General features: G+C 61.2%; 45 protein-coding genes and 1 pseudogene (1 of these 46 cut by a window edge). 24 read left to right on the top strand and 22 right to left on the bottom strand.

The genetic code is table 11. The features are described 5' to 3' along the window. Positions 1-13 precede the first annotated feature (13 nt). Positions 14-406 (bottom strand): AraC family transcriptional regulator, encoded by a 393-nt coding sequence (locus BLU71_RS10205; RefSeq protein WP_083352988.1) that lies wholly within the window; start codon positions 404-406, stop codon positions 14-16. Between the two features lie 215 nt (positions 407-621). On the opposite strand from BLU71_RS10205, the gene BLU71_RS10200 reads away from it, so the two are divergent. After that, a complete protein-coding gene (locus BLU71_RS10200) occupies positions 622-1,083 on the top strand; it encodes a RidA family protein (RefSeq protein ID WP_083352987.1) in 462 nt (153 codons plus the stop codon). Here the strand turns inward: BLU71_RS10200 and BLU71_RS10195 are convergent. Together BLU71_RS10195 and BLU71_RS10185 are read right to left on the bottom strand one after the other, a co-directional pair. Continuing rightward, complete coding sequence (locus BLU71_RS10195) at positions 1,080-2,087, bottom strand: LysR family transcriptional regulator (RefSeq protein ID WP_083352986.1); 1,008 nt, start codon at positions 2,085-2,087, stop codon at positions 1,080-1,082. The genes BLU71_RS10200 and BLU71_RS10195 overlap by 4 nt on opposite strands. 400 nt (positions 2,088-2,487) lie before the next feature. After that, entirely contained in the window at positions 2,488-2,847 is a 360-nt protein-coding gene (locus BLU71_RS10185) for a hypothetical protein (RefSeq protein WP_083352985.1), read from the bottom strand. Positions 2,848-2,953: 106 nt separating this feature from the next. On the opposite strand from BLU71_RS10185, the gene BLU71_RS10180 reads away from it, so the two are divergent. After that, positions 2,954-3,253, top strand: a complete 300-nt coding sequence (locus BLU71_RS10180) for a metal-sensing transcriptional repressor (protein WP_083352984.1) — start codon at positions 2,954-2,956, stop codon at positions 3,251-3,253. A gap of 127 nt (positions 3,254-3,380) precedes the next feature. Here BLU71_RS10180 and BLU71_RS10175 read toward each other — a convergent pair whose 3' ends face one another. Continuing rightward, a complete protein-coding gene (locus BLU71_RS10175; protein ID WP_083352983.1) occupies positions 3,381-4,691 on the bottom strand; it encodes an MFS transporter in 1,311 nt (436 codons plus the stop codon). Between the two features lie 275 nt (positions 4,692-4,966). Here BLU71_RS10175 and BLU71_RS28140 point away from each other — a divergent pair, with 275 nt between their 5' ends. After that, complete coding sequence (locus BLU71_RS28140) at positions 4,967-5,098, top strand: YHYH domain-containing protein (protein WP_116657708.1); 132 nt, start codon at positions 4,967-4,969, stop codon at positions 5,096-5,098. Between the two features lie 128 nt (positions 5,099-5,226). Here the strand turns inward: BLU71_RS28140 and BLU71_RS10165 are convergent, their stop codons facing one another. Next, positions 5,227-5,589 carry a DUF6124 family protein gene (locus BLU71_RS10165; protein ID WP_083352981.1) on the bottom strand — a complete coding sequence of 121 codons (363 nt, stop codon included), beginning with the start codon at positions 5,587-5,589 and terminating at the stop codon, positions 5,227-5,229. Positions 5,590-6,122: 533 nt separating this feature from the next. Between BLU71_RS10165 and BLU71_RS10160 the strand changes: the two genes are divergently transcribed. The 7 genes and pseudogenes from BLU71_RS10160 to BLU71_RS10135 all read left to right on the top strand — a co-directional run bounded on the left by BLU71_RS10160 (position 6,123) and on the right by BLU71_RS10135 (position 14,078). After that, positions 6,123-7,445 (top strand): APC family permease, encoded by a 1,323-nt coding sequence (locus BLU71_RS10160; protein WP_083352980.1) that lies wholly within the window; start codon positions 6,123-6,125, stop codon positions 7,443-7,445. A 138-nt stretch (positions 7,446-7,583) separates the two neighbouring features. Next, complete coding sequence (locus BLU71_RS10155) at positions 7,584-8,210, top strand: TetR/AcrR family transcriptional regulator (RefSeq protein WP_083352979.1); 627 nt, start codon at positions 7,584-7,586, stop codon at positions 8,208-8,210. Between the two features lie 141 nt (positions 8,211-8,351). Further along, positions 8,352-8,508, top strand: a pseudogene (locus tag BLU71_RS27480) (transporter); the annotation flags it as partial. A gap of 99 nt (positions 8,509-8,607) precedes the next feature. Continuing rightward, positions 8,608-9,717 (top strand): efflux RND transporter periplasmic adaptor subunit, encoded by a 1,110-nt coding sequence (locus BLU71_RS10150; protein WP_083352978.1) that lies wholly within the window; start codon positions 8,608-8,610, stop codon positions 9,715-9,717. Further along, positions 9,714-12,803 carry an efflux RND transporter permease subunit gene (locus BLU71_RS10145; RefSeq protein WP_083352977.1) on the top strand — a complete coding sequence of 1,030 codons (3,090 nt, stop codon included), beginning with the start codon at positions 9,714-9,716 and terminating at the stop codon, positions 12,801-12,803. Before BLU71_RS10150 ends, BLU71_RS10145 begins: the two co-directional genes overlap by 4 nt. Positions 12,804-12,974: 171 nt before the next feature. Continuing rightward, positions 12,975-13,547, top strand: a complete 573-nt coding sequence (locus tag BLU71_RS10140; protein ID WP_042610257.1) for a hypothetical protein — start codon at positions 12,975-12,977, stop codon at positions 13,545-13,547. A 261-nt stretch (positions 13,548-13,808) separates the two neighbouring features. Beyond that, complete coding sequence (locus tag BLU71_RS10135; protein WP_042610406.1) at positions 13,809-14,078, top strand: hypothetical protein; 270 nt, start codon at positions 13,809-13,811, stop codon at positions 14,076-14,078. Between the two features lie 173 nt (positions 14,079-14,251). Here the strand turns inward: BLU71_RS10135 and BLU71_RS10130 are convergent, their stop codons facing one another. Together BLU71_RS10130 and BLU71_RS10125 are read right to left on the bottom strand one after the other, a co-directional pair. Beyond that, entirely contained in the window at positions 14,252-15,268 is a 1,017-nt protein-coding gene (locus BLU71_RS10130) for a saccharopine dehydrogenase (protein WP_083352976.1), read from the bottom strand. A gap of 103 nt (positions 15,269-15,371) precedes the next feature. Further along, positions 15,372-16,313 carry a LysR family transcriptional regulator gene (locus BLU71_RS10125; protein ID WP_083352975.1) on the bottom strand — a complete coding sequence of 314 codons (942 nt, stop codon included), beginning with the start codon at positions 16,311-16,313 and terminating at the stop codon, positions 15,372-15,374. Positions 16,314-16,433: 120 nt separating this feature from the next. On the opposite strand from BLU71_RS10125, the gene BLU71_RS10120 reads away from it, so the two are divergent. Then, a complete protein-coding gene (locus BLU71_RS10120; protein ID WP_083352974.1) occupies positions 16,434-17,186 on the top strand; it encodes an SDR family NAD(P)-dependent oxidoreductase in 753 nt (250 codons plus the stop codon). A gap of 219 nt (positions 17,187-17,405) precedes the next feature. Next, positions 17,406-18,002 (top strand): trypsin-like peptidase domain-containing protein, encoded by a 597-nt coding sequence (locus BLU71_RS10115; RefSeq protein ID WP_141681074.1) that lies wholly within the window; start codon positions 17,406-17,408, stop codon positions 18,000-18,002. On the opposite strand, the gene BLU71_RS10110 is transcribed toward BLU71_RS10115, so the two are convergent. From BLU71_RS10110 to BLU71_RS10070, 9 genes are all read right to left on the bottom strand, one after another. Next, positions 18,003-19,190 (bottom strand): HlyD family type I secretion periplasmic adaptor subunit, encoded by a 1,188-nt coding sequence (locus BLU71_RS10110; RefSeq protein WP_376779059.1) that lies wholly within the window; start codon positions 19,188-19,190, stop codon positions 18,003-18,005. It lies immediately after the preceding gene. A gap of 5 nt (positions 19,191-19,195) precedes the next feature. Continuing rightward, the gene (locus tag BLU71_RS10105) at positions 19,196-21,358 is read right to left on the bottom strand and encodes a type I secretion system permease/ATPase (protein ID WP_042610262.1); all 2,163 of its coding nucleotides are present in this window, start codon (positions 21,356-21,358) and stop codon (positions 19,196-19,198) included. Beyond that, on the bottom strand, positions 21,355-22,791 hold the full coding sequence (locus tag BLU71_RS10100) for a TolC family outer membrane protein (protein ID WP_156889228.1): 1,437 nt from the start codon (positions 22,789-22,791) through the stop codon (positions 21,355-21,357). The genes BLU71_RS10105 and BLU71_RS10100 overlap by 4 nt, the downstream gene beginning before the upstream one ends. A gap of 46 nt (positions 22,792-22,837) precedes the next feature. Next, the gene (locus BLU71_RS10095) at positions 22,838-34,561 is read right to left on the bottom strand and encodes a BapA/Bap/LapF family large adhesin (RefSeq protein ID WP_083352973.1); all 11,724 of its coding nucleotides are present in this window, start codon (positions 34,559-34,561) and stop codon (positions 22,838-22,840) included. A gap of 420 nt (positions 34,562-34,981) precedes the next feature. Next, positions 34,982-35,926: an alpha/beta hydrolase gene (locus tag BLU71_RS10090; protein WP_083352972.1), complete on the bottom strand. Its 945-nt coding sequence runs from the start codon at positions 35,924-35,926 to the stop codon at positions 34,982-34,984. Positions 35,927-35,988: 62 nt separating this feature from the next. Then, the gene (locus tag BLU71_RS10085; RefSeq protein ID WP_083352971.1) at positions 35,989-37,017 is read right to left on the bottom strand and encodes a transketolase family protein; all 1,029 of its coding nucleotides are present in this window, start codon (positions 37,015-37,017) and stop codon (positions 35,989-35,991) included. Continuing rightward, entirely contained in the window at positions 37,014-37,862 is an 849-nt protein-coding gene (locus BLU71_RS10080; protein WP_083352970.1) for a transketolase, read from the bottom strand. Before BLU71_RS10080 ends, BLU71_RS10085 begins: the two co-directional genes overlap by 4 nt. 17 nt (positions 37,863-37,879) lie before the next feature. Then, positions 37,880-39,178 carry an MFS transporter gene (locus BLU71_RS10075; RefSeq protein WP_042610267.1) on the bottom strand — a complete coding sequence of 433 codons (1,299 nt, stop codon included), beginning with the start codon at positions 39,176-39,178 and terminating at the stop codon, positions 37,880-37,882. Positions 39,179-39,278: 100 nt separating this feature from the next. Further along, positions 39,279-40,028 carry an SDR family NAD(P)-dependent oxidoreductase gene (locus BLU71_RS10070; RefSeq protein WP_083352969.1) on the bottom strand — a complete coding sequence of 250 codons (750 nt, stop codon included), beginning with the start codon at positions 40,026-40,028 and terminating at the stop codon, positions 39,279-39,281. Positions 40,029-40,222: 194 nt separating this feature from the next. Between BLU71_RS10070 and BLU71_RS10065 the strand changes: the two genes are divergently transcribed. From BLU71_RS10065 to BLU71_RS10055, 3 genes are all read left to right on the top strand, one after another. Beyond that, positions 40,223-41,140 carry a LysR substrate-binding domain-containing protein gene (locus BLU71_RS10065; protein ID WP_042610269.1) on the top strand — a complete coding sequence of 306 codons (918 nt, stop codon included), beginning with the start codon at positions 40,223-40,225 and terminating at the stop codon, positions 41,138-41,140. Positions 41,141-41,224: 84 nt separating this feature from the next. Then, a complete protein-coding gene (locus tag BLU71_RS10060) occupies positions 41,225-41,449 on the top strand; it encodes a DUF2188 domain-containing protein (RefSeq protein WP_042610270.1) in 225 nt (74 codons plus the stop codon). 115 nt (positions 41,450-41,564) lie between these two features. Continuing rightward, the gene (locus tag BLU71_RS10055; protein ID WP_042610409.1) at positions 41,565-41,807 is read left to right on the top strand and encodes a hypothetical protein; all 243 of its coding nucleotides are present in this window, start codon (positions 41,565-41,567) and stop codon (positions 41,805-41,807) included. A 1,140-nt stretch (positions 41,808-42,947) separates the two neighbouring features. Here the strand turns inward: BLU71_RS10055 and BLU71_RS10050 are convergent. Continuing rightward, the gene (locus BLU71_RS10050; RefSeq protein WP_042610271.1) at positions 42,948-43,856 is read right to left on the bottom strand and encodes a LysR family transcriptional regulator; all 909 of its coding nucleotides are present in this window, start codon (positions 43,854-43,856) and stop codon (positions 42,948-42,950) included. A 133-nt stretch (positions 43,857-43,989) separates the two neighbouring features. On the opposite strand from BLU71_RS10050, the gene BLU71_RS10045 reads away from it, so the two are divergent. From BLU71_RS10045 to BLU71_RS10035, 3 genes are all read left to right on the top strand, one after another. Then, positions 43,990-45,018 carry an alpha/beta hydrolase gene (locus tag BLU71_RS10045; RefSeq protein WP_083352968.1) on the top strand — a complete coding sequence of 343 codons (1,029 nt, stop codon included), beginning with the start codon at positions 43,990-43,992 and terminating at the stop codon, positions 45,016-45,018. A 122-nt stretch (positions 45,019-45,140) separates the two neighbouring features. After that, positions 45,141-45,479, top strand: a complete 339-nt coding sequence (locus BLU71_RS10040; RefSeq protein ID WP_223259146.1) for a cyclophilin-like fold protein — start codon at positions 45,141-45,143, stop codon at positions 45,477-45,479. A gap of 12 nt (positions 45,480-45,491) precedes the next feature. After that, on the top strand, positions 45,492-46,253 hold the full coding sequence (locus BLU71_RS10035) for a carboxymuconolactone decarboxylase family protein (RefSeq protein WP_083352967.1): 762 nt from the start codon (positions 45,492-45,494) through the stop codon (positions 46,251-46,253). 27 nt (positions 46,254-46,280) lie between these two features. Here the strand turns inward: BLU71_RS10035 and BLU71_RS10030 are convergent, their stop codons facing one another. After that, on the bottom strand, positions 46,281-47,291 hold the full coding sequence (locus BLU71_RS10030; RefSeq protein WP_083354322.1) for an AraC family transcriptional regulator: 1,011 nt from the start codon (positions 47,289-47,291) through the stop codon (positions 46,281-46,283). 62 nt (positions 47,292-47,353) lie between these two features. On the opposite strand from BLU71_RS10030, the gene BLU71_RS10025 reads away from it, so the two are divergent. After that, entirely contained in the window at positions 47,354-48,595 is a 1,242-nt protein-coding gene (locus BLU71_RS10025; protein ID WP_083352966.1) for an MFS transporter, read from the top strand. Positions 48,596-48,600: 5 nt separating this feature from the next. Here the strand turns inward: BLU71_RS10025 and BLU71_RS10020 are convergent, their stop codons facing one another. Continuing rightward, entirely contained in the window at positions 48,601-49,224 is a 624-nt protein-coding gene (locus BLU71_RS10020; RefSeq protein ID WP_083352965.1) for a TetR/AcrR family transcriptional regulator, read from the bottom strand. Positions 49,225-49,353: 129 nt separating this feature from the next. Here BLU71_RS10020 and BLU71_RS10015 point away from each other — a divergent pair, with 129 nt between their 5' ends. Further along, the gene (locus BLU71_RS10015; protein ID WP_083352964.1) at positions 49,354-50,571 is read left to right on the top strand and encodes an MFS transporter; all 1,218 of its coding nucleotides are present in this window, start codon (positions 49,354-49,356) and stop codon (positions 50,569-50,571) included. Between the two features lie 20 nt (positions 50,572-50,591). On the opposite strand, the gene msrA is transcribed toward BLU71_RS10015, so the two are convergent. From msrA to BLU71_RS10000, 3 genes are all read right to left on the bottom strand, one after another. Beyond that, positions 50,592-51,098: a peptide-methionine (S)-S-oxide reductase MsrA gene (gene msrA, locus BLU71_RS10010; protein WP_042610277.1), complete on the bottom strand. Its 507-nt coding sequence runs from the start codon at positions 51,096-51,098 to the stop codon at positions 50,592-50,594. 144 nt (positions 51,099-51,242) lie between these two features. After that, positions 51,243-52,028 (bottom strand): enhanced serine sensitivity protein SseB, encoded by a 786-nt coding sequence (gene sseB / locus BLU71_RS10005; protein WP_083352963.1) that lies wholly within the window; start codon positions 52,026-52,028, stop codon positions 51,243-51,245. A gap of 271 nt (positions 52,029-52,299) precedes the next feature. Next, entirely contained in the window at positions 52,300-54,426 is a 2,127-nt protein-coding gene (locus tag BLU71_RS10000; protein ID WP_083352962.1) for a TonB-dependent receptor family protein, read from the bottom strand. A gap of 189 nt (positions 54,427-54,615) precedes the next feature. Here BLU71_RS10000 and ppk2 point away from each other — a divergent pair, with 189 nt between their 5' ends. The 4 genes from ppk2 to BLU71_RS09980 all read left to right on the top strand — a co-directional run. Next, the gene (gene ppk2 / locus BLU71_RS09995) at positions 54,616-55,431 is read left to right on the top strand and encodes a polyphosphate kinase 2 (RefSeq protein ID WP_083352961.1); all 816 of its coding nucleotides are present in this window, start codon (positions 54,616-54,618) and stop codon (positions 55,429-55,431) included. 716 nt (positions 55,432-56,147) lie between these two features. Continuing rightward, positions 56,148-56,363 (top strand): hypothetical protein, encoded by a 216-nt coding sequence (locus tag BLU71_RS09990; RefSeq protein ID WP_042610282.1) that lies wholly within the window; start codon positions 56,148-56,150, stop codon positions 56,361-56,363. A 23-nt stretch (positions 56,364-56,386) separates the two neighbouring features. Next, complete coding sequence (locus BLU71_RS09985) at positions 56,387-56,776, top strand: VOC family protein (protein ID WP_083352960.1); 390 nt, start codon at positions 56,387-56,389, stop codon at positions 56,774-56,776. Positions 56,777-56,779: 3 nt separating this feature from the next. Next, positions 56,780-57,671, top strand: partial view of a cytochrome ubiquinol oxidase subunit I gene (locus tag BLU71_RS09980; protein WP_083352959.1) — the 5' portion only. 482 nt of this gene lie beyond the right edge of the window; only the first 892 of its 1,374 coding nucleotides appear in the window; it begins with the start codon at positions 56,780-56,782; its stop codon lies beyond the right edge, outside the window.

The raw sequence follows: 57,671 nt of genomic DNA, 5'->3' as shown, positions 1-57,671 counted from the left end.
GCGGCTCATCAAATCACCGCACAGGCGATTGATTGTTCTGTTTCCAAGCTCTGGGAGTCACACCTTCGGTTTGCACGAATATTCGACAGAAGTGAGATTGATCAAAGAAACCACACTCCAGTGCAATCTCCGCAAGCAACAATCTAGACGTCTGAAGCAACTGCTTGCCCCGCAAAATCCGCTGCGCTCGCATCCATTCTTTGGGTGAGACGAGAGTGCTCTTTTTGAACTGACGGGTGAAATGGCTGCGCGATAGCGCACAGGCCTGTGCGATAGCTGCCACTGAAATATCTGCGTCCAGGTTATCGAGCATCAGCTGCTCCGCGCGTTGAATCTGCCAAGGTTTCAATTGCCCGGTCTGTTTAGTCACATCCTTAAGTGAGGACGCGCATGTTTCCTTTTTCATCCTGATTCCTTTTTTCCCAGTAGCCGGTTGATAAGCTCAATCCTGCGGTCAGTCGATGGAAAAAATTTAACGGAATGCGTGTCGTTATGGGGGCGCAATTTTGCGCTGCTGGAGGCGCAAAATTGCGCATTTTCAATAGTGTTTCCGGTGCTAGCCTTTGCCTCCCGACAACTCGAATCGACATCATTCGATTCGTCATCTGCAAGGAGAAAGCAATGGCTGCTTCACAACCGCACGGCAAAAACACCGCTTACTGGGGAGTCTCATGGGAGGAGGGCTACGGCTATCCCCAGGCCAGAAAAGTTGGAAACGAGATCTATATCTCGGGTCAGTTCAACCACGATGAGGAGGGCAACCTGGTTGCTCCCGCGCCTTTGAATAGCGAGGGCAAGCCCAGCGATTTCTCGTCGATAGGAGAGCAGATGCGCGCCTCTTACGACAACATCGCCAAGTTGCTCGCGCTCTATGGAGCAACCCTTAATGATGTCGTCGAAGAAACGCTATACGTATTGGATATGGACGCGGCCTTCGCCGTGGTAGGTGATGTGCGCAAAGCCGCATATCGCACTGAGCGGCCCCAGTGCGCGAGCAATATCATCGGTGTATCCAGGTTGGCTCAACGTTCACAGCTGATTGAAATTGTCTGCAAGGCTGTCATCGGATCTAGCGCCCACTAAGAGACGCTCCCGGTTTCGCGCTGCGCAACCGGGAGATCCAGCTGCCCTTCGATCAAAGGCTTTTGATGCGCTACGGCTGCTGCACAAAAAGTCATGAACGCCTTTACTCTCCATGACTTTCGAATGTCCTGATGCGTAAGCAGCCAGAGCTCATCCTGTAGTTCGCGCACAACTGGCCCGACGCGTGTTAACCCAGGCGTAATGTCTCCCAGCATGCACGGCAGAAACCCATAACCAAGGCCTGCCGCAATGGCGACGCTCGCCGCCGCGACTGAGTCGGTGCGATAAGAAATACAGTCGGCGCTGACTCTGTCCTCGACGTAGCTCTTAGCTTTCAATCCACATAATCCTGCGGAATAGGACACCCACGGTTGGCCTTCTGCGAACGGGATAGTAGTCGCTTGTTTTATGCTGCCATAAGGCGCCCATGCAATCGAAGCGAGCTTGCGCCCGACGAGACTTTCGGCAGGATTTGTGGTCGCTCTCACCGCTACATCAGATTCATCGCGAGCGAGACTTAACGTCTCGTTGCCAACCAGAACCTCCATGGCAATTCCTTCATTAAGCGCCTTGAAGTCGGCGATGATCGGCGTGAGGAAATACAGCAGCAGGGAGTCGCTAGTAGTGATCCTAAGTTTTCCAAGTAGCCCTTGACCTGCCCGAGAAACTCGACGCGTGACGCTCACGATATCAAGCTCGACGCGTTCGGCGAGGGCCCTTAACTCAATGCCCTCGGGCGTCAGCATGTACCCCGAGCGACGGTGGTCAAATAGGGCGACCCCAAGTGTCTTTTCCACTTGAGCCACACGACGCGATACGGTGGATACATTGATCCCCAACCTCTTTGCAGTCGTGGCTCTATTGCCGCATTCACTTAGCGTTTTAATGATTCGCAAATCGTCCCAAGAAAGTTGATTTACAGCCTCGCTTAAATTCTGGGTGACGCCGGTTGGTACGGGCGGAGTGGTTGAAGCTTTTTTTGATGATGATTTCACGCCAAGCATCCCAAACTTAGGTTGCTCATCATACGAAATGGCTTGAGGTGAACCAAGAATCGCGTGCACAAGCAGACTTTGCCCAGCATTCTGGTTGAAAAGGGTGTCAGTCGATGGGGTAGCGAAGATCGGATGTTGCCCTGGTTGGGGCCTGCCGATCCGCCTCGGCGGGAGCAATGCAGGCTGGGTGCCGGTGCGCTCACGGGAGGGAGCGTCTGCGGACTTGGGCGCGCCTGACAGCGAGATTTGCCGAGAAATGGGGATTCGGGGCTCCGGTTTGGAGCTGTAGTTTCAGCTTTCTTTAGTGGTCAGGTCGGATTCTTGCTGCTGGCCGCTTTCGGCCAAAAGCGGACACGTACGCAGGGTTAGCAGCCCTCCTTGAAGATCTTGGGCCGCATGGCGGCCATGGTCAGGATGCGAACGAAGGACGTGGCGGGCGCTCGATCAGGAATATCGGCGGCGGGGGAACAGCGTGTCGAAGTGCATCGACTCGCATCGATGGCATTGGCGAGGTCGCCAGCATCAATGCGGCCGTGAGTTGCGGCGTTTCGTGCTGATGATCAGGAGTCAGTGGCGAGTGATAGTGTTCCGAAAGAATTGAGTGGCCGGATGAAACTTCTTTGCCGTGAGAGTGATGGGCGTCTTGAGTGATCTCCCACGCTGGCTGTTGCGACGGCACCGACAACGAATAGGTATGCCCGGCCCAAGCCATGAACATGGCGAGTGCAAGCGCGATTACCACCGTCGTTGTCAGTGTCCTGTTGAACATGGAATTCGGTTTTCGGCCTGTTTGATGGGGCTTTCTCATGTTTGACCGTATCCCCTTGGGGGGGATAGGATGCGAGCATAATTCATCGAAGCCCGGGCCTCAAGTCATGAGTGAGCAAGAACACGAACACAGCCATCCCCATACCCACCAGAGTCACGAGGCGATCATCAAGCGCCTCAAGCGAGCGGACGGTCATTTGCGCGGCATCATCACCATGATCGAAGAAGGGCGTCAGTGCGTGGATATCGCTCAGCAGCTTCATGCGGTTGAGAAAGCGATCTGCCAGGCCAAACGAACACTCATCCAGGATCACATCGATCATTGCCTGGAGGACACCGTCTCGGCGTTGAACAATGGTGAGCGGGCACCGCTGGAAGCCTTTAAACAAATCACCAAGTACCTTTAGGTCATGCCCGATTTTGCTGAACTCCCACGACAGGGCGAGGCTCAAGTCTGGCTGTATCTCCCGAGCGCTATTTTGCTCGGAGGCTTACGAGGTTGGTCAATAGTAGTATCAAGTCTCCTGGTCACGATCACCGGTTGGGCCATCGGCGATGCTGGTCATCGATCACGTATGGATGTTGGTGATCCGGACCTTCTTGGCCGTGGATGTGTGCGTCATCTTTCGGCAGGTTCTCGTGGGTATGTCTGATCGACTCCTGGTCATGAGCTGGACGCCAAATCACGATACCGACCACCAGCGCAGCACATGCCAACAAAGCCAGCCCGACAAATGACGCAGTGAGACTGATATTCGCGCCCAACCACCCAGCCAATGGGTAGGTAATCAGCCAGCAGGCATGGGATAACGCAAATTGGGCGGCGAACAATGCCGGCCGGTCTTCGGCATGTGCCGAGCGTCGCAATAGTCGACCGCTTGGCGTTTGAGCCAGCGAATAGCCCACCCCCAGCACCAGCCATAGCGGCAGAAGGAAGCTATAAGTGGTCAGGCTGATGCCAACCAGTAAGCCTGCGACCAGTATTCCACCGCCAGCCAGCATGGCCGTTCGATCTTTGATGTTGTTCAGCAGCCGAGGCAAGACCAGTGCTGAAACCATCGAGCCACCTCCAAACGCAGCCAGCGCCAATGCGGTCGAGCTTTGAGGCAGAGCGAAGCGCGATTGCACCAACACCACCGTATTGACGATAACCATGGCACTGGCGGCAGCCACTGTCAGATTGAGAGCCAATAGCCCACGCAAACGCGGTGTGGCCAGAAATATGCGCATACCTCGAGTGGTTCGTTCGTAAATGCTGCGTCGTGGTATCTGCTTCGCCTTTGGCAACAATACCGTGGCAACCAAAGCAGCAGAGGCCAGGAAGCCGATGACCGTGCCGGCGAACAGGTTGTGGAAGCTGATCACGGTCAGCAACGCGGCGGCGAGCATCGGGCTGGCAACACTTTCAAGATCGTAAGCCAGGCGCGATAGCGACAAGGCGCGGGTGTAATCGTCTTCATCCGGCAGGATGTCTGGAATAGTCGCTTGAAACGTGGGAGTGAACGCTGCCGAAGCTGATTGAAGGACGAAGATCAGTACGTAGATTTGCCAGATTTCCGTCACGAACGGCAGAGCCAACGCGACGAAGGCTCGCACCAGGTCCAGCGACACCAACATTGCACGCCGGGGAAGTCGCTCTGCAAAAGCCGCGGCGATCGGCGCAACGCCAATGTAGGCGGTCATTTTGATTGCCAACGCCGTACCGAGTACGGCTCCCGCTTGGGCTCCGGCCAGATCGAACGCAAGCAGGCCCAATGCGACCGTGGCAAGACCAGTCCCGACGAGTGCGATCACTTGCGCAAGGAAGAGATGACGGTAGGTTCGGTTGGCCAGAATTTTCAACATGAGCAATCTCGAATGCAGACGCGTGTGCCTATCTGCTCACTGAGGCTTCCCGCAGAAAAAGAAGCGACGAGCTCTGGTTTGCAGACGATTTTATATCCCCCTGGGGGGGATTATAGGTCATCCTAAGCCAGAGACGGGAGTAGCTCAATAAATAAGCACTCGACCTTTGATCGAATCTCCGGAAAAGTCGCTTGCTCAATGAAGGCACCTGGCCATACGCTGCAATGCGTGAGGCCTCTCACAACAATAAAAACACGAGCATGGAGCAAGCCCTGATGAAACTGTCCGCCATTCTGATTGCCGCCATATTGTCGATTACATCCGTTGCTGCCTTTGCGCACAGCGGTGGCACTGACTCGAAGGGTTGCCATCGCAACCATAAAACCAACGACTACCACTGCCACTAAACGGCAAGAGCCAGCGCAAGGCTGGGCTCTTGTGATGAGCGCGGTGGGGGGCGGGACATAAGCGTACGCCCGACCTTCATCGCTTGTATTTGAAGCTCTGCACCTCACCGGTAACAGGGCGTTTTCGGTTACTCCACCGGCACGACGTTATCCAACGCCTGATTAACCGCCAGCTCGCCGAGCATGACGACCTGCGCGATACCTTGCAGCGTCTTGCGCGCAGATCCTTCAACCATCCCGATCACATCACTCAACATCACCGAGGCCGAGCCCAGCGATTCGCTGGCGTTGACCAGCAATTCTTCGGTCGCGGTTTTCGAATTGGCGAGGAACATGCTGCTGGTCTGGTAGGGCGTGGTTTTGATGATGTCGGTGGGTTTGAGGTAGTGGTCGAGGGCGCGGTCGGCGGCTTCGTGGAGTTTTTTTGAGTCGAGAGATTCGTAGGGCGAGGTTGGGTCCGACTGTGGCGGGTTAGGCGTTACTTTGAACATGGTGAAGCTCCATATGTGACCAAGGGAGCCATCACTCTCGCTACCAAACGAAGGGTGGTGGCCATACGAAGGTTGGTAGACCGGCCCACATGGAAAAACCGGCGCGCTCGAAAACGCCCTGCGCATGGCCACCATAAAACCGATGCGAAAGCATCTGCAGACGGTGACGTTATGCGCCATGTGGAAAGCGGGCTACCAAACCCGATCACTGTTTTTCAGTGACCGGCCAACGATAGAACCACGGCCCGAGGCGCACAAGCCGGCGGATTCTGGCGTAGTCGTAGGCAATGGCGCAAGGCGTTGTAGCTTGCTGGCATGGTCTGGATATCGCTTTTAAACGAGGTGTTTAGGAAATTGGGTTTGGCTGATGTTGTGTGTTGACTGGGCTGGAGTCTTCGCGAGCAGGCTCACTCCTACAGGGGAGGCACTTTGTACTCCGGTTCATCCCATCACAGATTTTGAACTTTGCTTTCGGCGCCATTTCCATTGTTTGAGGTGACAACCCTCCAGCTCCTCCACACCTGAACCAAGGAATGACCGTGACGGCTCCCACTGATAAAACTTCTCTGCGCCGGGCTATCACTTTCCCGATGCTGTTTCTGTTTATTCTCGGCGATGTTCTGGGGGCGGGGGTTTATGCTCTCGCCGGAACGATCGCAGGGGAGGTGGGCGGCGCGATTTGGGTGCCGCTGCTGATTGCGCTGTTCTTTGCCATGTTGACGGCGGGTTCCTACGCGGAGCTGGTGACCAAATATCCCCACGCCGGCGCGGCTTCGGTGTTCGCGGAAAAGGCGTTCAAATCGCCGCTCATCTCCTTCCTGGTCGGTTTTTGCATGCTGGCGGCTGCGGTCACCAGCGCTGCGGGGTTGTCGCTGGCGTTTGCCGGTGATTACTTGAACGCCTTTGTCGACGTATCGCCGCAGATTGCCGCGCTGGTGTTTCTCCTGGCAATCGGCCTGCTCAATGCGCGGGGGATCAAGGAGTCGCTGGGGGCGAACCTGGTGATGACGGTGATTGAGCTGTCGGGGCTGCTTCTGGTGATCGTCGCTGCTGTCTGGTATTTCCGCACAGGCGAGGCGGATCTGGGGCGAACGCTCACGTTCAAGCCGGGCGTCAGCCCCATGCTGGCGGTGCTGGGTGCGGCATTGCTCGCGTTCTACTCCTTCGTGGGTTTCGAAACTTCGGCCAATCTAGCCGAGGAAATCAAGAACGTGCGCAAGGTCTACCCGCGCGCCTTGTTCGCGGCGTTGATCACGGCTGGCGTGGTTTACATGGCGGTGGGTGTGGCGGCTTCTTCGGTGTTGCCTACCGAGAAACTGGTAGCCACGTCGGCGCCTTTGCTGGAGGTTGTCCGCGCGTCGACCCTCGCAATCCCGCCGGCGCTGTTCTCTTTCATTGCGCTGATCGCTGTGGCCAACGGTGCGCTGTTAACCATGATCATGGCCAGTCGATTGACGTATGGCATGGCCAATCTGGGTCTGTTGCCGGGGGTTTTGGGGGCGGTGCTGCCTGAACGAAAAACTCCTTGGGCGGCCATTGTCGCAACCACCCTGGTGGCGATTGCGCTGACACTCACGGGCACTTTGGCAACGCTGGCAGAGACGGTGGTTTTACTGTTGCTGTTCGTGTTTCTGAGTACCAATGTGGCGGTGCTCGTGCTTCGTCGCGACAGGGTCGAGGAGGATCACTTTCGCGTGCCGACCTTCGTTCCGGTGCTTGCGATCGTGTCGTGTCTGGTTCTGCTCAGTCAGCAGGGCTGGGAAACGTGGTTGCGCGCGGGGGCGTTGATCATTGTCGGGGTGTTGCTGCACGGTTGTTCTCGTATCAACTTGTCTGCGATCAGTAAGGCGGGTTAGTGCAGCGGTTCCTGGCTGGGGATTGGTGGTGTTTGGGCTTACGTTATCGCGAGCAGGCTCACTCCTACAGGGGGTGGGTGGTGGTATTGAAATGTGTCACACGTTGTCAGTCGGCGGTGGGGTGAGTAAGCTGCCGACATGAATCAGACTTCAGTTTCCCCATCCTTCCCCGGCCCGCGTGGTCCCGTCGATCACGACATTCGTGATCAGATTGTCGCGGCGGCCAACGAGCATTTCAGCCAGTACGGCTACGCCAAGACCACGGTATCCGATCTGGCCAAGGCCATCGGTTTCTCCAAGGCGTACATCTACAAATTCTTCGATTCCAAGCAGGCGATTGGCGAGGCCATCTGCGCTAACTGTCTGGGCCAGATCGTTGCGGCGGTGGAGCAGGCGATAAACGAGGAAGACCTGACGCCCACCGAGCGTTTCCGCCGTTTGGTGAAAACTGTGATTGCTACGGGCGTGGATCTGTTCTTCAACGACCGCAAGCTCTACGACATTGCCGCATTCGCCGCTGGCGAAAACTGGCCGAGTGCGCAGCGTTACGATGCGCAGATCAAGCGCTTTATCACCGACATTGTCCGTGAAGGGCGCGAGGTCGGTGAGTTCGAGCGCAGGACGCCGCTGGATGAAACCGTCGAATCGATCCACTTGGCGCTGCGGCCCTTCGTCAATCCGCTGATGCTGCAACACAACCTCGACTTCATCGAAGTGGCGCCCACGCTGACTTCGAACCTCATCTTGCGAAGCTTGATGCCTTGACCGTCTGCTGATCCGGGGAGTCGGATCAGTCGCCCCAACCCAATCCTGTTCCTGACGCAACGAAATTTCCGCTGTTCTGGGTGTGACTGCTGACTGGTATGGTCACTCGGACTACATGGCCGCCGCAGCTTGGTTATTTCAGTGCTGCGTACCGGGTTCTCGGTTGATCAGTCTCCGGCCAACAACACCAATCGCGGACCGCGTATTCAACGGCACCTTGGTAGGCAAAGGTTCCTACAGCGCCAAATACAAGAACAGCGCCAGCGGCCTCGGCACTTCCGTCAGCTATCGCTTTTGATTCAGCGCTGAAATCGGACTGGAAACTTTGTGACTGTTGACGGCACTGGTCACAAGACTGAGAATATGATGATCATCCTATTTTCAGTAAAGGAATTCCATGCGCCGGCTCCGACCTTTTCCCCTCGTGGTATGTTTGTTGCCCTTGGCCCTGACGGCGTGCGGGGATTCCTCCAGCGCAAAAGACCCGCGTACCTTGGCGCCGATTGTCAGATCGGCGGCGGTGCAACCGGCAGAAAATGGAACACGATCATTCACCGGTGTCGTGGCGGCGCGAGTGCAGGGCGATCTGGGTTTTCGCGTTTCGGGCAAGGTGCTCGAGCGTCTGGTTGATACCGGTCAGACGGTCAAGCGCGGCCAGCCACTGATGCGCCTCGACCCGATCGACCTCGGCCTGCAGGCGCGAGCCCAGCAAGAAGCGGTGAGCGCCGCTCGCGCCCGAGCCATACAGACTGCCGGTGACGAAGCGCGCAATCGCAAACTCGTCGCCGCCGGCGCTATTTCGGCATCGGCCTACGATCAGTTCAAAGCCGCAGCCGACACCGCCAGGGCGCAACTCAATGCCGCTGTGGCGCAAGCGGACGTAGCGCGCAACGCCTCGGGTTACGCGGTTTTGCTGGCGGACGCTGATGGCGTGGTGGTGGAAACCCTCGCCGAGCCCGGGCAAGTCGTCAGCCCGGGACAACCGGTGGTGCGGCTGGCGCGGGCCGGTCAGCGGGAGGCCATCGTCCATCTGCCCGAGACCTTGCGCCCCGCGCCGGGCTCGACCGCTCAGGCAAAATTGTATGGCGATACGTCGGCTGCCGTGAGCGCAAAACTGCGTCTGCTTTCCGATTCGGCCGACAGCACAACTCGTACCTTCGAGGCGCGCTATGTGCTCGAAGGCAGTTTGGCCAATGCGCCAATCGGCTCGACGGTCACCGTCGAAATTGCCCAGGGTTCTTCGCCAGATCAGGCGCTCAAGGTGCCCGTCGCCGCGATCTACGACCCGGGCAAAGGCCCCGGCGTGTGGGTCATCGCCGGCACACCGGCGACAGTGAGCTGGCGCCCGGTGGAGGTCCTGGGCTTGAGCGATGACTCGGCCCGTGTCGCTGGCCAGCTCAACGTCGGTGAACCGATTGTCGCGCTGGGCGCGCATCTGCTGCGCGATGGCGAAGAAGTACGCTTGCTTGCCCGCGACGATGGCCAGGTTGCCGGGAGCCGTCCATGAGCGAGGGCCGGTTCAACCTTTCCGCCATCGCCGTTCGCCAACGGGCGATCACGGTGTTTCTGATTTTTCTGATCGCCGTTGCCGGCGTCCTGTCGTTCTTCAAGTTGGGCCGGGCGGAAGATCCGCCGTTCACGGTCAAGCAGCTAACGGTGATTACCGCGTGGCCGGGGGCGACCGCGCAGGAGATGCAGGACCAGGTCGCCGAACCCCTGGAAAAGCGTCTGCAGGAATTGAAGTGGTACGACCGCACGGAAACCTACACGCGCCCGGGGCTTGCATTCACCGTGGTGTCGTTGCTCGACAGCACACCGCCGGGCCAAGTGCAGGAAGAGTTTTATCAGGCACGGAAAAAACTCGACGACGAAGCAATCAGGCTGCCGGCGGGTGTCATCGGGCCGATGGTCAACGACGAGTTTTCCGATGTGACCTTCGCGCTGTTCGCCTTGAAAGCCAAGGGCGAGCCGCAGCGCTTGCTGGTGCGCGACGCAGAGACATTACGCCAGCGCCTGTTGCATGTGCCGGGGGTGAAAAAGGTCAACATCATCGGCGAGCAGGCCGAGCGGATATTCGTTTCGTTTTCCCATGATCGGTTGGCGACGCTGGGTTTGTCGCCGCAGGACATCTTCGCCGCGCTGAACAATCAGAACGTCCTGACCCCCGCCGGATCGGTCGAAACCAAAGGGCCGGAGGTTTTTCTGCGCGTCGATGGCGCGTTCGATACGTTACAGAAAATCCGTGACACGCCGGTGGTTGCGCAGGAGCGAACCCTCAAGCTATCTGATGTCGCGACGGTCGAGCGCGGCTACGAAGACCCGGCAACCTTTCTGGTGCGCAACAATGGCGAGGAAACGTTATTGCTCGGCGTGATCATGCGCGAGGGCTGGAACGGTCTCGATCTGGGCAAGGCGCTGGATGCCGAGACGGTCAGGATCAACGAGGAAATGCCCTTGGGCATGTCCCTCTCCAAAGTCACCGATCAGGCGGTGAATATCGACTCGGCCGTCGGCGAGTTCATGGTCAAGTTCTTTGTCGCGCTGCTGGTGGTCATGCTCGTGTGTTTTCTCAGCATGGGCTGGCGTGTCGGCGTGGTAGTCGCAGCGGCGGTGCCGTTGACCCTGGCGATCGTGTTTGTGGTGATGGCAGCCACCGGCAAGAACTTCGACCGGATTACCTTGGGTTCATTGATCCTGGCGCTGGGGCTGCTGGTCGATGACGCGATCATCGCCATTGAAATGATGGTGGTGAAAATGGAGGAGGGCTACGACCGCATCAAGGCCTCAGCTTATGCCTGGAGCCATACCGCAGCGCCGATGCTCGCTGGCACACTGGTCACGGCGATTGGCTTTTTGCCAAACGGGTTCGCCCAGTCCACGGCGGGCGAGTACACCAGCAACATGTTCTGGATTGTCGGCATCGCGCTCATTGCTTCATGGGTCGTCGCCGTGGCTTTCACGCCGTACTTGGGTGTGAAGCTGTTGCCGGACGTCAAGAAAGTCGAAGGCGGGCATGCGGCAATCTACGACACGCCGCGCTACAACCGCTTCCGGCGGATTCTTACCTGGGTGATTACGCGCAAGTGGCTGGTGGCGGGCATGGTTGTCGCGCTGTTTGTCGTCGCGATTCCAGGCATGGGGCTGGTGAAGAAGCAGTTCTTTCCGACCTCTGACCGTCCCGAAGTGATGATCGAAGTGCAGATGCCCTATGGCACGTCCATCGAGCAGACCAGCGCGGCGGCGGTCAAAGTCGAAGCCTGGCTGCAAAAGCAGGAAGAGGCCAAAATCGTCACGGCCTATATCGGCCAGGGCGCGCCACGGTTTTTCCTGGCGATGGCGCCGGAGTTGCCGGATCCATCGTTCGCCAAAATCGTCGTGCTGACCGACGGCCAGGACGCTCGCGAAACCCTCAAGTTGCGTTTGCGCGAAGCCGTCGCTGAAGGGCTTGCTCCAGAGGCACGCGTTCGGGCCACGCAAATCGTGTTCGGCCCGTACTCGCCATTCCCGGTGGCCTATCGCGTGATGGGGCCTGAACCGGCGAAGCTGCGCGACATCGCCGAGCAGGTCAGGGCGGTGATGCAGGACAGCCCGATGATGAGAACCGTCAACACGGACTGGGGGCCGCTGACGCCGACGTTGCACTTCAACCTGAATCAGGATCGCTTGCAGGCGGTGGGGCTGACGTCCAGCGCGGTGGCCCAGCAGTTGCAATTTCTTCTGAGCGGCGTGCCGATCACGGCGGTTCGCGAGGACATCCGTTCAGTCCAGGTCGTCGGCCGTGCGGCGGGCAATATCCGCCTCGACCCGGCACAGATCGAAGGCTTTACCCTGGTCGGCGCGGCGGGGCAGCGCATCCCGTTGTCGCAGATCGGCCAGGTGGAAGTGCGCATGGAAGATCCGATCCTGCGCCGCCGTGATCGCACGCCGACCATCACCGTGCGTGGCGACATCGCCGAAGGCTTGCAGCCACCGGACGTCTCCGGCGCGATCATCCAGCAGTTGCAGCCGATCATCGAAAACCTGCCATCCGGTTACCGGATTGAACAGGCGGGCGCCATCGAAGAATCCGGCAAGGCAGGCAAGGCGATCTTGCCGTTGCTGCCAATCATGATCGCCATGACGTTGCTGATCATCATCGTGCAGGTGCGTTCGATCTCGGCGATGATCATGGTCTTCCTCACCTCGCCGTTAGGCTTGATCGGTGTCGTCCCGACGCTGCTGATCTTCAATCAGCCGTTCGGCATCAACGCGCTGGTCGGGTTGATCGCGCTGTCTGGAATCCTGATGCGCAACACGCTGATCCTGATCGGGCAGATTCATCACAATGAGCAGGAAGGCCTGGCGCCGTTTCATGCCGTGGTCGAAGCGACAGTGCAACGGGCGCGGCCGGTGTTGTTGACCGCGCTGGCAGCGATTCTCGCGTTCATTCCGCTGACCCACTCGGTGTTCTGGGGCACGCTGGCGTACACGCTGATCGGCGGCACGTTTGTTGGCACCATCATTACGTTGGTGTTTTTGCCAGCGATGTATGCGATCTGGTTCAGGATTCGGGCTGAGAACAACCAGCAGGCTGCAACGGTGAGATCAGCCTGAAGCGAAGTACAGGCATAAGAGGCTCGTCACGCGGCGAGTCTTTTTTTTTGGCACAAGAACAGCGCCGCAGAGGCTCTATGACGGTTTGAATGATATCATCCCGATATCACTCTTCGCCGGAAACGGCCGCTGTTGACAAAGCAGCCGTAGGTATCTCAACAAGGAAGAACAATGCGTTCGTCGCTATTCAATTCGCCACTCAAGTTATCTGCGGTTCTGCTGGCAGCCATTTTCACCACCGCCTGCTCCAACTATCACTACAAGGATTACCAGGGCGAATGGGCGCCGGAATCGATGACGCCTTATGATCTTTCCAATAACGCTCCCGACGCCGCGCTTGTCTACTTCGCGACCACTCAATTTCGCGCTATCGGCGTGCCCTTTCACCGACTGCTGCTAGCGACGCAAGTGGATGACCAACCGTTGCCGGGCGCAGGGCGTGCGTCAATTCTCGACGTTTCCGGTAAACAGGCGCTACGCCTTACGCCCGGAAAGCACTCCTTGGGCTGGTGCTGGGTATCGATGAACGGGCTAGGTACCGGCGGCGCAAAATGCGGCTTCGGTGCACGCGATGTCGAATTGCGCGCCGGCCAGCGTTATGTGGTGGACTTCTCCACCAGCACCGCTATCAGCGGACCTCGCGGACGAGAGGTGTCAACCATCAGCATCGAATCCGAGATTCGCAACCTGGACACCCAGCAAGTCATTTACCCCACCGCACTGGCTCAACAGGTGAAGGAATGACTGGCAGACCCGCGAGCAGGGTTTGTGGCAGCGTCAAGCTCCTGCCGACCTGATGCGCGATTTCTTTCGCCGAAACCAGGACGAAGAACAGGATGCGCCTTTTAGTGCAAGGCGCTTCCAGATCGCCAACACCTTTTGAACTTTCAGCCTGCGATTGTCGACGTTTGAGAAAAATTGAACGGCATTCCACCAGCCACGCCTAATACTGAGCCTGTGGGCAATTCCGCAGGCAGTGCGCTAATGTCAGCACTACTCCGAGAGGTGGTTAACGTGGCTAAAGATGACAAGAAGAGCAAAGGTGAGACTTCGAAAGCCAGTAAAGAATTGAAAGACAAAAAGTCGTCATCGGCGAAGAAATCGGATGCGGCTTCGACGCTATCGAAGTCCTCCGACAAGAAAGAAAAGCCCTCTGACAAGAAAGAAAAGAAAAAAGACGCCAAACCCAAGGATTCCGCCAAGAAAGCTGACAGCAAACCGGAGAAGGCAAAGAAATCAGAGAAGGCCGACAAGCCAGCGAAAAAGAAGAAGTGACATTTGCCAGGGCTCTGCGCCCTGCCTTGAGCTCAAGGCAGGGCTACGCTCAGGTTGGTCGCAAGCTCTGACTCTGTGCAGACGCAGGAAAGTAAAATTGAAGCTTCGGTTGCTCGCCAGCGACCCTGTCTTCTGTCTTTTTTAGTAGCGACCAGCCTGGTCGCTACGATTTTTTATCCAGTCACTTCTCTGTTCAGCTCAATCAATTCACCACCGTCCTTTTCCAGCCGCTGCAAAAACACCTGCGCGTCCAGCAACTGATACGGAAAATACAACCCCGGCCTCACAGGCGCTTGCCCGTCCAGCCCAACCAGTCGCTCCAGCAGCATGGCCACGCTGAGCCCGGTCAATGCCGCCGCACCTGCGCGGTGAACCACGGCGTGCCGTGTGCGCAACGCAGATCCCTTGTGATCCGTGCCTTCTATTTCGATCAATATCTCTGTCGACATCGGCTGGCCCTGACGCCGGGTCGAGCTGACGCCGCTGGCGAGGTTGAACTCGACGTTCGGGGCGTCGGTGGCGGCGGCCAGGCCGGTGACGTCGATGGAGGAGAAACCGGCGCCTTCCAGAGTGGTACCGTCGACGGCGCGGAAGCTGACCTTGGCGTCGTCGCCTTCGCGCCAGATGAACTCGCCGTCACGGCGGGTCAGCGCGGCCGGCAGCATTTTGTTCAGGTGTTCGAAATCGACCGCCACGGTCGGGCCGCCGCCATCCTGTTCGTCGACCAGTGCGTGGATGCGGATGTCGTGCACGCGCGCGAAGGCCTTGGCGAGGTGCAGCGTCGCTACCGTGGTCGCGCCGACCATCCATTCGTAGCCGAGCACAATCGGCGCCGCCTCGGGCGAGTGAATGAAACTGGCGATTTGCGGGGCGATTTCGAATACGCCGGAAGAAATGCTCAGGTGCGGCACCTTGCGCTTTTGCGCAAAACGCAGCCCGGCGAGGGCGTGGTCCATGTAGAAAAGGGCGATGGCGCTGACCGGGCGATCACCCAGTCCCAGATCTTCTGCGCGAGCATCGATGACCACACCCTGGGCATTGCCGATTTGCTCGGCGGTTTGCTCAGCTCTGGCGAGGTCGCGCCCGCCGATCAGCAAGGGTACGTCGGGATGCGCCGCGCGCAATGCGCGGGCCGTCTGGTGGCCGATGGCGCCGGAACCGCCCATGAACAGAATGGGATGAAGTGGCATGAATCCTCCTCATTTTTTCCTGGATTGAAACGTGCTTTGGCTAGACACCCTAGCACGCACTTTCCGGATTGCCCGTGCGGTCGTCAGGCGCACCGACGAACGTTCATTTGAGCAAGTACGAAGGGTGTGCCGGATCACAGCGCCACACTGGCTCCGACAGATGCTCGGCAAAGAAGTCGGACAGCGCGCGGATCTTCGCTGGCCGACTGCGTGCAGACGGCGTCACGAAATACAGCCCGCCGCGAGTCATGTGCCACTCCGGCAGCAACACTTCCAGCCGCCCATCGGCCAGGTATTCGCTGGCGATGAATTCCGGCAATTCGGCAATCGCCAATCCCTCGAGCAACACCGGCAGCAGCGCATCGGAATTGGTCACGCGCAACGGGCCTTTCGGCACGACATCTTCCTCGATGCCGCTGTGATGGGTGAAGCGCCAGACTTGCGCGCGCGCGCGGTATGCGTAACTCAGGCACGAACGCGTCGCCAGATCACGCGGGTGCACGGGGCGTCCGTGAGCTTCCAGGTAGCCGGGAGACGCCACCAGCAGTTGGCTCACGGCGCACAGCCGACGCGCGACCAGCGATGAGTCGGGCAGGGCGGCGATGCGCAATGCGGCGTCGAAGCCCTCGGCGATCAGGTCGACCGAGGCGTCATGCAAATGCAGGTCGACGAACAGCTCCGGGTAGCGGCGCAGCAGCTCAGGCAACAACGGCGCGACCCAGCGCAAACCGAATGACATGGGCACGGCGAGGCGGACTTGTCCGCGCGGCTGCACCGAGAGGTCTTGTGCTTCACTCTCGACCTCTTCGGCCTGGCGGTAAATGTCCCCGGCTTTAGCTGCCATGCTCGAACCGAATTCAGTCAGCGCCAATTGCCGCGAGGTGCGATTGAACAGGCGACCGCCCAGGCGCTCTTCGAGCCGCGCCACCGCTCGCGACACCGTGGGTACCGAGACGCCCATGACCCGCGCGGCGGAGGCGAACGAACCTTCCTCTGCAACTTTGGCGAACATCGCCAGACCTTCAAAATCAGGCAGTTTGCTCATTTCAATTCTGCAACGATGAGTTTCAGACAATTCTATTTTGAAAGGTCGGTAGCGTCGATAAGCTTTTCCCAGCTCGAAACCAAACCCCGATTGGCTGTACTCACATTCTGGAGAAGACTCATGACTGGCAAACTTCAAGGCAAAATTGCTCTCGTTACCGGCGGCACCTCCGGCATTGGCCTCGCCACGGCCAAACGCTTCGCTGAGGAAGGCGCTTACGTTTACATCACTGGCCGTCGCCAGGCCGAGCTCGACGCCGCCGTTGCGCTGGTCGGCAACGCCATAGGCGTGCAGGTTGACTCGACGAACCTCGAACAGCTTGATGCGCTGTATCAGCAGATTGGTGCCGAAAAGGGCCATCTCGACGTGCTTTTCGCCAACGCCGGCGGTGGCTCGATGCTGCCGCTGGGCGAGATCACTGAGGCGCACTACGACGACACCTTCGATCGCAACGTCAAGGGCGTGCTGTTCACTGTGCAGAAAGCCTTGCCGCTGTTGGCCAAAGGCGCTTCGGTGATTCTTACCGGTTCCACGGCGGGCAGTTCCGGCACGGCGGCGTTCAGCGTGTATTCCGCGTCGAAGGCTGCGGTGAGGGCTTTTGTGCGCAGCTGGATTCTGGATTTGAAAGACCGCAACGTGCGCATCAACACGCTCAGCCCGGGCGCAACCAAAACCCCGGGCCTGGTGGAGCTGGCCGGTCCGGACGCCGAACAGCAGCAAGGTCTGCTCGATTACATGGCATCGCAAATACCGATGGGGCGTGTTGGCGAGCCGGCAGAAATCGCTGCTGCCGCGGTGTTCCTCGCCTCGGACGACGCTAGCTTCGTCAACGGTATCGAGCTGTTTGTCGACGGTGGTCAGGCACAAATCTGACGCGCAAGGGGACGATGGCAATCATCGTCCCAGCCTCGCTACTTGGATCCAATCATTGACTGACTATATCGCTCGCCGACAAGCGGTAGGCTCAGGCTATTGCTGAAGTGATGGCGCAATGACATATTGCAGCACCTTCCCTCACTTCAAGATGTACCGAAAATGCGCCCCCTCAAGTCACTTGTTGCAGCGTCGATGCTGCTCAGCGGGTGCAATGGAATGCCAGTCGCTTTTGTTCAGGATCCTGTTTTAGACCAAGCCTTTGTCGTTCACTCCGGCGCGCCTTTGCCTTACGTGCTGATGGGTTCGGCTGTGCAATGGAATGAAGATTACGCCGTGACGGTGAAGCACATTCCTTACCTGTCGGGCACGGTTTTCCAGGGGCAGGCAGACGTGCAGTTCTTCCGCCACAAGGCCAATAGCGTGCCGGGATGGCGCGGCTACAAGCCGGGCGAAGAGCTGACCTCGGTGGGGTTCAATTCGCTGTACATGTCGGTCAAGGGCACCGGTCAGGCATTGCCGGCGATGGTTCGCCTCGACGTCAAAGAGGGCAACGTGCTCTATGGCACTCACAATGGCGCACTGGCCAAAGGCATGTCCGGCGGGCCGGTATTTTCCGCCGATGGCAAGGTAGTCGGCATCAACGTGGCGTTTTTGACCCGCGATGACGTCAGCCGCCTCAAGCGCCCGGACCTGCTTGATCAACCGCGCGTGAGCATTTTCCTGCCGTACGCGGAGATCAATCGCGAGTGGGCGCGCTATCAGGCGAGTATTACCCCGACGGCGCCGCCGGCGACCAAGCTGGCCAGTCGCTGATCAACGTTCGCGCAACGCTTCGCGGGCGCGGTTGAGCGGTTTGATCAGGTAGTCCAGCACGGTTTTTTCGCCGGTACGAATGTCGACCGTAGCGATCATTCCGGGCACGATGGCGAAGCGTTTGCCGGCCTTGTTACGCAGTTCATCCGACGACGTGCGGATGAACACGCGGTAGTAAAAAATCTCCGGCTTGGCTTCGTCCTGAATCGTGTCCGGCGAGATCGTCACCACTTCGCCGTCGAGGCTGCCGTAGATCGAATAGTCATAAGCGGTGATTTTCACTTTCGCCGCCTGACCCGGATGAATGAAGGCGATGTCGCGCGGCGAGATGCGCGTCTCGATCAGCAGTTGTTCATCCAGCGGCACGATCTGCATGACCTGGCCGTTGGGCGCGATCACCCCGCCAATGGTGCTGACTTCGATGTCCTTGACGATACCGCGCACCGGCGAACGCAGGGTCAGGCGCGACAGCGAATCGGTACGACCACGGATCACTGCCTCGAGCATCTGCGCTTCGGCGTTGGCTTTGGCCAGGTCTTCGCGGGCGCGGACCATGTAATCGGAACGGGCTTCGGTGGCCTTCAATTCCAGCTCCGAGCGCTGACGGGTCAGGCGTAGCACTTCGACCCGACTCGAGGCGCCGATCTTCGCCAGATTCTCGGTGATCGCCAGTTCGCTGCGCACCAGTTTCAGCGAGCTCTGAATACCATCGAGGGTTTCCGCCAGACCTTTGCGACGGGTCTGGTAGAGCTCGGTTTCGGCGCGGATCAGATCGGGAAACTCCTGCAGCGAGGCGTCAAAGGCCAGCGGTTTTTCGCTGACCTCGGCCTGCAAGCGGTTGACGCTCGCGAGCGCCGCGCGGTACTTGGCCGCGCTTTCGCCGACGTTGGACTGGTTCTTCACCGGGTCCAGTTGCGCGAGAATCTGGCCGCGCTCGACCAACGCGCCTTCAGTAACGTTGAGCTGCTCGAGAATGCCGCCCTCCATCGACTGAATCACTTGCTCGCGCGAGCTCGGCACCACTTTGCCGGTGCCGGTCGAGACCTCGACGATCTCAAACCACGCCGCCCACGCGACGAAGCAGGCGAGCATCAGCGCGCAACCCCAGATCACCTTTGCACCACCGGCCAGGGCACGCTCATCGCGGCCGTCGAGATAGGACATCGGGTCCGGTACGTCGGTCATCATCGGTTTCATACCGCCACTCCTTTGCCCGGTGCGCGCAGCCGCGCGAGTGCCGCGTCGCGATGGTCGTCAATGACGATGCGCCCGTTGTCGAGAACGATGATCCGCTCGACCAGTTGCAACACGCTGACCCGGTGCGTGGCGACGACCAGCGTTCGGCCCTGAGTCCAGGTCGCGAGTTTTTCCAGCAGCAGTCGTTCGGTGACGTCATCCAGCGCCGCGGTCGGTTCGTCGAGCAACAGCACTTGTGGCTGACGGATCAACAAGCGCGACAGCAGCAAGCTCTGACGCTGGCCGCCAGACAATCCCAGCCCGCCTTCAAGTACCAGGTGATCCATGCCTTTGGGCAACTGCCGGACGAAATCCAGCGCACCGGTGACGGTCAGCGCGGCAATGATCTCCTGATCGCTGGCCTGACCGGCGCCGAGGGTGATGTTGTCGCGCAGGGTGCCGTGAAACAGCCGCGCCTGTTGCGACAACAAGCCCACGTCGCGGCGCAGGTCAGCCGGGTCGAGATGCGCCAGGGCGATGCCGTCCAGGGTGGTTTCGCCGCTGCTCAGATCCATGGCGCCGCCCAGTGCCTGGAGCAAGGTCGACTTGCCGGCGCCGTTACGGCCGAGCAGGGCGATGCGCTCGCCGGGGCGAATGCTCAGGTCGATGCTGTTGAGCGCCGGGGACGATTCCTCGCTGTAGCGGAAACTGGCCTGACGCAGGCGGTAGTCGCCGCGAATCGCCGGCAGGTGCACGCGCTGGCTGCCTTCGGGATGATCCACCGGCATCTGCATGATCCGGTTCAGGCCTTCGAGCGCGACCTTGGCCTGCTGCCAGCGGGTGAGCACATGGGTGAGTTGCGCCATCGGCCCCATCATCCGCGACGACAGGATCGACGCCGCGACCAGACTGCCGGTGGTCAGGTCGCCGGCAATCACCATCGGCGCGCCGAACACGATCACCACCGCAAACACGCCGCCCTGCACATTCTGCGTCCAGGCCACGAGGCTGTTGGTCAACGTGCGCAAACGCAGGCTGCTGTCCGCCGAGGCAGCGTTGTATTGATTCCACTGTTGCTGGAAACGTTGCTCGGCCTGTAGTGCCTTGATGTCGTCGAGGCCTTGAATGCTTTCCACCAGCATGGCGTTGCGCAGCGCGGCTTCGCGCATCGACGCATTGGCCAGTCGGGCCAGACGCGGTTGCGCGATGATCCCGGGCAGCAACATGAACACCAGCGCCACCAGTGGAATCAAGACTAGCGGCCCGCCGATCAAATAGAACACCAGCAGGAACAGCAGGAAAAACGGCATGTCCGCCAGCGCCGTGGCGGTGCTGGAGGTGATCAGATCGCGAATCTGTTCCAGCTCGCGCAGTTGCGAGATGAACGAGCCAGTGGATTTCGGCCGCGCGGAATTGCGCAGGCGCAAGGCATGGCCGAACACCAGATCGGAGACGCGCAGATCGGCGCGCTTGCCCAGTACATCGGTGATGCGCAGACGCAGGATGCGCATGACGAAATCGAACAGCAGCGCCAGCATTACCCCACCGAACAGCACGTACAGGGTCGGCAGCGATTCGGCCGGAATCACCCGGTCGTACACCTGCATGGAAAACAGCACTCCGGCCATCCCCAGCAGATTCGCGACCAGCGAGGCGATCATCACTTGGCTGTAGGGGCGCAGGTCGGTAAGGACGATGCGCCGGAACCAGTGTTCGTCGTACGGCTTGATGTAGTCGTTGGTGCGCACGTCCGCCACCGGTTGCGTCGGGCGCAGAATCACCGTGCGCAGGGCCTGCTCGGCGAGAGCGGCGGCGTCCATGCGGCTCTGCAAACCCTGGTCGCCGCTGAAGCAGATGCCCAGCTCGCCGGTCTCGCCAATGCTTTCAAGCACGCCGACCTGACCATCGCGCAGTTGCACCACCAGCGGCGTGCGCCAGCGGCTCAGGCTCTTGTTGTCGAACACCGCGAACTTGACGCTGAGTCCGGCCTGACGCGCCATGTGCCGAACCACTTCTTCGACGCGGCCTTCGCTGTGCACCGACGCCAGGCGCACGCTTTCCGGGGAGACATCGAGGCGATAGTGGCGGGCGACCTTGAGCACCGCTTCCAGCCACGGTGAATAATCCTCGCGAGCCTCGGCAGCGGCGGGTTCAGCAATAGTGATGCTGGCATCGGTCATGGCAGGATCTCGACATTCTGGATGGCGCTGTGGTCGATGCCGAAGACCCGGCGAATCGCACCGCTGTTGTAGAAGCAGTCGATCTGCAGACGTTGCAGATCGGCTTGGGTGTTGACCAGATCAAAGCGCGACTGGTGGATTTCCTGCTCGGCGTTGAGCAAGTCCAGCAGCGGGCGGGTGCCCAGCTCGAGGTATTGGCGGCCGTACAACATGCGCGCTTCGGTGATGCTGGTCTGGCGAAATTCCAGCGAGCGCAGCCGCCGGTTCAGGCCCGAGGTCTGCGCCTGGGCTTCAGCCAGACCCTGACGCGCTTGCAGGCGCGCGAAGTCTTCGGCCGAGTCCGCTGCGGTCAGCGCATGGCCGGCGGCGCGGCTGCGCGCGCTGATCGCACCGCCCTGGTAGATCGGCACTTCGAGGTTGAGAAAGATCCCGATTTGGGTGCGATCAGCGCGGGAGTTCTGATCATCGTAGTGGTCGTCCAGGTATTGATTGACCGACGGTTGCAGAGACAGGGTCGGGTAGGCTTCGGCCTTGGCCTGGGCCAGTTCGGCCTGGGCCTGAGTGCGTTGCGCAGCGGCCTGGAGGACGGCGGGCAGGGTGTCGGAGATTTGCGAAACGTCACAGGCCTGACTCAGCGTCGGCGCAGCAGCGTCACTCACCGCTGGCGGCGTGCGCCGTCCGAGCAGGCTGGTCAGGGTGGCTTGCCAGCGTGCGTATTGCGCCTTGAATTCCTGCAACGTCGCCGTCGCACCTTCGGCCCGGGACTGCGCCTGGACCATATCGGAGCGGGTGCTGGCGCCCATGTCGCTGCGCTGTTTGGCCAGGTCGACGATGCCGCCAATACCTTGAATCTGTTCGCGCGCAACCTCGAGCAGATGCTGGTAGCGCTGCACTTCGATGTAGGCCTTGGCGGTGTCGCGCGCAATGTCATCGATCGCCAGCAGAATCCCGGCCTGACTGCGTGCCACCCGGGCGCGGGCGGCGTCGACGGAACTGGATACCTTGCCGAAGTCATACAACATCTGCTTGAGGGAAATGTTCACCGACTGGCTGCCGGCATCGCTGCCGTAACCGCTGGTGTAGCCACCCTTGATGCCGCCGGTGACCTGCGGGTAATAGCCGGATTCGGCGACGTTGACCCCTTCGCCTTGCTGGAACAGCGTGCCGATGGCCTCGCCGATCCGTGGGTGCCAGTCCACGGCCAGCCTGACCGCTTGTTCCAGCCCCAGAGCGTCCGCATCGGCGGAGGCCCTGGAAGCAGGGGCAGGGCGCTGACGACTGTCATTGCCTGCCGGTTGTTGCAGTTGCGACGGGCTGATGCTGCGCAAGCTGCTGTCGAAATTGTCGTCGGCGCGAACGCCGACGGTGAAAGCGGGGTAGAGGCCGATGGTCAACAGGACCACCGGCCATTTCTGGCGAAAAACTGACTCCACAGACTTCCCTTACTGTTGAGAGACGGACGTTGCTGATGCCTTTGTTTCAAACCACTTGAATGCCGTTCTGCACCCACAAGTGGTGGCTCGGATCCTCCTGCGCCGTGTATTGAACATAGTCGATGCCGTCGGCTTGCTGCGTGCCATCGGCGACCCAGCCATCGGTCATGTGCACGCTGTCCTTTTCGTCACCCTTGATCAGCAGGGTGTTGTTATCCGAGGACGTGATCGCCAGCAGGTCGCTGAGGTTCAGCGTCAGGGCAACCGCACTGGAATGGTTGAGGTCGAGGATCTCGACGTTGTGGATCTTGCTCTGCAGATCGCCGAGGTTGATCGACACGTCGCCACCGGCCCAGAGCAGGGTGTCGGTGCCGCTGCCGCCATCGACCGAAGCGAACTGCTGGTCGGCGATGATCAGCGTGTCGTCGCCACCTCCACCTTGCAGGGTGACGGCGCCACCGTGGGAGCCGTCGAGAGTGTCGTTGCCCTCGGTGCCCTGGATCAGCTCGCTGCCAGCGGCGTGGGCCAGACCCAGGTCATCGCTGGCCAGCGCCGAGAACGCGGTACTGGCGAAAGCGCCGGCCTTGTTCAGGTCGATGGTCAGCGTCGCGGTATCGACCGTACCGTTCGGGTGGGTGAGCTGATAGGTGAAGGTGTCTTCCTGACCGATCACCGCATCGGTCAGCCCAGCCTTGAGTGTGTAGGTGTAGTTGCCGTTGGCCTGCACCAGCAGGGTGCCGTAGTTGCCGACCAGCGAGACGCCGTTGTAACCCGGCGCCACGTAATTGCCGGCGACCAGTACGCTGAGCAAGGTGTACACCGAGCCCAACACATCGGCACCGCCGCCTGCGGTGTCGGTGAGCAGATTGCCTGACACCGGCGTGTAGCTGCCGACCACGAACTGGTTGTTGTAGGTCGCCACGTTGATCAGGCTGGTGTTGACGCTGGTCAGCAGTCCGAGGCCGCCGACCGCCACCCGCACCTGATAGCTGCCGGCGGTCTGGTCGTCGAACTTGATCCCGTAGTTACCACCGCCGAGGTTGAGCAGGGCGTTGCCGCCGTAGCTCTTGACCAGCACATATTGGTTGGTCGCGGTGTTGAGTTTGTACAGGCCCACTGTCATCGAGCCGAGCAGTGCCAACAGGTTGCTCGAGTTGACCACCACGGTCAGGTCACTGACGGTATCGGCCGCGACCACGGTGTTGTAGTTACCGCTGCCGCCGCCCAGCAGCACATTGAACGTGCCGAGCGCGGAGTTGGTGGTGACTTCGCGGTTGACCAGAGTGACGTCGGTCGAGGCGATGTCCGGCGTCGCATCCACCACCAGTGCCGGGCTGCCGAGGTTGGCGTCATTCCACACTTCGGTGGCTTGCGGGCTGTCGATGCGCACATACAGATTGGCGGTGTCGCTCAAGCCGTTCGGGTGCACCAGTTGATAATTGAACACATCGACTTTGCCGACGCTGCCCACACTGCCGTTCGGTTTGTAGCTGTAGTTGCCGTTGGCGTCGATCGTCAGCGTGCCGTACAGCCCTTGCACGGTGGTGCCGGCACCGGCGCTGACCCAGGCGCCGTTCTTGAAGATCTGCAATTGCGCGCCGTTGTCCGGACCGGTCTGATCGACCGTGCCATCGACCCCGACGTTGGTGATGACGTTGCCGGTCACCGCCGGCCCGGCAATGCCGTTGAACTGGGTCAGGCTGCTGACGTCCAGTTGCAGCTGGGTATTGACCGTGGTCAACACGCCGATGCCGGTGCTCGACACGGTCAGTCGATAATCGCCTGACAGCAGGTTACCGATGTCGACCCGCACACCCTGGCCGGCCAAGGCAATCAGATCGAGCAGGCCACTGCTGCCGTTGACATCCAGGGTGACCCAGTTGCCGCTGGCATCCTTCACTTGCAGGGTATAGACCACGCCATCGATCAGCGAAATCAGGCTGCTGGTAGTCAGCGTCAGGGTCGGATCAAGACGCGTACCGCCGGCGACGGTGAAGGTGAAGGTTTTCGAGAACCCGGCCAGCAGGGTGGTGAACGAATCGTTGAAGGTCTGCGACGCGGTGACCGGGGCCAGCGTGACAGTGCCGACGGCGAGGTTATCGCTGGCGACCACTGGCGCGTTGACGTCGACATCCGGCGCGGTGACGTTGGCGGCCACCGAAACGTTGCCACGTGCGTCGCTGAGATTGACGGTGAGTTTTTCGCCGTTGATCTGCGCACTGTTCAGGGTGACGGTGAACACCCCGAGGTTGTTGACCGTGCCGGTGCCCAGAACGGTGCCGGTGGCCGACTTGATGGTCACCGTGGCGCCGGCCTCACCGGTACCGGTGACGGTCAGGCCGTCGGCACCGACCAGCAGCGCCGTGGCCGCCGCCGGAGGCGTGAGGTCCGGTGCCGTTGCGGTTGCCGCTGCCGATACGTTGCCGCTCGGATCCGCCTGAGTGACGCTGAGCACCTGACTGTTGATCTGCGCCGACGCCAGCACCACCGAGAAGCTGCCATTGGCGGCGACGGTCGCGGTGCCGAGTACCACACCACCGGCGCCACGCACGCTGATCGTCGAGCCGGGCACGCCGACGCCGGTAAGCAAGGTGCCGCTGCCGTTGACGCTGACGCCGGTCGGTGCGCCGGGGGCGGTGACGTCCGGTGCTGTCACGCTGGCGTTGGGCGACAGATTGCCGGCCGGGTCGACCAGGCGCACGGTCAACAATTGCCCGTCCAGTTGCGCGGTGTTCAGGTTGAAGCTGAACGTGCCACCACTGCCCACGGTGGTGGTGCCAAGCAGCGCGCCGCCCGGGCCGTAGACGTTGACCGTTGCACCGGCTTCACCGGTACCGCTCAAGGTCAGACCGTTGGCAGCGAGCGTCAGACCGCTGGCCGCGACTGGCGCCTGCACATCCGCTGCCGTCAGGTTGAATACCGGCGACAGGTTGCCCGCCGGGTCTGCCTGCTGAACGTTCAGCTGCTGGCCGTTCAGTTGGGCGCTGGACAGTTGCACGGTGAACGTGCCGCCGGCATTGACCACGGCGGTGCCGAGCACGGTGCCCGCCGCATTGGTCACGCTGACTGTGGCGCCGGCTTCACCGGTGCCGCTGACGGCCAGGCCGGTACCGTTCAGGGTGACATTGCTCAGCGGTGCCGGCGCTGTCGTATCGGCGACGCTGAGGTTGGTCGCTGGCGAGACGTTGCCCGCCGCATCACTCTGCGTGACGCTCAGTTGTTGGCCATTGAGTTGTGCGGAGGACAAGGTCACCGAGAAAGTGCCATTGCCCGCTACTGTCGCAGTGCCCAGCACCGCGCCGCCGACACCGCGCACGGTGACGGTGGCGCCGGCTTCACCGAGCCCGCCGAGCACCAGACCGGCGCCGCTGAGCACCAGCGCCGTCGGAGCCGCCGGAGGGGTGATGTCCGGCGCGGTTACGTTAAGGCCGGGCGAAGTGTTGCTGGACGCATCGGTCTGAGTCGCATTGAGCACCTGACCGTTGACCTGCGGCGCATTGAGCTGCGCGCTGAAGGTGCCGTTGGCGCCCACCGTCGCATTGCCCAGCACCACGCCGCCAGCGCCGGTGATGGTCACAGTTGCGCCGACTTCGCCGCGACCGGTGACCAGTGTGCCGCTGGCGTTGACCGCCAGATCGCTGAGTGGCGCCGGCGCCGAGGTGTCCCCCGCGGTGATTTCAGTCGGCAGCGACGCGCCGCCTAGTGCGGTGTTGGCGGTAACTTCCAGGCTCTGGCCGTTGGTTTGCGCCGGCGTGAGCACTACGCTGAAGGTGCCATCCGCGCCAGTGACGCCAGTGCCGATCAGACTGTTGTCAGGCCCGTAGACATTGATGGTGGTGCCGATCGCCGCCGTACCGGTCAGCGTCACGCCGTCGGCTGTCAGCACAAGATTGTCCGGCGCATCGGGTGCTGGAACCGCCGGAACGGTCAGGATGGCGTCTGCCGAGACGTTGGTTGCGACGTCGGTCTGATTCACCGTCAGCACCTGGCCGGCGGTGATGCCCGGATCCAGATCGATCAGGAATGTACCGTTGGCCGCCACTGTGCCAGTGCCGACCACATTACCCAGCGCGTCGGTCACTTCGACCGTCGCGCCGGCTTCGCCACGACCGGCGAGTTGGGTCAGATCGCCGCTGATGGTCAGACCGGTGACGGCGTCCGGAGCGGTGGTGTCAGCCGCCGGGTAGAGCAGCACCGGCGATACGTTTTGCGCCTCATCCGTTGCGATCACCGACAACAACTGACCGTTGGCCTGGGGCGGATTCAGGGTGATTGTGTAGGTGCCGTTGCCCAGCGCCACCGCTGTGCCGAGCACGGTGCCGTTGGCAGACAACACGGTGACGGTGCTGCCGGCTTCGGCGGTCCCGGCGAGCAAAGTGCCGGCGCCGGTCAGCGAAGTGACTGTTGGCGCGATCGGTGCGGTGCTGTCCGGCGAGTCGACCAATACCGGCTCGGACAGGTTGTTTTGCGCGTCGGCTTGCACGACGGACAGTGCGCGGCCATCGATCTGCGCGGCGGACAGGGTGACGCTGAAACTGCCGTCTGCGGCCACCGTCGCGGTGCCGAGCACCACGGTGCCGTCGCGCACGGTGACGGTTGCCCCAGGCTCGCCGGTACCGGTTACGGCCAAGCCATCCGGACTGACGTTGAGGTCGGCGACTTCCAGCGGATCTGTGGTGTCGCCTGCCTGCACGGGCGCTGATGGCGAAGTGTTCGACGCCAGATCGGTCTGGTTGACGCTCAGCAGCTCACCGTTCACCTGCGGCGGATTGAGGGTCACGCTGAACGAGCCATTGCCGGCCACGGTTGCCGAGCCCAGCACGGTGCCAGTCGCGCTGAGCACGCGTACGGTGGCGCCAGCTTCACCGGTGCCGGTCAGCGTCAAGCCGTCGGCAGTGAGCACCAGGCCAGTGGGCGCGGCCGGCACGGTGACGTCCGGTGCAGTGACGGGGACGATCGGCGAGGGATTGCCCGCCGCATCACGCTGGATCACCGACAGGGCTTCGCCGTTGAGCAGCGGTTGATCGAGGGTGACGTTGAAACTGCCGTCGGCCTGCACGGTGCCAGTGCCGACGATCGTGCCCAGCGCGTTGGTGACGACCACTTGCGAGCCCGCCGCACCGGAACCGGTGATCAGGCTGCCGCTGGCGTCGATATCGACGTCGGTCAATGCGGCAGGAGGCGTGCTGTCAGGTGCCGTCAGAGTGCCGGCAGGCGAGGCATTGCCGACCGCATCCGCCAACACCACGAACAGCGCCTGGCCATTGGTTTGCGCCGGGGTCACGTTGATCTGGAAGCGTCCATCGCTGCCGACGGTGCCGGTACCCAGTTCGGTGCCGTCCGCCGCTGTCACCCGCACAGTGGCGCCGACTTCGCCGGTACCGGTGAGCGTGTCGCCATCGGCATTCAGCTGCAGCTCGGCCGGGGTCGCCGGCGGGGTCAGATCCGGCGCGACGACGGTCACCGGCGCGCTGACGTTACCGGGTGGATCGGCCTGCTGCACGCTGAGAATCTGTTCGTTGATCTGCGGCGGATTGAGGGTGACGCTGAAGGTGCCGTCGCCGAGTACCACGCTGGTGCCGAGCAAGGTGCCGTTGGCATCGCGCACGGTCACGGTCGCGCCCGGTTCGCCAGTGCCGATGACCAGCGCACCCGACGAGTTGATGTCGACGTTGGCGAGCGGATCGGGCGGAGTGAAGTCCGGTGTGGTCAGGCTCACGGCAGGCGAGTCGTTGCCAGCCGCATCGGCCTGGACCACGGTGATCACTTCGGCGTTGGTCAGCGCCGGGGTCAGGGTCAGAGTGAAGGTGCCGGTCGGGCTGACCACGGCGGTGCCAAGCACGTTGCCGTCACTGTCGATGACTCGAACCTGCGCGCCCGGTTCGCCGCGCCCGGTCAGGCTTGCACCGTCGCCGCCGATGGTCAGTTGCGTGACAGCCGCTGGCGCTGTGCTGTCGACTGAGGTGAACGGTGTGGCCGCCGAAGTGTTGCCCGCCGCATCTGTCAGCGATACGGTCAGTGCCTGACCGTTGGCTTGCGGTGTGGTCAGGGTGATCGCAAACGTGCCATCGATGCTCACGGTGCCGGTGCCGACCAGCGTACCGGCGGCGTTGTACACATTGACCGTGGTGCCGGCCTCGCCGGTACCTGACAGCAGCGCGCCGTCAGCGCTTGCCACCAGCGCCGCTGGCGGATTGGGCGCGATCAGGTCCGGGGCGATCAGGTTGACGCTGTTGGATTCGTTGCCGGCGGCGTCGGCCTGGCTCAGGCTCAAAGTCTGGCCTGCGGTTTGCGCCGGGCTGAGGGTGACGCTGAACGTGCCATTGGCTGCCACTACGGCGCTGCCGAGAACAACCCCGCCGGTGCCGAGCACCGTTACGGTTGCACCAGCTTCACCGCGACCGGTCAACGCAGTACCGTTGGCTGCCAGACTCAGTTCGCTCAGCGGGGCTGGCGCAGCAATATCGGCAGCGGTGTAGTCGGTCGGGGACGAATTGACGCCGGTGCTCGACGTCGCTACGGCAGACAGCTGTTCGCCGTTCAGTTGTGCGGCATTCAGCGTGACGCTGAAGGTGCCATTCGCCGCTACCAGCGCGGTGCCGAGCAACACGCCCGAGGCATTGCGGATGCTTACGGTGCTGCCAGCGGTGGCCGAGCCGGACAGAGTCAGGCCGTCAGCGCTCAGGGCCAGATTGGTCGGTGCGCTTTCCGCCAGATTACCCGGCGCGGTGACCGGGCTGGCCGGCCCGGTGTTGCCAGCGGCGTCGATCTGCACCACGGAAAGAGTCGAACCGGCCACGGCTGCTGGAGACAGGGTGACGCTGAAATTGCCGTTGCTGCCAACGGTGGCGGTGCCCAACAACGCACCGCCGGCGTCACGCACTTCTACGCTGGCGCCGATTTCGCCGATGCCGGTGAGCGTGGCACCGTTGGCGCTGACTGCCAGATCGCTGGCCGCCAACGGGGCGCTGCTGTCGGCAGCGTTGACAATGGCCGGCGCCGATGGATTTCCCGCCGCGTCGGTGGCCGTCACGTTCAGCGCCTGGCCATTGGTCTGCGGGCTGTTCAGCGTTATTTGAAAGGTGCCGTTTGCAGCGGCCGTGGTGGTGCCGAGAAGATTGCCCTGGCTGTCGCGCACGGTCACCGTGCTGCCGGCCTCGGCATTACCGGCCAGTTGCACGCCAGCCGCGTTCAGGGTCAGCGCGCTCGGAATTGCCGGCGCAGTCAAATCCACCGAGATGACTTCAACCGCCGTGGACACATTGCCCGGCGGATCCTCTTGGGTGACGGTCAGCACTTCGGCATTCAGTTGTGGCGCGTTGAGGGTGACGGTAAACGCGCCGCCACTGCCGACTTGTGCGGTACCGAGCAAGGTACCGTCAGCGCTGCGCACAGACACGGTGGCGCCGGGTTCGCCGTGGCCGGTAACGGTGACGCCATCGGCATTCACGGCGACTTGGGTCAGTGCCGCCGGTGGACTGATGTCCGGCGCATTGACGCTGGTCGACGGCGAGACATTGCCGGCAGGGTCGGTCTGGCTGATCGCCAACGCCTCGCCATTGGTCGGTGCTGGCGCCAGGGTCACGCTGAACGAGCCATCCGCGCCGACCACGGCGCTGCCCAGCAGAACGCCGTCGGCGGTGGTGACATTCACCGTTGCGCCTGCTTCACCAGTGCCGCTGAGGGTAATGCCATCGGCGCTGATCAACGGATTCTGCACGGCGGCCGGTGGGGTGCCGTCGACGGTGATCACGCCGGTGGACGGCGAGGTGTTGCCGTTGGCGTCGGTCAGGGTGACCTGCAGGGTTTCGCCCGTGTTCTGAGCATTGGGCAGGGTGACCTGGAAATTGCCGCTCTGATCGACCAGACCAGTCGCCAGGACATTGCCGGCGGCATCGCGCACGGTCACGGTGCTGCCGGCTTCGCCCTGGCCTTTGACCACGGTGCCGACGTCATTGATGCTGACACCGGTAGCGGCGGCGGGCGGTTGCAGGTCCGTAGCGATGATGCTGGCCGGTTGCGACAGGTTGCCGGCGGCATCGCTCTGGACCGCCGTGAGCGCCTGGCCATTGAGCTGCGCCGGGGTCAGCGTCAGGCTGAAGGTGCCATTGCTGGCGACCAGTGCAGTACCGAGCACGGTGCCTGCCGGGTCGGTGACGGTGACCGTTGCGCCGGCCTCGCCGCGACCGGTCAGCGCCGTGCCGTTGGCATTCAGCACCAGATTGGTCACCGCGTCCGGCGGTGTGCCATCGGCAGCGGTGACGGTGCCAGGCACCGACACATCACCGTCGGGGCTGGTGGCGGTGACTTGCAGGACTTGCGCATTGATCTGCTTGACGCTGAGCAGCAGGGTGAAGCGCCCGAAGCTGTTGATCAGGCCGGTGCCCAGGACATCGCCATTGCTGTTGGTCACTGTCACCGTGCTGCCAGGCGTGCCCGCACCGGTCAGGGTGAAACCGTCGGCACTCAACGCCAGATCGCTCGGCGTGGCGACTTGAGTGCCATCGGGACCTGCCAGCGGCACCGCCGGCGAGTCGTTGCCGCCGCCGTCAGTGCTGATCACTTCCAGAGCGCTGCTAGTGCCTGCCGCTGGATCCAGTGTGACGACGAAGCGGCCATCGGCACCTGCCGTTGCGGTGCCCAGGACGCTACCGCCGGCAATGCTCACGGTGACGGTGGTGCCGGGCTCTGCGAGACCGGACACCTGTGTGCCGGCGGGATTGATCGCCAGATCACTCACCGCCGCCGGCGGCGTGCTGTCCGGTGCGCTGACGCTACCTGGCAGCGAACTGTTGGTGCCGTCCGACACCACCACCTGCAAGGCTTCGCCATTGGTCTGGGCGGTATCCAGATTGACCGTGAATGCGCCCGTGCCGTCAGCGGTCGCGGTACCGATGACGTTGCCGTCGGCATCCAGCACCTGCACGGTGTTATTCGGCTGCGTAGTGCCAGTGACTGTGGCGCCTGCCGGGTCGATGACCAGCCCGGTCGGTGCGGGCGGCGCGGTGATGTCGGGTGCCGTGACCGGAGTGACCGGCGAGGGCAGGGCGCTCGCATCGGTCTGGATGACGCTCAATACCTGCCCGTCGAGCTGGGCTGGACTCAGGTTGACGGTAAAACTACCGTCGCTGGCAACTACCGTGGTGCCAAGCACCGAGCCATCCGGCGCGCTGACCGTGACGGTGCTGCCGGCCTGTCCGGTCCCGCTCAATGTCACGCCGTTGCTGCTGAGCACGACGTTGTCAGGTGCGAGCGGCGCCGTGGTATCCGCTGCCGTCAACGGCGTGTTGGGAGAAACGTTCACGCCGTCGGACTGGCTTACTTGCAGTTGCTGACCATCGATCTGCGGGCTGTTCAGTGTCACGGAAAACGCGCCGGTACCGTCGACGATCGCCGTGCCCAGCGTGTTGCCGGCCGCGTCCTTCACCGTCACGGTGGCGCCGGGCTCGCCTGTACCGCTGAGCTCAGTGCCGGTGGCGTCCAGCGCCAGATCCGATGGCGCGGCGGGGGCCTGAATGTCGGGCGCTTCAACCGGTACCGCCGGGGAGCCTGTGGGCGAGCCATCGGTCTGCACGACGCTGAGGTTCTGACCATTGGTTTGTGGTGAGGACAGCGTGACTTCGAAGCGTCCGTTGCTGCCGACCACCGCCGTTCCCAATACCACCCCGCCCGCATCGGTGACGGTAACGGTGGCGCCGGCCTGACCTGCGCCGGAGACCACTGCGCCGTTCGCCGAAATGCTCACATCAGACACCGCAACCGGAATCGTCAGGTCGGGTGCGGTCACATTGACCGGCGCGGACGGGTTGCCACTGGCGTCGGTTTGAATCACTTGCAGTTGTTGCGCGTCGGTCTGCGCGGTCGAGAGGTTGACGGTGAAATTGCCATCGGTACCGACCGTGCCGGTGCCAATGATGTTGCCCGCCGGATCGCGCACGGTGATCGAAGCGCCGATTTCACCCTTGCCGGTGAGCGTCTGTCCCTGACCATCGAGAGTGAGGTCGGACACCGCCGCCGGGCCCTGGGTGTCCGGCGTCACATAATTCAACGGCGGGGAGGTATTGCCGGCGCTGTCGCTTGCACTGATCTGCAACGTATCGCCATTGTTCTGTGGCGTGCTCAGTTGCACGGTAAACGTGCCGTCCGCTGCGACCACTGCCGAGCCGAGCAGATTGCCGTTGGCATCGCGGACAGTCACCGTCGATCCGGCCTGGCCGCGCCCGCTCAATCGGGTGCCGTCCACGCTCAATGCCAGATCGCTCGGTTGGGTCAGGCCATCAAGGTCGACGGCGATGATGGTAACGGCTGGCGAAGGATTGGCGGCGGCGTCGGTGAGCTGCACGATCAGTGCTTCACCGTCGATTTGCGCCGCGCTGAGCTGGACGCTGAACGAGCCGTCGGCTGCGACGAGCGCTGTGCCGAGCACCACCCCTTGCGCATTGGTGACGCTGACGGTGCTGCCGGGTTCGCCACGGCCAGTGACTGACAGCCCGTCATTGCTGACGGCCACCTCGGTTGCAGCGGCGGGACCCGTGATGTCCGGCGCATTCAAGGTGACTGTCGGCGATTGCGCACCGACGCTATTGATTGCCACGATGCTGATGACTTCGCCATTGGCTTGCGCGCGGATCAGCGTGAGTATGAAAGTACCGTCAGCACCCACCGCCGCACGCCCGAGCAATTCACCATTGGCGGCGCGGACCTCGATGGTGGTTCCCGCTCGGGCGGTGCCGGTCAGTTGGCTGCCGTCGCTGCTCAGGCCCAGATTGGCCGGCGTCTGTGGTTCGACGATTTCCGGTGCGCTGACCGTCGTGGCCGGCGACGCATTTCCGGCCGCATCGGTGGCACTCACGCTTAGCGGCTGACCGCCGGTTTGCGCAGGGCTGAGCACAACGCTGAAGGTGCCGTCCGCTGCCACGACGGCGCTGCCGAGCAGGGTGCCATCGGCGCCGCGCACCTGAATGGTCGCGCCGGCTTCACCGGTCCCCCCTAGCCGCGTGCCATCGGCGCTCACACTCAGATTGGCTGGCGCCGTGGGCGCGGTCGTATCGGGTGCGGTAATCGTACCTGGCGTGGACACGTTACCCGCAGGGTCGGTCAGCGTAACGTCCAAGGGTTGTCCATTGTTCTGCGGCGTCCCCAGGTCGACCTGGAAACTGCCATCGGCGCCGACGGTTGCGGAGCCCAGAAGATTACCCGCCGCGTCGCGCACCTGAACCACACTGCCCGCTTCGCCAAAACCACTCAGCACTCGCCCGTCCGCGGACAAGGTCAGTCCGGTCGCAGCAGCAGGGGGCGTCGCGTCGCCAGCGTTATCACCGCCGCCACCACCACCGCCGCCGCCGCCACCCGCAGCGGCCGCCGCACCACCCGCGCCCAACAGACCGAGCCCGGCAATCGCCCACGCGGGCGTTGCGCCGTCGACCACGCCGACGCCGGCGATCAGTTCGTCGAGCGAGTCAATTTCCTCGAAGGTGAATCCGTTGAACGGTTCGGCGCTGTAGCGCGCCTGCCACAGCGTCGCGTCGTCGCCTTGAAAAACAATGTCATTGGGTACGCCGTCAGGGCTGGTGACAAAGAAATTGGAGATTTTGATTTGCTCGCCAGACTTCAGATTGACGATCAAATCCTGACCGCTGCGACTGGTCGACGCCAGTTGGTCCGGACGCACCGGCATTTGTATAACTGACGGCTGACTGAGCTGAACATTGCCCCAGTTCTGGGCAGTGAGCTGAGAATTGGCTTTGTCGGCAATGACGATGTTGTCCATTACTACTCCCTGTAAATGGTGGGCGGACGTCCACGGATGGTTTTAAAACCATAGATAGGGAGTTTGAAATGAGGCTGCCTGATTTTTGGCGATTCCGTTGATTGGCATTTTGCCAACTTTTATCTGTTTGAAATCAATGGATATTCAGGCAGCTACCGTTTGTCGGGACGTTGGATCCAACCGATATTTGGATGCAACAAAATGTGTCGTCTTTTACATTTCCACAATGGCTCGCAGAAAAATGATGACGTGAGGAGTGACGGGTAATGGCCAATCAATATCGGAGTGCCGACTTCCGATGACGACCTGCGCAGTCACCCATCTGCGAAGGTATTAATCAATAAGCGCAGGAAGTGCGAAAGGCTTTGTATAAGAAATCGGGCTTTTTCGTTTCAGCGGATTTTCAGGCTGTCGAGCATTTCATGCGCTAGCTATCGATCGCTGAAGTGATCGAACGATGTCCCGGGCTGATTGATCGGTAACATTTCCGGGGTGTTTATCAAACATATGCGGCGCACCAGGGTAGACATGCAGCTCGACGGCAACACCGGTGCGGGACAGACGCATGGCGAATGCCACGTCCTCTTCCAGAAACAGATCCAGCGCCCCGACGGCCAGAAACGTCGGGGGCAGGTTACTCAAGTCCTCCTGCAGGGCCGGTGAGAACCAGCCGATTCGCGAGTCATCCAGCGCGTGGTTGCCGCGCAGGCACTGCCAGCAGAACTGGTTGGCTTGTGGCGGCCAGCCAATCACTCCGGTCGTACCGTTTTGGTGAGGCGAAGCAGAGCTGCCCGAGCGGTAATCGAGCATTGGATAAATCAGCACCTGGCTGGCGATGCAATATTCGCCGCGATCGCGCGCCAGGATCGCCAGCGCTGCTGCCAGACCTGCGCCGGCACTGTGCCCCATGACAATCACTTTGTCGGCCTCGATATTGAGCGCTTGCTGATGGGCGAAAACCCAGCCGAGGGCGGTGTAACAATCTTCGAGGGGAATGGGGAAGGGGTGTTCCGGGGCAAGGCGATAATCGACGGCGACGATGATTGCCGCGAGTTCGTCGGCGAGATCGGCCAGATAGTCATCGGCCATTTCCGGCCTGCCGAGGACGAAACCTCCGCCATGCAGATAAAGGATGACTGCCGGTTTTTTTTCCCGTGCCGCGCTGGCGGGCCGGTAGAGGCACAGGCGCAAACCCTCGCCGTCGTGGGCCGTTGTCCATAGGCTTTCACAGCGCGCTTGTTGTTCGGATTTGAATGTCCCGTGAACACGTTCTCGAATCGCCGGCAGCGTGTCCAGCGTCCAGGTTTCTGCGCCGGGAGTGAGAAAACTGTTGAAGTCGGGATCAAGCAGTTCATGTGCTTTCACGTTCTGCCTCTCTTTTTACGGATAAGCGGGCGCCCCGAATCGAAGCGCCGCTCCTGATGAAGTTACAGCCAGGCCTTGATCTGCGCGCAGACGGCCGGGGTCGAAATGCCATAGCGATTATGCAGCGTCGGCAGGGCGCCGGCGTCGAGGAAGGCGTCGGGCAAAGCGATCTGTCTGAAGGTGGGCGTCACGCCGTTGCGCAACAACAACCCGGCAACCGCTTCGCCCAAACCACCGATGATCGAGCTGTTTTCCGCGGTGACCACCAGACGCCCGGATTTGCGTGCTTCGGCGAGAATGGTTTGCTCATCCAAAGGCTTGATGGTCGGCACGTGCAGGACGGCTACATCAATGCCATCGGCCTGCAATTGCTTGGCCGCTTCCAGTGAACGCATGGTCATCAGGCCGGTGGAGATGATCAGCACATCATTACCGGTGCGCAGGGTCTTGGCCTTGCCGATCTCGAATTGGTAACCGTACTCGTCCAGCACCAGCGGCACATTGCCGCGCAGCAAGCGCATGTAGACCGGACCTTGGTGCGCAGCGATGGCCGGCACGGCCTGTTCGATTTCCAGCGCATCGCACGGGTCGACAATCATCAGGTTGGGCATGGCGCGGAAAATCGCCAGGTCGTCGGTGGCCTGGTGGCTCGGCCCGTAGCCGGTGGTCAGGCCGGGTAGGCCGCAGACGATTTTGACGTTGAGATTTTCCTCGGCGATGGCCATGCAGATGAAGTCGTAAGCGCGGCGCGAGGCGAATACCGCGTAGGTGGTGGCGAAGGGCACGAAACCTTCGCGCGCCATGCCGGCAGCAGCGCTCATCAGCAATTGTTCAGCCATGCCCATCTGGTAGAAACGCTCCGGGTGCGCCTTGGCGAAGATGTGCAGGTCGGTGTACTTGGACAGGTCAGCAGAGAGCCCGACGATGTCCGCGCGCTGCTCTGCCAGTGCCGCGAGGGCGTGGCCGAACGGTGCCGAGCGGGTCGCCTGACCCTCGGAAGCAATCGAGGCAATCATCGCCGAGGTGGTCAGGCGCTTTTTCACCGGCTCGCCAGTAGAAGTCGAAGTCGAAGTGTTGGCGGCGTTGCTCATTGGTCTTTTCCTTCTGCAAGATTGCTCAGTGCCAGGTCCCATTCGTGTTCTTCGACGCGAATGAAGTGATTCTTTTCCCGGTTCTCCAGAAACGGCACGCCTTTGCCCATTTTCGTGTCGCAGATGATCACCCGCGGTTGATTGCCCCAATGCTGGCGTGCGGCATCGAAAGCAGTCACCAGTGCGTCAAGGTCATTGCCATCGACGCGCTGGGTAAACCAGCCAAAGGCTTGCCAGCGATCGACGATGGGTTCGAACGAAAGAATCTCGCTGGAGTAGCCGTCGGCCTGCTGGTTGTTCACGTCGACGATGGCGATCAGGTTGTCGAGCTTCCAGTGCGAAGCCGACATCACCGCTTCCCAGGTCGAGCCTTCATTCAGTTCGCCATCGGACAGCAAGTTGTAGACGAACGAGGACGAACCTTTGCGCTTGAGTCCAAGGCAAGCGCCGACCGCGATGCCCAGGCCCTGACCCAGCGAGCCGCCGGTGATTTCCATCCCTGGCGTGTAGGCGGCCATGCCCGACATCGGCAGGCGGCTGTCATCCGAGCCGTAGGTTTCCAGCTCATCGAGGGGGATGATTTCGGCTTCGATCAGCGCTGCGTAGAGAGCGATGGCGTAGTGGCCGATGGAGAGATAGAAGCGATCGCGCTGCTCCCATTGCGGATCTGCCGGGCGATGGTTCATCGCATGAAAGTAAGAGACCGCCAGCAGATCAGCCGCGCCGAGGGCCTGACCGACGTAGCCCTGACCCTGAACCTGGCCCATGCGCAGCGCGTGGCGGCGAATGTTGTGCGCGCGTTCGGTCAGGCTCGGCGATACAGCGTGTGAAAGATTAGTCGTCATGATGAAACTCCGTTAACTCAACGATTGACCAAAGCGGCGGGAATGCGCAGGACCAGACTGGCGCCGAGGAACAGCACACCGGTGATCAGGTACATGCCGATGGCACTGGAGCCGGTCAGGGTGGTGATCCAGCCGATCAGATAAGGCGAACAGAAGCCGGCGAGGTTGGCGAAGCTGTTGACCGCCGCAATGCCGGCAGCCGCAGACACCCCGCCGAGCAGCGTGGTCGGTAGCATCCAGAACAATGAGGTGGCAGACAAAATGCCCGAGGCGGCGAGGCACAGACTGAGGATCGACAAGGTCGAATTGCCGCCCATCATCGCTGCCAGGCTCAAGCCGATGGCCCCGGCGATCATTGGCACGATCAGGTGCCAGCGGCGCTCGCGATGTTTGTCACCACTGCGCCCGACCAGGAGCATGGCGGCGATGGCGCACAGGTAAGGCAGGCTGGTCAGAAAACCGATGTGCAGCGGATCGGAAACCCCCGCATTGCGCACCAGTGTCGGCAGCCAGAATGTGATTGCGTATTGGCCCATCACCACACAGAAATAGATCGCCGCCAGCAGCCACAAGCGTCGGTCGCGGATGAACTCGCCGACCGAGGCGTGGGTGACCTTTTGCTGGTCGTCTTCGGCCAGTTCGCGAGTGATCAAGGCTTTTTCTTCGTCATTGAGCCAGGTCGCCTGATGCACGCCGTCCTTCAGATAGCTCAGCACCAGCAGGCCGACGACCACGGTGGGCACCGCCTCAAGGACGAACATCCATTGCCAGCCGGCCCAGCCATGCACGCCGGCAAAATGGTTCATGATCCAGCCCGAGAGCGGGCCACCGACCATGCCTGACAGCGGAATGGCGATGAACCACAACACCGTCATGCGCGCCCGCCGATAGGACGGAAACCAATACGTCAGGTAGAGCAACAGGCCCGGTGCCAGGCCGGCTTCGGCAATCCCCAGCAGAAAGCGCAGGGCATAGAACTGCCAGGCGGTTTCGACGAAGGCGAACAGCGCCGAGACGATGCCCCAGGTGATCATGATCCGCGCAATCCAGACTCGCGCGCCGACCTTGTGCAGGATGATGTTGCTGGGCACTTCGCAGAGGAAATAGCCGATGAAGAACACGCCGGCGCCCAGTCCGTAGACCGTTTCGCTGAGGGCCAGATCATTCATCATTTGCAGTTTGGCGAAACCGACGTTGACCCGGTCCAGATACGCGCACAGGTAGCACAGCATCAGGAATGGCATCAGGCGCCAGGCCGTTTTGCGATAGGCAGAAGAACGCACGGTCGAAACCGCTTCGAGCGACAGGGTAGTCATGATGGTCTGATCTCTTGTTTTTATTGACCGCCAGGCCATCAGGCCCGGCTGCGTCATCGATCCAGAACCGCACGGGCCACGCGGGCCCGCCCAGAGGTACTCAGTGAATCAGCATGCCGCCGTTCACATCGAGGGTGATGCCGGTCAGATAAGCGGACAGGTCGCTGGCCAGAAACAGCGCGGCGTTGGCAACATCCTGCGCTTGACCCAGGCGACCCAGCGGGATGCCTTCGATGATGGCGTGTCGACGTTCGTCCTGCATCAGGCCGCCGGTGATGTCGGTGTGAATCAGCCCCGGGGCGATGGAGTTGACCCGGATGTTGTCCGGCCCCAGCTCCCGCGCCATGGCTTTGCCCAGACCCAGCACCCCGGCCTTGGCCGCGCTGTAATGCGGGCCGCCGAAGATGCCTCCGCCGCGCTGGGCAGACACCGACGACATGCAGACGATGCTGCCGCGAGACTGTTGCCGCATCAGCGGAATCACCGCCTGCGACATCAGCAGTGTGCCGCGCAGGCTGACGTCCAGCACCTTGTCGTAGTCCGAAGGACGAATATCAAGGGTCTTCAGCGGTTGGGTGATGCCGGCGTTGTTGACCAGAATATCAATGCGCCCGAAGTGCTCGATGATGGCGGCGACGGCTTGCTGAACCTGCGCTTCGTCGGCCACGTTGGCCGCCAGGCCGAGATGACCTTCGCCCAGTGATGCGGCGGCGTCCCGCGCGGCGGCGGCATCGAGATCGAGAATCACCACGCGAGCGCCGTGTTGCGCAAACGTGGTCGCGGTGGCGCGGCCAATGCCAAGGGCAGAAGCGGCACCGGTAATGATTGCGACTTTGTCTTGAAGAAGCATGGAGGAGGCCCTCGAATTGTTTTTATTGGGTCGGTCTGTGAAAAACCGATGACTCAGCTTGTCCTTCGAGGGGAGGGTGAGCAATAACGCGAAAATCACTCAATGCTGAAAAAAATTCAGCACTCGTCAGGCCTGCTCGCAGATGGTTGAATGAAACCGGTCCGTACATCACAAGAAACCACCACGGAGTCCCCATGCGTCCTGAGACTGAGGCACCTATCGTCCTGCCACCGCTGAAAGCAATTCAGGCCTTCGAGCAAACCGCGCGCTTCGGCAATGTCGCCAGAGCGGCAGAAGTATTGGACCTGACGCCGTCGGCCGTCAGTCACCAACTGGCGAAACTTGAAGGGATGATCGGCCGGCAGTTATTTGTTCGCGCCGCTCGGGGTGTCTCCCTGACGCCGGTCGGCGAGCAGTACCTCAAGGAAGTCTCCGGCATTCTGCACAGCCTCGCCGTTGCCACTGAACGCGCGGCCAGCGACGTCAGCCTGGATTGCCTGCGTCTGCATTCGTCACCAAGCTTTGGCCTGCTCTGGCTGATGCCGCGCCTGGAAGCGTTCCGCGCCAGTCATCCGGACATTCAGATCAATCTGTCGTGTTCCTATGAATCGCTGCACTTCAGTCGCGACAAGATCGACGTCGATATCCGCCATGGTCTGCCGAACTGGCCAAGCTATGAGGTGCGTACGGTCAGGAACGAAACATTCGCGGTGCTGACCTCACCGAAACTGCTCGCGCAACGACCGGTACGCGGCGCGGCGGATCTGCTCGAATGCGACCTGATTTTATCGGAAGCGACCCTGCTCAAATGGCCGCAATGGTTTGCCCAGCATGGCCTGGCGCGTCCGGAACGCCCTTACGCATTGAGCTTCGATCGTTCGTACATGTCGCTGGAAGCGGCGAGTCATGGCTTGGGTTTCGCGCTGGAAAGCACATTGCTTGCGCAGAAGTATCTGGCGGCGGGCACGTTGGTGGAAGTGGCGCCTGAGTCGCTGAGTGCTGCGGTGGCAGCGCACCATTTGGTATTTCCCAAGGCGCATTCCAGCTTCCCACGGGTCCGGCGTTTTCTGGCGTGGATGGAGAGCGAATTGGGCCATGAATTCGCCTATTGAGTCGGAGTCAATTCTTTCAAACTCTCTGACGCGGCCAAGGTCAATCCATTACCGGTCTTGATTATTCACATCAGAGGTGAAGGAATGGATAACTACCACATCAACAAAAACCAGCAGCATTGGGAACTGGTCAAAGAGGGCGCGCAGCGTGCGTCCAAAACGGCTGAGACCAAAGCCGAGATCACCCAGATCGCCAGTGACTATCTGCAGGGTAAAACTGCCTCTCTGAAAATCCACAAAGAGGACGGCACGATCCAGGAAGAGCGCACCTTTCCGCGCGCCGCCGATCCGCGAAAAACCAAAGGCTGAGTCTGCGTATGGTCATTGCATGTCTGGGATGGGGGTCGCTGATCTGGAAACCGCAGGGTTTGCCGCTGGCGAGCGAATGGTTTGCTGATGGCAGCGCCAGGTTGGGGTGGTAATGATGAACGCTCGGCGCCAGGCGCAGATTGTCGCGATCTTTGACCAGTTGTTGGCACTGCGAGAAAGCGTGGACATTCTTCAGCATGTGGAGAACGGTAGCGTTGAGTCGCTTCGTGGCCATCAGACCGTCGACGCCCCCGAATCGCTGGATCTGGTGTTTCAAAAGCTGCATGAGGACATCGCCAGCATGGAGGAAACGTTGGCGACTATTGCCGAGGCTACCGGCGATGTGTCGAAGTTGTGAGGGTTTCGCGGGGTTGCCATTCAAAAGACGAGGTGCCTGATCTGACGCCTTCGCGAGCAAGCGCGCTCCCACAGGGTTTTTCATACACCGCCTGATTGCTGACCCACCCCGAACCCAATGTAGGAGCGAGCCTGCTCGCGAAGGCGGAATGTCAGTAAACGGTGCATCAACTGACAGACTGCTATCGCGAGCAGGCTCACTCCTACAGGGTTTTTCATACGCCGCCTGATTGCTGACCCACCATGAACCCAATGTGGGAGTGAGCCTGCTCGCGAAGGCGGAGTGTCAGTCAACTGGGCATCAACTGACAGACTGCTATCGCGAGCAGGCTCACTCCTACAGGGGTTTTCATGTACCGCCTGATTGCTGACCCACCACGAACCTAATGTAGGAGTGAGCCTGCTCGCGAAGGCGGAGTGTCAGTCAACGGTGCATCAACTGACAGACTGCTCTCGCGAGCAGGCTCACTCCTACAGGGTTTTTCATACGCCGCCTGATTGCTGACCCACCATGAACCCAATGTGGGAGTGAGCCTGCTCGCGAAGGCGGAGTGTCAGTCAACGGTGCATCAACTGACAGACTGTTATCGCGAGCAGGCTCACTCCTACAGGGTTTTTCATACGCAGCCTGATTGCTGACCCACCACGAACCCAATGTGGTAGCGAGCCTGCTCGCGAAGGCGGAGTGTCAGGCAACTGTGCATCAACTGACCGATTGCTATCGCGAGCAGGCTCACTCCTACAGGGTTTTTCATACACCGCCTGATTGCTGACCCACCATGAACCCAATGTGGGAGCGAGCCTGCTCGCGAAGGCGGAGTGTCAGGCAACTGTGCATCAACTGACCGACTGCTATCGCGAGCAGGCTCACTCCTACAGGGTTTTTCATACACCGCCTGATTGCTGACCCACCACGAACCCAATGTAGGAGCGAGCCTGCTCGCGAAGGCGGAGTGTCAGTCAACGGTGCATCAACTGACAGACTGCTATCGCGAGCAGGCTCACTCCTACAGGGTTTTTCATACACCGCCTGATTGCTGACCCACCACGAACCCAATGTGGGAGCGAGCCTGCTCGCGAAGGCGGAGTGTCAGTCAACTTTGCATCAACTGACAGATTGCTATCGCGAGCAGGCTCACTCCTACAAGGGGGCTGGGTCTCTCATCACGCGCAGCGCATCCACCACCAGTGAAAACGCCGGCGACGGTTGGCGGCGGCTGGGGTAGTAGAGGTGAAAGCCGCCGAAGGGTTCGCACCAGTCTTCCAGGACCCTGACCAAGCGGCCTTCAGCCAGATGCGCGCCGAACTCGTCTTCAGGCAGATATGCAACCCCCAACCCGCTCACAGCCGCGTCGGCGATATGCACAGTCGAGTTGAACACCAGTTGGCCGTCGACCCGCACTTTCAGCTTCTTGCCCTGACGCTCGAATTCCCAGGCATCGACACCGTCGTAGGTTGGAAAGCGGATGTCGATGCAGCGATGCGCCGCCAGATCGCGTGGGTGTTGCGGGGCCGGGTGCCGGGCAAAGTAGCTGGGCGAAGCGACCACGGCCATGCGCAGTGGCGGTCCGATCGGCACGGCAATCATGTCCTGGGCGACGGTATCACTGAAGCGCACGCCTGCATCGAAGCGGTCGGCGACGATGTCGCGGAAACCATAGTTGATATCGAATTCGACTTTGATATCCGGGTATTGCAGCAGTAGCGGTGTCAGCTTGGGCAGCAGGGTGGTCTTGATGATGTTGTCGCCGCAGGTGATGCGCACCGTGCCGGCGGGCTTGTCGCGCAACTCGGTGAGAGCGTCGAGTTCGGCTTCGATTTCATCGAAACGATGGCCGACCGTGTGCAACAGCCGTTCACCCGCCGCTGTCAGTGACACGCTGCGTGTGGTGCGCGTTAACAGGCGAATCTTCAGACGTGCTTCGAGCGCCGAGACTACCTGGCTCACCGCCGATTGCGTCACGCCCAGTTGCACCGCCGCGCGGGTGAAACTGCCGGAGCGGGCTACTGTGACGAAGGCGAGCAGATCGTTGAAGTTGGGTTTGGCCATGGTGCGCGCTCGGGTTGATTGATTAGCAGCGTTTATAACCGCATTAAGCACTCATTAGCTAATCAAAGCCTCGAGCCTGCGCAACAATATCTCCATCCCGGCCTCGCCTGGTTTCTCGATCAAGGACGCCCCCATGAAACGACTGTTCGTACTGCTCGGGTTTCTCCTGAGTTCATTCACTGCATTCGGAGCTGACATGTCCCACGGTGCCGATAATTTCTTTAAAAGCGATAAGGTGACCGTGCAGAAGGTCAGCTTCAAAAACCAATATCAACTCACGGTCGTTGGCAACCTGTTCATGCCCAAAGGGCTGGATCCTGCAGCGCGCAGCGCAGCGATTATCGTCGGCCATCCGATGGGCGCGGTAAAAGAGCAGAGCTCCAATCTGTATGCGCAGAAACTGGCGGAGCAGGGCTTCGTCACCCTGTCGCTGGACCTGTCGTTCTGGGGCGAAAGCGAGGGCGCGCCGCGCAATGCCGTCTTGCCGGACATGTATGCCGAGGACTTCAGCGCCGCCGTCGATTACCTCGGCACACGGCCATTCATCGACCGCGAGCGCATCGGCGTGCTGGGCATCTGCGGCAGCGGCAGTTTCGTCATCAGTGCTGCGAAAATCGATCCACGCATGAGGGCCATCGCCACGGTCAGCATGTACGACATGGGCGCGGCCAACCGTGACGGCCTCAAGCACTCGCAAACGCTGGAGCAGCGCAAGCAGATCATTGCGCAAGCGGCCGAACAGCGTTACGCAGAGTTTTCCGGCGGCAAAGTCGAATATACCGGCGGCACGGTGCTGGAACTGAAGGCCGACACGCACCCGATCCAGCGCGAATTCTTCGACTTCTACCGCACCCCGCGCGGCGAATTCACCCCGGCCAGTTCGACCCCGCAACAGACCACGCGGCCAACGCTGAGCAGCAACACCAAGTTCATGAACTTCTATCCGTTCGTGGATATCCAGAGCATTTCGCCGCGCCCGATGTTGTTCATCGCCGGCGCCGACGCACACTCCCGAGAATTCAGTGAAGAGGCGTTCCGGTTGGCTGGGCAGCCGAAAGAATTGGTGATCGTGCCGAATGCCGGCCATGTCGATCTGTATGACCGGGTTGATCTGATTCCTTTTGCCAAGCTGACACAGTTCTTCAAGAGCAACCTGAAGTAGCTTTCAGGCGACGGAGCAGAGGCATGCAAATCTTCGCGGGAATCTGGATGGGATGTGTGCTGATGCCATGGATGTCTTTTGCTCTGTCTGCCACTACCTCTGCGCAGGACACTACGATGTGGATGACTATCGGAAAACAGCGCTTTGCCATTGCCCTGGATGACAACCCGAGCACTCGGGAATTGCTCACGCGTTTGCCGCTGAGCCTGGACATGACCGACCTGCACAGCAATGAAAAATACGCCACCGTGCAGCCGCCATTGCCCACTCAGCCGTACCGGCCGGGCACCATCCACAATGGCGATTTTCTTTTGTATGGCGACGATACGTTGGTGGTCTTCTACAAAACCTTCGATTCGTCTTACCGCTATTCGCGTCTTGGTCGCATCGACCGGCCGCAGGGCCTCGCCGAGGCCTTGGGGCGCGGCGATGTGCGGGTGACGTTCACTTCTGATGAGTGAGGAGAGTCTTTGATGAATCGGAACACGCTGCATCAACGGCGCCTTCTTCGAGCCCTGGCCCTCGGCTGCGCGGTGCTCGCCAGTGCTGCCTGCGTGAATCCTCTTTGCGCCAATCCTTCCCGATCACCGGAGAAACCGATCATGAAAGAACAGCCTTTGACCCCTAAGCAACTGGCGATCGCCCCGATTGCCGCCAACACGGCCGCCGGCGACATGCCGCGTTTGCACGACGCGCTCAATCGCGGCCTCGACGCTGGGCTGAGCATCAGCGAAACCAAGGAAATTCTGGTGCAGCTGTATGCCTACGCCGGCTTCCCGCGCAGCCTCAACGCCTTGTCCCTGCTGATGAAAGTCGTGGAGGAGCGCGCTGCGCGGGGCATCGAAGACGTGCCAGGACGCGAGCCTGGTCCGGTTCCGTCGGGGTATGCGCTCACTGAACTGGGCACCGACAATCAGACCCGTCTGGTCGGCGCGCCAGTGTCCGGCCCGCTATTCGAATTCGCCCCGGCGATCGATCAGTTTCTGAAAGTGCATCTGTTCGGCGACATCTTCGCCCGCGACAACCTTGCATGGACGGATCGAGAGTTGGCGACTGTTGGTGCACTGGCGGCAATGGCTGGAGTGGAATCGCAGCTGGAGTCGCATCTGAAGATCAGTCTGAACGTGGGACTGACGGTCGAGCAGTTGCGTCAGGTGGCGCAGGAACTGGAGGCGCGCGGGGATTTGCAGGCTGCTGAGCGGGTGAGCGCGGGGCTGGACAAAATCCAGCGGTGAGGGCGGTTCGGATTCATCGCTGCCCTCTTAGTGCGATTCTTGTATTGCGCGCTGGCGCCGACTCGCTCCCGGCGAGTTTCCCGTGATGCGCTTGAACGCGCGACTGAACGCGGCCTGGGAGGTGTAGCCCAAGCGTTGCGCCACTTCTTCGATCGGCAGCCTTTCCAGCGTCAGCCACTGACTGGCCAAACGCATTCGCAGTTCGGTGGCGTAGCGCAGCGGCGGGGTGCCGAGGGTGGTCTGGAAGCGTTCGGCGAAGACTGAGCGTGAGGTGTTGCAGAGCGTTGCCAGTTCGGCGACGCTCCAGTCGCGGCCCGGTTGCTGGTGCAAGGCCAGCAAGGCCTGGGCCAGACGTGGGTCGCGCAGTGCGGCGACGAGACCGGAGGCATTGCCGCAAGCGCATTCGACCCAGCCGCGAACGATCATCGCAGCCACGACGTCGGCAAGGCGGGCGAGAATGCCGGCGAAGCCGATGCGCGCTGCGCTGACTTCGCGTTCCATGGTCGCGAGGATCGGCATGAGGCCCGGATAGCGCTGGCCGCCTGCGTCGATCAGCATCAGTCCCGGCATCAGCCGACCGAGGCCTTGCAGGCTGCCGAGTTCGAATTCCATGCAACCACTGAAGAGCAGGGCGCTATCGGGCGAATCGGTGCTCTGCCCGACCTGAACCGCACAGACCGTGTCGCCGAGTGGCGCGGCAACGGCGCTGGCAATGTCCTGCACCTCGGCGCCGGGGTGTGACAGCAACTGGTGCGCAGCACCGTGGGCGATGAATACCGCATTGCCCGCCGACAATTCGTACAGACTGCCGTCCTCAAGCTGCAACACCGTCGAACCAGCGGCCACGAAGTGGAAATACGCATGGCCGGACTTGTCGCTGAAACCCAGGCCATACGGCGGACCGGCGTGGATCCGCCGGTATTGCACGCCACGCAGACGCATGCTGCGCAGCAACTCAGTGATGAGGTCCGAGGACAGTGAAAAGGGATCAGTGCTGCTCATGTTCGGGGTTTCGATCAAAAGTTCAAGACTGTGCATCATAGATCATCCGGTTTGCCACCCATAGACTGCGCTTTTGAAATGTCTGAGGGAGTCTTGCGATGAATGATTGTGTATGTGACGGGCGATCCGCTGTGGGTGCGCACGCTGACGAGGAGCCGCTGGTGCCTGCGTGGATGGCGGTGTTTTCACTCGCGATGGGGGTGTTCGGTCTGCTCACGGCGGAATATCTGCCGGCCAGCCTGTTGACGCCGATGGCGCTCGATCTCGGCGTGAGCGAAGCGTTGGCCGGACAAGCTGTGACGGTGACAGCGGTGGTCGCGCTGTTTGCCGGATTGCTGGTGCCAGGATTGACCCGCAGCCTTGATCGGCGCTTGGTATTGCTCGGTTTTTCGGCTCTGATGATCGCGTCGAATCTGCTGGTCGCATTCTCGTCCAGTCTCGCAGTGTTGCTGATCATGCGAATCCTTTTGGGCATCGCCCTGGGCGGATTCTGGAGCATGGCGGCGGCCGTGGCGATGCGCCTGGTCCCGGCGGCGCTGCTGCCCCGCGCGCTGTCGATCATCTTCAGCGGGATCGCTGTGGGTACCGTGGTGGCGGTGCCGTTGGGCAGTTACCTCGGCGGGCAGTTTGGCTGGCGCAGTGCGTTTTTCGCAGCGGCGGCGGTGGGCGTGGTGACGCTGATGTTTCAACTGTTCACGTTACCGAGTCTGGCGCCGCACCGTCCGTCACGCCTGCGCACGGTACTGGAGGTTTTGCTGCGACCGGGTATTGCCATCGGCATGTTCGGCTGCGTGTTGGTGCACACCGGTCACTTTGCGTTGTTCACCTACATCAGGCCATTTCTGGAAAGCACCACCGGCGTCGGCCCGCAGACGCTGGCACTGATGCTGCTCGGTTTCGGCGTGGCGAACTTTGCCGGCACGCTGTTCGCCGGGTGGCTGTTGCAGCGCAGTCCACGGGCAACCCTGGTGCTGATGCCGGTGCTGGTGGGCGTTGCCGCTCTGGCGCTGGTCGGCTTCCCGGCCTCAGTCACCGGGCAGGCGGTGCTCCTGGCGCTCTGGGGGATGGCTTTTGGTGGTGTGCCGGTCGCGTGGTCGAACTGGGTGGCGCGTTCGGTACCCGATCAGGCCGAAAGCGCAGGCGGCATGGTCGTCGCGTCGGTGCAGTCGGCGATTGCCGCAGGCGCTGCCGCCGGCGGTTCGGTGTTCAGTTTCAGCGGCATCAATGGTGTGTTTGTCGCGGCCGGCATTCTGATGTTGCTGGCCGCGTTGCTGATAGCACTGAAGGTCAATGTCGACGTGCCGGAGCCGGGCTCGGCAGCGGTGCCGGTGCATCTGTGATTTGATCAGAGAGGGCTGCGAGTGGCGGCAATGTCCCAGGTTTGCATGATCCGAGTAATGGCAGCATCGATGCTTTCCAGCGCGGTGTTGTCTCTGGCGAGTATGGATATGCCTTGCAGGAAACTGTCGAATACCGTCGCCATCGCCGCCGAATTTGTGTCGCTGGCCAGCTCACCGGCACTCACAGCGCGCTCGACGCAGGCTTGAATTCCCGCGCGGGTGCGCTGGCGTGAGTGGGTCAGGGATCGCACCACGTGGGCATTTTCCGGGCTTGGTGCGCTCATGACGCCCAAAGTGACCATGCAGCCCTTGGGATGCGCGTCGTCGCACTGCATGCGTGCCGACTGGCGCAACGCGCTCTCGATGGCGTCGCGCGGTGCCAGACTTTCGTCCCACAGGCATTCGGTGACTTGCGCGTAGGTCGTCAGATAACGCTGCACACATTCATCGAACAAGGCTTCCTTGGAACCGAACGCGGCGTAGAAGCTCGGCGCTGAAATCCCTCCGCCAAGTCCGGCCTTCAATTGGGCGAGCGATGTCGCGTCGTAGCCGTGTTGCCAGAACAGCTGCATGGCCTGATCGACAGCGTCGTCGCGATCAAACTGACGGGGGCGACCGGTTCTCGCCATGGCAAAGCTCCTCGTTGAATTCATATAAAGACTAGTCGATACAGAAATTGTTGACAACGCTCCTTGTGCGCCTTCAGGATCTAGATCGATCGGTATTTATATCAGCGAAGGCTTTTCAAGGAGCATCCCGTGACACCATCAATAACGTTGACAGCCACCCCAAAACGCCTTCCCATCGGCGCTTTGCTGGCGCTGGCGATGACAGGCTTCATCTGTATCGTCACCGAAACCCTGCCCGCCGGGCTGCTGCCGCTGATCAGCGAGGGTTTAACGATTTCGCCCTCCATGGCAGGGCAAATGGTGACCGCATACGCATTGGGGTCGGTACTGGCGGTGATCCCGATGACCATCGCCACCCGCGGCTGGCGGCGCCGCAATGTGCTGCTGCTGACGATCGTCGGCTTCCTGGTGTTCAATTCGATCACTGCGCTGTCGTCACACTACGGCGTAACGCTGGTCGCGCGCTTCTTCGCCGGGGTCGCAGCGGGGTTGGCGTGGAGTTTGTTGGCCGGCTATGCGCGACGCATGGTCGTACCCGAGCAGCAGGGCAAGGCACTGGCACTGGCAATGGTCGGTACGCCGATTGCGCTGTCGCTGGGCGTGCCGCTGGGGACGTGGCTCGGCGGGCTGGTCGGCTGGCGCAGCACATTCGGCCTCATGTCGGCGCTGACCCTGCTATTGATCGTCTGGGTGCTGATGAAAGTGCCGGATTACCCGCCGCAACCGGCCCATCAACGCCTGCCGCTGCGCAACGTCCTGACCACCCCGGGCGTTCGCCCTGTGCTTGCGGTGGTGATCAGCTGGATGCTCGCGCATAACATTCTCTACACCTACATTGCGCCGTTCATTGCGCCGGCAGGAATGGCCGATCGTGTTGATCTGGTCTTGTTGGTCTTTGGCATTGCTGCGCTGGCGGGCATATGGCTGACGGCGAAGCTGGTCGAGCCGCTGCTGCGTACGACGGTCCTTCTGAGCCTTGCGACGTTTGCCGTCGTCTGCGTGGCGCTGGGTTTTGGCGGGGGTATGCCGGAGGTGATCTACGTTGGCGTGGCGGTATGGGGTTTGACCTTTGGCGGCGCGGCAACTTTGCTGCAAACCGCGCTGGCGGATGCGGCGGGCGACGGAGCGGATGTCGCCTTGTCGTTGAACGTGGTGGCGTGGAACAGCGCGATCGCTGGCAGCGGTGTCGTCGGCGGCGTGTTGCTCGATCGCTGGGGCGTTGCCGCATTCCCGTGGGCCATGCTGGCACTGGTCGCTATCGGCTTCGCCATTGCCTGGGGTGCCCGGGCCCACGGTTTCAAGTCGGGCCCGCGCTCTGTCGGAGCTTCGGTAGTGGCGGCGCATTGAACCCGCCATCACCCGTTTCTTTAAGCGCGCTTCGGCAGTTTCCAGTTCGGTCGGATGAAGTGGCAGGTGTAGCCATTCGGAATCCGCTCCAGGTAATCCTGGTGCTCGGGTTCCGCTTCCCAGAAGGGGCCGGCCGGTTCGATCTCGGTGACCACTTTGCCGGGCCATAGCTTCGAAGCGTCGACATCGGCAGCGGTGTCTTCGGCGACGGCGCGTTGCTCGTCGTTGAGGTAGTAGATCGCCGAGCGATAGCTCGGGCCAAGATCGTTGCCCTGACGGTTCGGCGTGCTCGGGTCGTGGATCTGGAAGAAGAACTCAAGGATCTGCCGGTAGCTGATCACCGCGGGATCGAACTCGATCTCAATGGCTTCGGCGTGGTTGCCGTGGTTACGGTAGGTGGCATTCGGCACGTCGCCGCCGGTATAACCGACGCGGGTTTTCAGCACGCCCGGGTAGCGACGCAACAGGTCCTGCATGCCCCAGAAGCAGCCGCCGGCGAGAATGGCAGTTTCGGTTTGAGTGGTCATGGTGTGTCCTTCCTCTCGGAGACGATGGGGATATGCATTGTTATGAGGGCGGGTTGAAAGAATCCAAGGGCGCGCTCATCAGAATCGACCACTCGCCCTCTGATCAAGCGACATGCAGACGACTGCGATCTCGTCAGAACGTATTCAACCAAAGCCAAAAAAAGAACGCAGCTTGCTCGGTGACTTGCGTTCGTAGAACGGTTTGGTCTCCTTAAGGAAGTAATCACTCAGCCCGGCTTCTCCCGTCAGCACGCGACAAAAATCAACCGGGCCGCCATCTGGCGCTGTGTTCCCAGCGACGTTGCCGGCTTCGCGCATGACCTGCTCGATATCGCCATCTGCTTCGATGCCGACGATCAGGTGCGGTTTTTCATCGATCGAGGCGTCGTGCATCAGTGCCAGAAATGCGCGCTTCACGTTTGGATGTTTGGCCAGCAGTTGCGAGAGCGAGTGAACCATGGCCGATGGATAGTCCGAAGGTTGTCCAAGCAACACATTGGTTTCTTTCTCAACCGTGCGTTGCGTGGCGGGACGGCCGATTTCACCCGAGAGCAGGTGTTGCACTTCATCCGGGACGAACTCTTTGCCGTAGGGCGACTTGGGATTGAGGAAGAGCAACGCGCCCAAGGTGATTTCGAACAGTGACCGGGCGGGGATCTCAACGTAGCTCTGCTCGCTGTCGATGGATTGTTGCAGTGTTGGCAGCGAGGAGAAGAACGGAATGACCGGCGTGCCATCGGGCTTCTGCCAATGGGCGATGCTGATGTTGCTGCCGGCTTCGAGATTGACATGGCCTTGAGCAGCACCCGCTGTGCCGAGGATGTAGACGGTGGAGTCCAGGAGCATGCGATAGAACTCTGGACGATGCGCAGGTTCGTCGGCGGCCAGTCGGAGTGATGTTTCCAGAGGGTTTTCTTGCGAAGTATCCATGAGGTCAGTCCGTTATTTTCGATGGAATGCGATGATTATCCCGCCGCGACGAATATACCTGCATTCACGATGGGGCTTGTCTGAAGATTCCGGATGTAAGGACTTTCAGACACCAGAACCGGCGCAGTAAGTTGCGCTGCTCTACCCAGCACCACAAAACCAACTGTGGGAGCGAGCCTGCTCGCGAGGGCGTCGTGTCAGGCGAATAATTCATAACTGATACACCGCTTTCGCGAGCAGGCTCGCTCCCACATTGGAATTGGGTTGGGCTTCACAACAAACTCCACGAAACCCCAACATAAACACCCATCCCTTCACCCGGTGTCGACCGTGCGGCATCCAGCCCTTTGTCGTCATACCCCGGGGTGACCGTTGCTGCGTAGCGTTTGCCGGTCAGGTTGCGCATGTCCACCCAGCCTTGCCAGTCACCCTTCGGCGCGTTGTAGCCCAGCGTGGCGCCGAACAGGGCGTACGGGTCGGCGTAATAGCTGTTGGCGTAGTCCACGGCCACTTTGGATACCAGCTGCGTGTTCACGGCCGCGAAGAAACCTTGCGGCCAGTCGTAGCGCAGTTCGCCCTGATAGTAGTGCATCGGCAAACCGGGCAGGCGGTTGTTGCCGAAGCGTTCATCGTCGCGGTAGTGGAAATCGCTGAACGTGTAGGCCTGGCGCAAGCTCAACTGGCGCCCGTCGGCGGCGGTCCAGAGTTTGCTGTCGAGGCTGGCCTCGATGCCTTGGTGAACGGTCGGGCTGGCGTTGAGTTCGTAAGGCGTGACGGCGTTGGCGTCGGGCAGTACCGAGAGCAGTTCGTGACGAACTTGCGCGTAGTACCAGGCAAGGCTCCATTCGCCGAAGGCGCTGTCGCCACGGCCGCCGAGTTCCAGGGTGGTGGCGGTCTGGTTTTGCAGTTCGATCGGGTCGCGCTGGGTGCCGGTGGCGGCACCGTTGCCGGCAGGGAAGCGAACGTTGGAGCTGTAGATCAATGACCACGGATGCGGGGCTTCGACGGAGCGGCTGAGGTTGCCGAACACTTGCACGTCCGGTGTGATCTGGTAGCGCAGGCCAATGCGCGGTGCGTAGTCCCAGTCGTTGAGACTGGTTTTGCCGCCGCCCTGCGGGTAGGTCACGGCGCTCTCGCGGCGGGTGTAGATGGCGGCGAGGCCGGTGGTCAGCCAGAGGTCGTCGGCGATTTCCAGGTCGTTACCGAAATGCAGCACGGTGTCCGACCCCTGATAAGTGAAGTTGCGCATACGCGTGCCCGGTGCATAGCTGGCGGTGTTGCCGCTCGGGATGCGCACGAACTCGCTGGCGCCATCGTTGGGCAGGTGCTTGGTGACGCGCAGCCCGACAGTGCTGCGGCTTTCCAGGCCGAACAGGGTGTCGCGGCGCTTGTAGTCGAAGGTGCCGCTGACGTCGGTGTAAGCCACCTTCAGCCGGTTCGGGCCTTCGCGCAAATCCATCGGGTAGTCGTGGTAGACGAGGCCGGTCTGGATGCTCGAATCGTCGTCGAGGTAGAACGTGGTCTTGTTGCCGATGAAGGTACTGCCGGGTTGTTTGCGGCTGTCGTCGCGCGCCACATACGCCGGGTTGGCTGCCCGAGGACTGTGTTCGATGGAATGTTTGGTCACGCGGCCGGCGAGGTCGTTGTCGGTTTCCCGGTAGCGGAAGTAGAAGCGGGTTTCCAGGTTCGGGTTGAAGCGATAGCCGAAGTTGGCGATCAGGCCTTTGCTTTCACTGGCGGTGTGGTCCTGATAGCCATCGGCGTCGGCACCGGTCAGCGACACGTAGTAATCGAAATCCCCCAGCACTTGCCCGGAGCTGACCTGTCTTTGCTGATAACCATGGCTGCCGGTGGCGTAGCGCACTTGCAGTTTCGGCGCGGTGTAACCGGTGTGGCTGACGTAATCGATAGCGCCGCCCAGCGCCAGCGCGCCGCGATCAAAGCCGTTGGCGCCGCGCAGCACTTCGACATGGTCGACCCATAGCGGCTCGAGCAATTCATACGGAGTGCCGCCGGGGCCGGTCAACGGCAGGCCATCGAGCATCGTATACAGCCCCGAGGCGTGGGCGCCGGGTGCGCGGTTGATCCCCGATCCGCGGATGGAAATCTTCACGCCTTCGTTGCCCGCCGACTGCGCATACACCCCTGGCTGATAGGCCAGCACGTCCTGATTGCTGGCCACGCGGCCCTGCAACGGCTGGCGCATGTCGACCACGTTGCTGCCGCCGGGCACCTGTTCGAGGCGTTCGTGAGCCTCTTCGACCGCTGCATCCGTGCCGCTGCGCTCATCCGCCGAAATCAGCACTTGCCCCAGCTCCAGACCCTGGGTCTCGGCCATTGCCGGACAGGCCAGGGCCAGACCGAGCAGGGCAGTGGGCAGTGATTTGGACGACGGCATCGAAAAACTCCAGCAAACAGGGGATCGGGCAATGAACAGTGCGACGTCAGAACAAATGCAGGAAACACATGATGATCCGGCTTTTTTCCCCGGCAATGGCAAACAACCGGGCGTGGACTAACCTCACGGATCAGGCCTCCAGGGTCAATAAACAATTTCACTGGGCTGTTGAAGCGCGAGGATCGATTCATGGCGAAAGACAGGAAGAAACCCGCAAAGGCCATAGAACGCCCGCGCTTGAAAAACAAGGACTACCTCGACCAGTTGCGCAAGCTGCACGTGGAGCTGGTCAAGCTGCAGGAGTGGGTCATCGCCAAGGGTGTCAAGGTGTGTATCGTCTTTGAAGGCCGCGATGGTGCCGGCAAGGGCGGCACGATCAAAGCGATTACCGAGCGCGTGAGCCCACGAGTGTTTCGCGTTGTCGCGCTGCCGGCGCCAACCGATCGCGAGAAGAGCCAGATGCATGTGCAGCGCTATCTTCCGCACCTGCCGGCGGGCGGTGAAGTGGTGATCTTCGACCGCAGTTGGTACAACCGCGCCGGTGTCGAGCGGGTCATGGGTTTTTGCACCGAGGAACAGGCCGACAAGTTTCTCAAGTCGATCCCGTGGGTGGAAAACGCCATCGTCGATTCGGGGGTGATCCTGCTCAAGTACTGGCTTGAGGTCAGCCCCGAAGAGCAGACCCGCCGGCTCGAAGCGCGAATCAATGACGGGCGCAAGATCTGGAAACTGACGCCGATGGATCTGAAATCCTACAGCCGCTGGTTCGACTATTCACGGGCGCGGGACGAGATGTTCAAGCACACCGATACCGATCGGGCGCCGTGGATGGTGGCCGACTCCAATGACAAACGGCGCGCACGGCTGAACATTATTACCGATCTGCTCAGTCGCATCCCTTATGAAGAGGTGGAGCGTGACAAGGTCGAATTGCCGAAACGGCAGAAGCCGGGCAAGTACCGGGAGCCGGATTATCCGTATAAGCGGGTGGCTGAGCGGTTTTGACATTTGCCGGTTTTTTTGGGGGGGGCTTGGCGGCCTTTGGGCCGACCATGCGCTGGGGTTTTGGGGGGATATCCGTTTTTTTTCGGTGCTGCGGCTGGCGGTTTCGCCCTTACGGCGAGTCACCTTTTCCAGGCGCCGAAAAGGTAACCGAAAAGGCTTGCTCCTGCGTTCGGCCCTCGCAGGCTCGGGTTCCTTCGCTACGGGATCGATCCTGGCGCAGCGGCTCCGGTTTGCTTCGCTGCACCTACACTCGCTGTGTCCGACTGCGTCGTACGGTCGCTTCGCTCCCACGCCCGGATCAATCCCTCCGCTCAGCCTTCCGACGTCGCCCGTAGATCAAAGGCACTCGAGCTTGCGCTCATTGTTGAGTGGTGCGGCTTCGCCGCGGGCAGCTGCGCTGCTTTGCTTTTCTGTGGGAGCGAGCCTGCTCGCGATGGCGGCCTGACAGCCGACCTGCTTTTGAGGTTGTGCTCAATCCAACTGTAGGAGCTGCCGAAGGCTGCGATCTTTTGATCTTGATTTTGCTTTTGCTTTTCTGTGGGAGCGAGCCTGCTCGCGATGACGGAGGCACATTCACATTCAATCTGGCAAATATACCGCTGTCGCGAGCAGGCTCATTCCGACAAGGTTTTGTACATTAACTTCCATCCGTCGTCTGCCCTGAACCTCCTTCTCGCTGTTTTTTCTACCGGGTAAGTCCCTCAGGAGATACCCGTATGTTCGATCAGCAGAAAAAGGCATCACTGGCGGCCTGGCGCAAGATGGCGGAGCAGGCAGAGGCCGCGCTGGATCCGGAGCAGCAATATGACGAGTTGCTCAAGGCCGCCGACGAGATGGAGGAGCAAGGCCTGATTACCAGCGCCGAATGGCGCCAATTGGTGCGCGATGCCGGTAACGTGTTTACCCATAACCAGGAAGAAACGCACGGCTGAAAACTGCCATCGGAGGACTTCCCATGTTCAGTTATCTGTTTATCGGCGCCAACGATGTCGAGCGTTCGGCGGCTTTTTACAAGGCGATCCTGACGCCGCTTGGCTACCGGCATGATCGCGAAGAGCATTACTGTTTCTACCTGCCTGATTGCCTCGACAAGTCCAACGGCCCCGGCAGCGTACACATTTCAAAACCTTTCAATGGCGAGCGAGCAACTCCGGGCAACGGCATGATGCCGGCGTTTCGCGCCGACTCCCGGCAAAAGGTCGATCAGGTGCACAGGGCGGGGGTGGACAGCGGCGGCACCGACGAAGGCCCACCGGGCACTCGCGAGGCCTACACGCCGGACTTTTATGTGGCCTATTTGCGCGACCCTGAAGGCAACAAGCTTGCTGTGTTCTACAGCGGCTGATGAATGGAGCCTGTCGATTCGGCCCTGATGGCGGCCCGCGCCCAGTTTGCGATCACGATCAGCTTCCATATCGTGCTGGCGGCGTTCAGCATCGGTCTGGCGAATTTCCTCATGGTGCTGGAAGCGTTCTGGTTAAGGACCGGGCGCCAGGTTTATCTGGATGTTTATCGCTACTGGCTCAAGGTGTTTGCGCTGAACGTTGCGGTGGGCACGGCGTCGGGATTGATTCTGGAATACCAGTTCGGCCTCAATTGGTCTCGGCTGTCAGTGCAGGCTGGCGATATCCTCGGCCCGCTGATGTTCTACGAGGTGATGGCGGCGTTTTTCATCGAAGCGGGATTTCTCGGCATCATGTTGTTCGGCCTGAAGAAGGTCGGTGCGCGTCTGCACTTTTTCGCAACGTGCGCGGTGGCGCTGGGCTCGCTGATCAGCGCGTTCTGGATCCTTTCCGCCAATTCCTGGATGCACACCCCCGCCGGCTATGCGATGGGCGCCGAAGGGCGTTTCGTCGCCGAGGATTGGTGGGCGATCATTTTCAATCCGTCGTTTCCGTATCGTCTGGTGCACATGCTGCTCGCGGTGTTCATCGGCAGTGCGACGCTGATTGCCGGCATCAGCGGCTGGCAGTTGCGCGAAGCGTCAGAAAACCCGCGCGCTCGGCTGCAATTCTCCATGGCGCTGTGGGTGATCGCCGTGCTGATGCCAGTGCAGCTTGTCGTCGGTGATCTGCACGGTCGGCACAGTCTCCACGCTCAGCCGCAGAAAGTGGCGGCCATCGAAGGCTCGTGGACGCGGCCGGCGCCGGGGGCAGGGGAGCCGCTGCGGCTGTTCGCCTGGCCGGATATGGACGAGCGGCGCAATCATTGGGAAGTCGCCATTCCACGCATCGGCTCCC

Source organism: Pseudomonas moraviensis, assembly GCF_900105805.1.
GTDB classification, from domain to species: Bacteria; Pseudomonadota; Gammaproteobacteria; order Pseudomonadales; family Pseudomonadaceae; genus Aquipseudomonas; species Aquipseudomonas moraviensis_A.
The sequence above is the reverse complement of the archived record's forward strand: the minus strand, read 5'-3'. Positions and strand labels throughout refer to the sequence as shown.

What these genes read in the sequence shown, in the direction of transcription:
- BLU71_RS10205 (WP_083352988.1), bottom strand. Translation starts at nt 406, where the DNA reads ATGAAAAAGGAAACATGCGCGTCCTCACTTAAGGATGTGACTAAACAG.
- BLU71_RS10200 (WP_083352987.1), top strand. Translation starts at nt 622, where the DNA reads ATGGCTGCTTCACAACCGCACGGCAAAAACACCGCTTACTGGGGAGTC.
- BLU71_RS10195 (WP_083352986.1), bottom strand. Translation starts at nt 2,087, where the DNA reads ATGCTTGGCGTGAAATCATCATCAAAAAAAGCTTCAACCACTCCGCCC.
- BLU71_RS10185 (WP_083352985.1), bottom strand. Translation starts at nt 2,847, where the DNA reads ATGTTCAACAGGACACTGACAACGACGGTGGTAATCGCGCTTGCACTC.
- BLU71_RS10180 (WP_083352984.1), top strand. Translation starts at nt 2,954, where the DNA reads ATGAGTGAGCAAGAACACGAACACAGCCATCCCCATACCCACCAGAGT.
- BLU71_RS10175 (WP_083352983.1), bottom strand. Translation starts at nt 4,691, where the DNA reads ATGTTGAAAATTCTGGCCAACCGAACCTACCGTCATCTCTTCCTTGCG.
- BLU71_RS28140 (WP_116657708.1), top strand. Translation starts at nt 4,967, where the DNA reads ATGAAACTGTCCGCCATTCTGATTGCCGCCATATTGTCGATTACATCC.
- BLU71_RS10165 (WP_083352981.1), bottom strand. Translation starts at nt 5,589, where the DNA reads ATGTTCAAAGTAACGCCTAACCCGCCACAGTCGGACCCAACCTCGCCC.
- BLU71_RS10160 (WP_083352980.1), top strand. Translation starts at nt 6,123, where the DNA reads ATGACCGTGACGGCTCCCACTGATAAAACTTCTCTGCGCCGGGCTATC.
- BLU71_RS10155 (WP_083352979.1), top strand. Translation starts at nt 7,584, where the DNA reads ATGAATCAGACTTCAGTTTCCCCATCCTTCCCCGGCCCGCGTGGTCCC.
- BLU71_RS10150 (WP_083352978.1), top strand. Translation starts at nt 8,608, where the DNA reads ATGCGCCGGCTCCGACCTTTTCCCCTCGTGGTATGTTTGTTGCCCTTG.
- BLU71_RS10145 (WP_083352977.1), top strand. Translation starts at nt 9,714, where the DNA reads ATGAGCGAGGGCCGGTTCAACCTTTCCGCCATCGCCGTTCGCCAACGG.
- BLU71_RS10140 (WP_042610257.1), top strand. Translation starts at nt 12,975, where the DNA reads ATGCGTTCGTCGCTATTCAATTCGCCACTCAAGTTATCTGCGGTTCTG.
- BLU71_RS10130 (WP_083352976.1), bottom strand. Translation starts at nt 15,268, where the DNA reads ATGCCACTTCATCCCATTCTGTTCATGGGCGGTTCCGGCGCCATCGGC.
- BLU71_RS10125 (WP_083352975.1), bottom strand. Translation starts at nt 16,313, where the DNA reads ATGAGCAAACTGCCTGATTTTGAAGGTCTGGCGATGTTCGCCAAAGTT.
- BLU71_RS10120 (WP_083352974.1), top strand. Translation starts at nt 16,434, where the DNA reads ATGACTGGCAAACTTCAAGGCAAAATTGCTCTCGTTACCGGCGGCACC.
- BLU71_RS10115 (WP_141681074.1), top strand. Translation starts at nt 17,406, where the DNA reads ATGCCAGTCGCTTTTGTTCAGGATCCTGTTTTAGACCAAGCCTTTGTC.
- BLU71_RS10110 (WP_376779059.1), bottom strand. Translation starts at nt 19,190, where the DNA reads ATGATGACCGACGTACCGGACCCGATGTCCTATCTCGACGGCCGCGAT.
- BLU71_RS10105 (WP_042610262.1), bottom strand. Translation starts at nt 21,358, where the DNA reads ATGACCGATGCCAGCATCACTATTGCTGAACCCGCCGCTGCCGAGGCT.
- BLU71_RS10095 (WP_083352973.1), bottom strand. Translation starts at nt 34,561, where the DNA reads ATGGACAACATCGTCATTGCCGACAAAGCCAATTCTCAGCTCACTGCC.
- BLU71_RS10085 (WP_083352971.1), bottom strand. Translation starts at nt 37,017, where the DNA reads ATGAGCAACGCCGCCAACACTTCGACTTCGACTTCTACTGGCGAGCCG.
- BLU71_RS10080 (WP_083352970.1), bottom strand. Translation starts at nt 37,862, where the DNA reads ATGACGACTAATCTTTCACACGCTGTATCGCCGAGCCTGACCGAACGC.
- BLU71_RS10075 (WP_042610267.1), bottom strand. Translation starts at nt 39,178, where the DNA reads ATGACTACCCTGTCGCTCGAAGCGGTTTCGACCGTGCGTTCTTCTGCC.
- BLU71_RS10070 (WP_083352969.1), bottom strand. Translation starts at nt 40,028, where the DNA reads ATGCTTCTTCAAGACAAAGTCGCAATCATTACCGGTGCCGCTTCTGCC.
- BLU71_RS10065 (WP_042610269.1), top strand. Translation starts at nt 40,223, where the DNA reads ATGCGTCCTGAGACTGAGGCACCTATCGTCCTGCCACCGCTGAAAGCA.
- BLU71_RS10060 (WP_042610270.1), top strand. Translation starts at nt 41,225, where the DNA reads ATGGATAACTACCACATCAACAAAAACCAGCAGCATTGGGAACTGGTC.
- BLU71_RS10055 (WP_042610409.1), top strand. Translation starts at nt 41,565, where the DNA reads ATGAACGCTCGGCGCCAGGCGCAGATTGTCGCGATCTTTGACCAGTTG.
- BLU71_RS10050 (WP_042610271.1), bottom strand. Translation starts at nt 43,856, where the DNA reads ATGGCCAAACCCAACTTCAACGATCTGCTCGCCTTCGTCACAGTAGCC.
- BLU71_RS10045 (WP_083352968.1), top strand. Translation starts at nt 43,990, where the DNA reads ATGAAACGACTGTTCGTACTGCTCGGGTTTCTCCTGAGTTCATTCACT.
- BLU71_RS10040 (WP_223259146.1), top strand. Translation starts at nt 45,141, where the DNA reads ATGACTATCGGAAAACAGCGCTTTGCCATTGCCCTGGATGACAACCCG.
- BLU71_RS10035 (WP_083352967.1), top strand. Translation starts at nt 45,492, where the DNA reads ATGAATCGGAACACGCTGCATCAACGGCGCCTTCTTCGAGCCCTGGCC.
- BLU71_RS10030 (WP_083354322.1), bottom strand. Translation starts at nt 47,291, where the DNA reads ATGCACAGTCTTGAACTTTTGATCGAAACCCCGAACATGAGCAGCACT.
- BLU71_RS10025 (WP_083352966.1), top strand. Translation starts at nt 47,354, where the DNA reads ATGAATGATTGTGTATGTGACGGGCGATCCGCTGTGGGTGCGCACGCT.
- BLU71_RS10020 (WP_083352965.1), bottom strand. Translation starts at nt 49,224, where the DNA reads ATGGCGAGAACCGGTCGCCCCCGTCAGTTTGATCGCGACGACGCTGTC.
- msrA (WP_042610277.1), bottom strand. Translation starts at nt 51,098, where the DNA reads ATGACCACTCAAACCGAAACTGCCATTCTCGCCGGCGGCTGCTTCTGG.
- sseB (WP_083352963.1), bottom strand. Translation starts at nt 52,028, where the DNA reads ATGGATACTTCGCAAGAAAACCCTCTGGAAACATCACTCCGACTGGCC.
- BLU71_RS10000 (WP_083352962.1), bottom strand. Translation starts at nt 54,426, where the DNA reads ATGCCGTCGTCCAAATCACTGCCCACTGCCCTGCTCGGTCTGGCCCTG.
- ppk2 (WP_083352961.1), top strand. Translation starts at nt 54,616, where the DNA reads ATGGCGAAAGACAGGAAGAAACCCGCAAAGGCCATAGAACGCCCGCGC.
- BLU71_RS09990 (WP_042610282.1), top strand. Translation starts at nt 56,148, where the DNA reads ATGTTCGATCAGCAGAAAAAGGCATCACTGGCGGCCTGGCGCAAGATG.
- BLU71_RS09985 (WP_083352960.1), top strand. Translation starts at nt 56,387, where the DNA reads ATGTTCAGTTATCTGTTTATCGGCGCCAACGATGTCGAGCGTTCGGCG.